Source organism: Neobacillus sp. SAB-20_R2A (genome assembly GCF_049568635.1).
Classification (GTDB): domain Bacteria; phylum Bacillota; class Bacilli; order Bacillales; family Cytobacillaceae; genus Neobacillus; species Neobacillus citreus.
This window is the reverse complement of the sequence record NZ_CP145895.1, coordinates 1,632,550-1,690,220: the sequence shown is the minus strand read 5'-3', so window position 1 is coordinate 1,690,220 and position 57,671 is coordinate 1,632,550. Positions and strand designations below refer to the sequence as shown.

The 57,671-nt window shown below is 40.5% G+C and carries 57 protein-coding genes and 1 pseudogene (2 of these 58 only partly in view); 13 read left to right on the top strand and 45 right to left on the bottom strand.

Annotated features, from left to right (window positions below; all coding sequences use genetic code 11):
• Window positions 1-413: the 3' portion of an ATP-dependent Clp protease ATP-binding subunit gene (locus V5M37_RS08415; RefSeq protein ID WP_423801565.1), read on the top strand. 1,741 nt of this gene lie to the left of the window's left edge; the window shows 413 of its 2,154 coding nt (coding positions 1,742-2,154); its start codon lies beyond the left edge, outside the window; the stop codon is at window positions 411-413.
• A 276-nt stretch (window positions 414-689) separates the two neighbouring features.
• Here the strand turns inward: V5M37_RS08415 and V5M37_RS08410 are convergent.
• The 4 genes and pseudogenes from V5M37_RS08410 to V5M37_RS08395 all read right to left on the bottom strand — a co-directional run.
• Window positions 690-879, bottom strand: a pseudogene (locus V5M37_RS08410) (transposase); the annotation flags it as partial.
• Window positions 880-1,206: 327 nt separating this feature from the next.
• Entirely contained in the window at window positions 1,207-2,901 is a 1,695-nt protein-coding gene (locus tag V5M37_RS08405) for a M3 family oligoendopeptidase (RefSeq protein WP_423801564.1), read from the bottom strand.
• Between the two features lie 95 nt (window positions 2,902-2,996).
• Window positions 2,997-3,437, bottom strand: a complete 441-nt coding sequence (locus V5M37_RS08400) for a MarR family winged helix-turn-helix transcriptional regulator (protein WP_423801563.1) — start codon at window positions 3,435-3,437, stop codon at window positions 2,997-2,999.
• 184 nt (window positions 3,438-3,621) lie between these two features.
• Window positions 3,622-4,149 carry a hemerythrin domain-containing protein gene (locus V5M37_RS08395; protein WP_423801562.1) on the bottom strand — a complete coding sequence of 176 codons (528 nt, stop codon included), beginning with the start codon at window positions 4,147-4,149 and terminating at the stop codon, window positions 3,622-3,624.
• Window positions 4,150-4,372: 223 nt separating this feature from the next.
• Between V5M37_RS08395 and V5M37_RS08390 the strand changes: the two genes are divergently transcribed.
• The gene (locus tag V5M37_RS08390) at window positions 4,373-4,720 is read left to right on the top strand and encodes a hypothetical protein (protein ID WP_213140925.1); all 348 of its coding nucleotides are present in this window, start codon (window positions 4,373-4,375) and stop codon (window positions 4,718-4,720) included.
• A gap of 125 nt (window positions 4,721-4,845) precedes the next feature.
• Here the strand turns inward: V5M37_RS08390 and V5M37_RS08385 are convergent, their stop codons facing one another.
• The 6 genes from V5M37_RS08385 to V5M37_RS08360 form a co-directional block, all read right to left on the bottom strand.
• Window positions 4,846-5,130 (bottom strand): ferredoxin family protein, encoded by a 285-nt coding sequence (locus V5M37_RS08385; RefSeq protein ID WP_040204690.1) that lies wholly within the window; start codon window positions 5,128-5,130, stop codon window positions 4,846-4,848.
• Window positions 5,130-6,425: an FAD-dependent oxidoreductase gene (locus V5M37_RS08380; protein ID WP_423801561.1), complete on the bottom strand. Its 1,296-nt coding sequence runs from the start codon at window positions 6,423-6,425 to the stop codon at window positions 5,130-5,132. The genes V5M37_RS08385 and V5M37_RS08380 overlap by 1 nt, the downstream gene beginning before the upstream one ends.
• On the bottom strand, window positions 6,418-7,449 hold the full coding sequence (locus tag V5M37_RS08375) for an electron transfer flavoprotein subunit alpha/FixB family protein (RefSeq protein ID WP_423801560.1): 1,032 nt from the start codon (window positions 7,447-7,449) through the stop codon (window positions 6,418-6,420). Before V5M37_RS08375 ends, V5M37_RS08380 begins: the two co-directional genes overlap by 8 nt.
• 41 nt (window positions 7,450-7,490) lie before the next feature.
• Window positions 7,491-8,315 (bottom strand): electron transfer flavoprotein subunit beta/FixA family protein, encoded by an 825-nt coding sequence (locus V5M37_RS08370; protein ID WP_423801559.1) that lies wholly within the window; start codon window positions 8,313-8,315, stop codon window positions 7,491-7,493.
• Between the two features lie 451 nt (window positions 8,316-8,766).
• Window positions 8,767-9,027: an aspartyl-phosphate phosphatase Spo0E family protein gene (locus tag V5M37_RS08365; RefSeq protein ID WP_241113790.1), complete on the bottom strand. Its 261-nt coding sequence runs from the start codon at window positions 9,025-9,027 to the stop codon at window positions 8,767-8,769.
• A 364-nt stretch (window positions 9,028-9,391) separates the two neighbouring features.
• Complete coding sequence (locus V5M37_RS08360; RefSeq protein ID WP_423801558.1) at window positions 9,392-10,573, bottom strand: pyridoxal phosphate-dependent aminotransferase; 1,182 nt, start codon at window positions 10,571-10,573, stop codon at window positions 9,392-9,394.
• A gap of 114 nt (window positions 10,574-10,687) precedes the next feature.
• Here V5M37_RS08360 and V5M37_RS08355 point away from each other — a divergent pair, with 114 nt between their 5' ends.
• A complete protein-coding gene (locus V5M37_RS08355) occupies window positions 10,688-11,473 on the top strand; it encodes a carbon-nitrogen family hydrolase (protein ID WP_423801557.1) in 786 nt (261 codons plus the stop codon).
• A gap of 56 nt (window positions 11,474-11,529) precedes the next feature.
• Here V5M37_RS08355 and V5M37_RS08350 read toward each other — a convergent pair whose 3' ends face one another.
• The 3 genes from V5M37_RS08350 to V5M37_RS08340 form a co-directional block, all read right to left on the bottom strand.
• Complete coding sequence (locus V5M37_RS08350; RefSeq protein ID WP_423801556.1) at window positions 11,530-12,636, bottom strand: ATP-binding protein; 1,107 nt, start codon at window positions 12,634-12,636, stop codon at window positions 11,530-11,532.
• A 147-nt stretch (window positions 12,637-12,783) separates the two neighbouring features.
• Window positions 12,784-15,078 carry a thiamine pyrophosphate-dependent enzyme gene (locus tag V5M37_RS08345; RefSeq protein ID WP_423801555.1) on the bottom strand — a complete coding sequence of 765 codons (2,295 nt, stop codon included), beginning with the start codon at window positions 15,076-15,078 and terminating at the stop codon, window positions 12,784-12,786.
• The gene (locus V5M37_RS08340) at window positions 15,078-16,091 is read right to left on the bottom strand and encodes a 2-oxoacid:acceptor oxidoreductase family protein (RefSeq protein WP_423801554.1); all 1,014 of its coding nucleotides are present in this window, start codon (window positions 16,089-16,091) and stop codon (window positions 15,078-15,080) included. Before V5M37_RS08340 ends, V5M37_RS08345 begins: the two co-directional genes overlap by 1 nt.
• A gap of 348 nt (window positions 16,092-16,439) precedes the next feature.
• Here V5M37_RS08340 and V5M37_RS08335 point away from each other — a divergent pair, with 348 nt between their 5' ends.
• Window positions 16,440-18,182 (top strand): B12-binding domain-containing radical SAM protein, encoded by a 1,743-nt coding sequence (locus V5M37_RS08335; protein ID WP_423801553.1) that lies wholly within the window; start codon window positions 16,440-16,442, stop codon window positions 18,180-18,182.
• Between the two features lie 33 nt (window positions 18,183-18,215).
• On the opposite strand, the gene V5M37_RS08330 is transcribed toward V5M37_RS08335, so the two are convergent.
• Together V5M37_RS08330 and V5M37_RS08325 are read right to left on the bottom strand one after the other, a co-directional pair.
• Window positions 18,216-18,341 (bottom strand): hypothetical protein, encoded by a 126-nt coding sequence (locus tag V5M37_RS08330; protein WP_277398204.1) that lies wholly within the window; start codon window positions 18,339-18,341, stop codon window positions 18,216-18,218.
• A 1-nt stretch (window position 18,342) separates the two neighbouring features.
• Window positions 18,343-18,504, bottom strand: coding sequence for a hypothetical protein (locus V5M37_RS08325; protein ID WP_213116533.1), 162 nt, complete (start codon window positions 18,502-18,504; stop codon window positions 18,343-18,345).
• A gap of 133 nt (window positions 18,505-18,637) precedes the next feature.
• Between V5M37_RS08325 and V5M37_RS08320 the strand changes: the two genes are divergently transcribed.
• Both V5M37_RS08320 and V5M37_RS08315 read left to right on the top strand, forming a co-directional pair.
• Complete coding sequence (locus V5M37_RS08320) at window positions 18,638-18,988, top strand: DUF3905 domain-containing protein (RefSeq protein WP_423801552.1); 351 nt, start codon at window positions 18,638-18,640, stop codon at window positions 18,986-18,988.
• Window positions 18,989-19,095: 107 nt separating this feature from the next.
• Window positions 19,096-19,290, top strand: a complete 195-nt coding sequence (locus V5M37_RS08315) for an alpha/beta-type small acid-soluble spore protein (RefSeq protein ID WP_213116535.1) — start codon at window positions 19,096-19,098, stop codon at window positions 19,288-19,290.
• Window positions 19,291-19,335: 45 nt separating this feature from the next.
• Here the strand turns inward: V5M37_RS08315 and V5M37_RS08310 are convergent, their stop codons facing one another.
• From V5M37_RS08310 to V5M37_RS08300, 3 genes are all read right to left on the bottom strand, one after another.
• Window positions 19,336-20,352, bottom strand: coding sequence for an anti-sigma factor domain-containing protein (locus tag V5M37_RS08310; protein WP_423801551.1), 1,017 nt, complete (start codon window positions 20,350-20,352; stop codon window positions 19,336-19,338).
• Window positions 20,349-21,095: an RNA polymerase sigma factor SigI gene (sigI, locus tag V5M37_RS08305; protein ID WP_213140938.1), complete on the bottom strand. Its 747-nt coding sequence runs from the start codon at window positions 21,093-21,095 to the stop codon at window positions 20,349-20,351. The genes V5M37_RS08310 and sigI overlap by 4 nt, the downstream gene beginning before the upstream one ends.
• Window positions 21,096-21,518: 423 nt before the next feature.
• On the bottom strand, window positions 21,519-23,099 hold the full coding sequence (locus V5M37_RS08300) for a peptide chain release factor 3 (protein ID WP_423801550.1): 1,581 nt from the start codon (window positions 23,097-23,099) through the stop codon (window positions 21,519-21,521).
• 168 nt (window positions 23,100-23,267) lie between these two features.
• Here V5M37_RS08300 and V5M37_RS08295 point away from each other — a divergent pair, with 168 nt between their 5' ends.
• Together V5M37_RS08295 and V5M37_RS08290 are read left to right on the top strand one after the other, a co-directional pair.
• Window positions 23,268-23,528 (top strand): hypothetical protein, encoded by a 261-nt coding sequence (locus V5M37_RS08295; RefSeq protein WP_213140940.1) that lies wholly within the window; start codon window positions 23,268-23,270, stop codon window positions 23,526-23,528.
• Between the two features lie 131 nt (window positions 23,529-23,659).
• A complete protein-coding gene (locus V5M37_RS08290; protein WP_423801549.1) occupies window positions 23,660-25,384 on the top strand; it encodes an AAA family ATPase in 1,725 nt (574 codons plus the stop codon).
• A gap of 61 nt (window positions 25,385-25,445) precedes the next feature.
• On the opposite strand, the gene V5M37_RS08285 is transcribed toward V5M37_RS08290, so the two are convergent.
• The 4 genes from V5M37_RS08285 to phaQ form a co-directional block, all read right to left on the bottom strand.
• Window positions 25,446-25,580 (bottom strand): YjcZ family sporulation protein, encoded by a 135-nt coding sequence (locus tag V5M37_RS08285; RefSeq protein ID WP_423801548.1) that lies wholly within the window; start codon window positions 25,578-25,580, stop codon window positions 25,446-25,448.
• A gap of 21 nt (window positions 25,581-25,601) precedes the next feature.
• Window positions 25,602-25,697, bottom strand: a complete 96-nt coding sequence (locus V5M37_RS08280) for a YjcZ family sporulation protein (RefSeq protein WP_213116542.1) — start codon at window positions 25,695-25,697, stop codon at window positions 25,602-25,604.
• A gap of 228 nt (window positions 25,698-25,925) precedes the next feature.
• On the bottom strand, window positions 25,926-26,528 hold the full coding sequence (locus tag V5M37_RS08275; RefSeq protein WP_213140944.1) for a hypothetical protein: 603 nt from the start codon (window positions 26,526-26,528) through the stop codon (window positions 25,926-25,928).
• Window positions 26,509-26,946 carry a poly-beta-hydroxybutyrate-responsive repressor gene (gene phaQ, locus V5M37_RS08270; RefSeq protein ID WP_213140945.1) on the bottom strand — a complete coding sequence of 146 codons (438 nt, stop codon included), beginning with the start codon at window positions 26,944-26,946 and terminating at the stop codon, window positions 26,509-26,511. Before phaQ ends, V5M37_RS08275 begins: the two co-directional genes overlap by 20 nt.
• A 146-nt stretch (window positions 26,947-27,092) precedes the next feature.
• Here phaQ and V5M37_RS08265 point away from each other — a divergent pair, with 146 nt between their 5' ends.
• Window positions 27,093-27,875 (top strand): alpha/beta fold hydrolase, encoded by a 783-nt coding sequence (locus V5M37_RS08265; RefSeq protein WP_423801547.1) that lies wholly within the window; start codon window positions 27,093-27,095, stop codon window positions 27,873-27,875.
• Window positions 27,876-27,947: 72 nt separating this feature from the next.
• Here V5M37_RS08265 and V5M37_RS08260 read toward each other — a convergent pair whose 3' ends face one another.
• From V5M37_RS08260 to V5M37_RS08215, 10 genes are all read right to left on the bottom strand, one after another.
• Window positions 27,948-29,027 carry an alpha/beta fold hydrolase gene (locus tag V5M37_RS08260; RefSeq protein ID WP_423801546.1) on the bottom strand — a complete coding sequence of 360 codons (1,080 nt, stop codon included), beginning with the start codon at window positions 29,025-29,027 and terminating at the stop codon, window positions 27,948-27,950.
• A 20-nt stretch (window positions 29,028-29,047) separates the two neighbouring features.
• Window positions 29,048-29,779: a hypothetical protein gene (locus tag V5M37_RS08255; RefSeq protein WP_423801545.1), complete on the bottom strand. Its 732-nt coding sequence runs from the start codon at window positions 29,777-29,779 to the stop codon at window positions 29,048-29,050.
• Between the two features lie 18 nt (window positions 29,780-29,797).
• Window positions 29,798-30,412 carry a hypothetical protein gene (locus V5M37_RS08250; RefSeq protein ID WP_423801544.1) on the bottom strand — a complete coding sequence of 205 codons (615 nt, stop codon included), beginning with the start codon at window positions 30,410-30,412 and terminating at the stop codon, window positions 29,798-29,800.
• A gap of 29 nt (window positions 30,413-30,441) precedes the next feature.
• Complete coding sequence (gene adhE / locus V5M37_RS08245) at window positions 30,442-33,045, bottom strand: bifunctional acetaldehyde-CoA/alcohol dehydrogenase (protein WP_423801543.1); 2,604 nt, start codon at window positions 33,043-33,045, stop codon at window positions 30,442-30,444.
• Between the two features lie 185 nt (window positions 33,046-33,230).
• Window positions 33,231-35,984: a phosphoenolpyruvate carboxylase gene (ppc, locus tag V5M37_RS08240; protein ID WP_423801542.1), complete on the bottom strand. Its 2,754-nt coding sequence runs from the start codon at window positions 35,982-35,984 to the stop codon at window positions 33,231-33,233.
• A gap of 363 nt (window positions 35,985-36,347) precedes the next feature.
• On the bottom strand, window positions 36,348-37,223 hold the full coding sequence (locus tag V5M37_RS08235; protein WP_423801541.1) for a cadherin-like beta sandwich domain-containing protein: 876 nt from the start codon (window positions 37,221-37,223) through the stop codon (window positions 36,348-36,350).
• A gap of 129 nt (window positions 37,224-37,352) precedes the next feature.
• A complete protein-coding gene (locus tag V5M37_RS08230; RefSeq protein ID WP_213140954.1) occupies window positions 37,353-37,802 on the bottom strand; it encodes a CoxG family protein in 450 nt (149 codons plus the stop codon).
• A gap of 91 nt (window positions 37,803-37,893) precedes the next feature.
• Window positions 37,894-39,069, bottom strand: coding sequence for an LL-diaminopimelate aminotransferase (locus tag V5M37_RS08225; protein WP_423801540.1), 1,176 nt, complete (start codon window positions 39,067-39,069; stop codon window positions 37,894-37,896).
• Between the two features lie 79 nt (window positions 39,070-39,148).
• Window positions 39,149-39,919, bottom strand: coding sequence for a nucleotidyltransferase domain-containing protein (locus V5M37_RS08220; protein ID WP_423801539.1), 771 nt, complete (start codon window positions 39,917-39,919; stop codon window positions 39,149-39,151).
• A gap of 153 nt (window positions 39,920-40,072) precedes the next feature.
• Window positions 40,073-40,267: an IDEAL domain-containing protein gene (locus V5M37_RS08215; RefSeq protein WP_213140957.1), complete on the bottom strand. Its 195-nt coding sequence runs from the start codon at window positions 40,265-40,267 to the stop codon at window positions 40,073-40,075.
• Between the two features lie 184 nt (window positions 40,268-40,451).
• On the opposite strand from V5M37_RS08215, the gene V5M37_RS08210 reads away from it, so the two are divergent.
• On the top strand, window positions 40,452-41,300 hold the full coding sequence (locus V5M37_RS08210) for an alpha/beta fold hydrolase (RefSeq protein ID WP_213141317.1): 849 nt from the start codon (window positions 40,452-40,454) through the stop codon (window positions 41,298-41,300).
• 60 nt (window positions 41,301-41,360) lie between these two features.
• Here the strand turns inward: V5M37_RS08210 and V5M37_RS08205 are convergent, their stop codons facing one another.
• From V5M37_RS08205 to V5M37_RS08190, 4 genes are all read right to left on the bottom strand, one after another.
• On the bottom strand, window positions 41,361-42,239 hold the full coding sequence (locus V5M37_RS08205) for a processed acidic surface protein (RefSeq protein WP_423801538.1): 879 nt from the start codon (window positions 42,237-42,239) through the stop codon (window positions 41,361-41,363).
• Between the two features lie 164 nt (window positions 42,240-42,403).
• Window positions 42,404-43,003 (bottom strand): response regulator transcription factor, encoded by a 600-nt coding sequence (locus V5M37_RS08200; protein WP_213140959.1) that lies wholly within the window; start codon window positions 43,001-43,003, stop codon window positions 42,404-42,406.
• A complete protein-coding gene (locus V5M37_RS08195; RefSeq protein ID WP_423801537.1) occupies window positions 42,996-44,138 on the bottom strand; it encodes a sensor histidine kinase in 1,143 nt (380 codons plus the stop codon). The genes V5M37_RS08200 and V5M37_RS08195 overlap by 8 nt, the downstream gene beginning before the upstream one ends.
• A gap of 165 nt (window positions 44,139-44,303) precedes the next feature.
• Window positions 44,304-44,852: a hypothetical protein gene (locus V5M37_RS08190; protein ID WP_423801536.1), complete on the bottom strand. Its 549-nt coding sequence runs from the start codon at window positions 44,850-44,852 to the stop codon at window positions 44,304-44,306.
• Window positions 44,853-45,064: 212 nt separating this feature from the next.
• Here V5M37_RS08190 and V5M37_RS08185 point away from each other — a divergent pair, with 212 nt between their 5' ends.
• The gene (locus V5M37_RS08185) at window positions 45,065-45,844 is read left to right on the top strand and encodes an alpha/beta fold hydrolase (RefSeq protein WP_213140962.1); all 780 of its coding nucleotides are present in this window, start codon (window positions 45,065-45,067) and stop codon (window positions 45,842-45,844) included.
• 84 nt (window positions 45,845-45,928) lie between these two features.
• On the opposite strand, the gene V5M37_RS08180 is transcribed toward V5M37_RS08185, so the two are convergent.
• From V5M37_RS08180 to V5M37_RS08155, 6 genes are all read right to left on the bottom strand, one after another.
• A complete protein-coding gene (locus V5M37_RS08180) occupies window positions 45,929-46,996 on the bottom strand; it encodes an alpha/beta fold hydrolase (RefSeq protein ID WP_423801535.1) in 1,068 nt (355 codons plus the stop codon).
• A 24-nt stretch (window positions 46,997-47,020) separates the two neighbouring features.
• Entirely contained in the window at window positions 47,021-47,584 is a 564-nt protein-coding gene (locus tag V5M37_RS08175; RefSeq protein ID WP_241114071.1) for a polyhydroxyalkanoate biosynthesis repressor PhaR, read from the bottom strand.
• Between the two features lie 14 nt (window positions 47,585-47,598).
• A complete protein-coding gene (locus V5M37_RS08170; protein WP_423801534.1) occupies window positions 47,599-48,204 on the bottom strand; it encodes a hypothetical protein in 606 nt (201 codons plus the stop codon).
• Between the two features lie 3 nt (window positions 48,205-48,207).
• A complete protein-coding gene (locus tag V5M37_RS08165) occupies window positions 48,208-48,666 on the bottom strand; it encodes a hypothetical protein (protein ID WP_423801533.1) in 459 nt (152 codons plus the stop codon).
• 135 nt (window positions 48,667-48,801) lie between these two features.
• Window positions 48,802-49,581, bottom strand: coding sequence for an SDR family oxidoreductase (locus V5M37_RS08160; protein ID WP_423801532.1), 780 nt, complete (start codon window positions 49,579-49,581; stop codon window positions 48,802-48,804).
• A 23-nt stretch (window positions 49,582-49,604) separates the two neighbouring features.
• On the bottom strand, window positions 49,605-51,239 hold the full coding sequence (locus V5M37_RS08155) for a long-chain-fatty-acid--CoA ligase (RefSeq protein WP_423801531.1): 1,635 nt from the start codon (window positions 51,237-51,239) through the stop codon (window positions 49,605-49,607).
• A gap of 490 nt (window positions 51,240-51,729) precedes the next feature.
• On the opposite strand from V5M37_RS08155, the gene V5M37_RS08150 reads away from it, so the two are divergent.
• Entirely contained in the window at window positions 51,730-52,533 is an 804-nt protein-coding gene (locus tag V5M37_RS08150) for an alpha/beta fold hydrolase (RefSeq protein ID WP_423801530.1), read from the top strand.
• Between the two features lie 94 nt (window positions 52,534-52,627).
• On the opposite strand, the gene V5M37_RS08145 is transcribed toward V5M37_RS08150, so the two are convergent.
• The 3 genes from V5M37_RS08145 to V5M37_RS08135 all read right to left on the bottom strand — a co-directional run bounded on the left by V5M37_RS08145 (window position 52,628) and on the right by V5M37_RS08135 (window position 56,737).
• Window positions 52,628-54,268: a long-chain-fatty-acid--CoA ligase gene (locus tag V5M37_RS08145; RefSeq protein ID WP_423801529.1), complete on the bottom strand. Its 1,641-nt coding sequence runs from the start codon at window positions 54,266-54,268 to the stop codon at window positions 52,628-52,630.
• A gap of 323 nt (window positions 54,269-54,591) precedes the next feature.
• On the bottom strand, window positions 54,592-55,758 hold the full coding sequence (trpB, locus tag V5M37_RS08140; RefSeq protein WP_423802590.1) for a tryptophan synthase subunit beta: 1,167 nt from the start codon (window positions 55,756-55,758) through the stop codon (window positions 54,592-54,594).
• A 100-nt stretch (window positions 55,759-55,858) separates the two neighbouring features.
• Window positions 55,859-56,737 carry a GNAT family N-acetyltransferase gene (locus tag V5M37_RS08135; protein WP_423801528.1) on the bottom strand — a complete coding sequence of 293 codons (879 nt, stop codon included), beginning with the start codon at window positions 56,735-56,737 and terminating at the stop codon, window positions 55,859-55,861.
• Between the two features lie 154 nt (window positions 56,738-56,891).
• Here V5M37_RS08135 and V5M37_RS08130 point away from each other — a divergent pair, with 154 nt between their 5' ends.
• Window positions 56,892-57,671, top strand: partial view of a pyridoxal-phosphate-dependent aminotransferase family protein gene (locus V5M37_RS08130; RefSeq protein ID WP_423801527.1) — the 5' portion only. It continues 390 nt past the right edge of the window; only the first 780 of its 1,170 coding nucleotides appear in the window; its start codon is at window positions 56,892-56,894; the stop codon falls past the right edge of the window.

The window sequence follows — 57,671 nt, the reverse complement described above, 5'->3', positions numbered from 1 at the left end:
AAAACATTCACGTTGGCTTTGGAACATCCAATGCTGTGGAAGAAGCTAGCATCCTTGACTCTCTTGGCAGCTTCTTCAAGCCGGAATTTTTAAACCGCTTTGACAGCATCATTGAATTTAAACCACTGGATAAAGAGCATATCTTATCTATTGTCGACCTAATGGCTTCTGAGTTGCAAGAAACATTAAAAGAACAGAACATTGAACTAACCATTTCAGTAGAAGCGAAAGGAAAATTAGCAGAACTTGGCTACCATCCTTCATTTGGTGCTCGTCCATTAAGACGTGCCATTCAGGAACAGCTCGAGGATAAAATTACTGATTTTATTTTAGACCAGCCAGATGCTAAACATCTTTCTGCTATTTTAGAAGATGGCCAAATCAAAGTTGTCACTGAAAAGGTGACAGTTTAAAAATAAAAAGCGAAGCCCTACGTCTTCGCTCAGATTGTCGAGAAAGGGTATTTTTCTCGGCAATTTTTTATTTTGTCCAAACCTAAAATACCAAACTTTTAATGTTTATCCCTGCTAATGGGCCTGTTGATTTCCGCTCCGGGCACTCGCTTTCCGCGGGGAGCTCCTGGAGCCTCCTCGGCGCTTTTGGCGCCTGCGGGGTCTCCACTCCAGTGACCTCTATATCCCGCAGGAGTCAAGTGCCCTCCGCTCCAATCAACAGGGAGGCAAATCAACCTAAGTATTGCTGCACACATTTTCCATCCTTGATAAGTGCGTTGCAACCTTTTTCATATTTTGGCAGGCTGCAGTAAGAAGAGCCTGTTCTCTTACATTATTCACTCCCTGTAACCGGCAATTGCGAAGCCCATTGCAGCTCTTTTGAATCTGCGAAGCTTCGCTCAATTTTTTCCTTTCTAAATCTATAAAGCATTCTTCCTGATTTAGATAAACGATTTTATTAGAGTTGAGGGACTTAATCGAATACACCTGTTGATTGGCGCGGAAGGCACGAAGACTCCTGCGGGAGTACGGGGCAGGGGAGACCCCGCAGAAGCGTAGCGCCGAGGAGGCTCCCCGTCACGCCCGCGGAAAGCGAAGTGCCTGGAACGCCAATCAACAGACTTATTGAAAAGCAATATATTAATAATATTATAACAAATTAACGCGGTGAATCATAAAAGAAAATGGATAAAATAAAAGGCTGTCGATAGTTTCTCGACAGCCTGAGCGAAGCCCTGCGGCTTCGCTTTTTTTATAGATTTTTATCATCAACCGAATTCAGCCAATTCTCGATTTCACCAACAACAGATTCTACACAGCCGGTTTTAAATGGTGATATTAAATTGGCTGCTTCCACGAGTTTAGTAAATGACATAGAACCGCCAAGCTTACAAAGCTTGACATAGTCTGCCCATGCCTCTTGATGATTCTCCCTTGACCGCTTCCAGAATTGGAAAGCGCAAATTTGCGCAAGCGTATAGTCAATATAATAGAACGGTGAATTATAAATATGTCCCTGACGCTGCCAGAAACCGCCGTTCTCCAGATACTCATTGCCATCATAATTCTTATGCGGCAAATATTTTTTCTCAATTTCCCGCCATTTTTGCTTGCGCTCTGTTGGCGTGGCTTCTGGGGTGTCATAAACCCAGTGCTGGAATTCATCAACGGAAACTCCGTATGGAAGGAATAAGAGCGCATCACTAAGATGAGAAAACTTATATTTATCAGTGTCTTCTTTAAAGAATAGCTCCATCCATGGCCAGGTGAAAAATTCCATACTCATCGAATGAATTTCACATGCCTCATAGGTTGGCCAGTTATATTCAGGTATTTCAAACTGACGGCTCGAATAAACCTGGAAGGCATGGCCTGCCTCATGCGTCAGGACATCAATATCACCAGAGGTACCATTGAAATTTGAGAAAATGAATGGCGCTTTATGATTTTCAATGTATGTGCAGTAGCCCCCGCTTGCCTTCCCCTTCTTGGCAACAAGGTCCATCAGATTATTTTCCATCATAAAGGTAAAAAATTCTCCGGTTTCCTTTGAAAGATCCTGATACATTCTTTGTCCGTTCTCAATGATCCATTCAGGACTACCCTTCGGTACAGCGTTTCCGGTCTCGAACACAAAGCCCTCATCATAGAATTTTAATTTATCGAGGCCAAGCCGTTCCCGTTGCCGCTCTTTTAGCTTAGAGGCAATTGGAACAATAAAGTCCTTTACCTGCTGACGGAAATTAGCCACCATCTCGGCGTTGTAATCGGTTCTCATCATGCGGTTATAACCAAGCTCGATAAAGTTTTTATAACCCAAGGCGTGAGCAATCTCGGTCCGCACCTTTACCAATTCATCATAAATCCGGTCAAACTCCGCTTCATGCTCTGCAAAGAAGCCAAATTTCGCCGTGCTGGCGCGTTTACGCATCTCCCGGTCTGTCGATTCAATAAACGGGTCGATTTGCGCAAGTGTACGCTCTTCCCCTTCAAATTCGATTTTCGCCGATGCAACAAGCTTGGTGTATTCTGACGATAATCGGTTTTCCCTTTGCAGCAAAGGAACAATTTCCGGTTTAAACGTCTTTAGCTGACTTTCAGCAAGGGCGAAAAGCTGAGCGCCCCATTTATTTTCCAATTGCGGGCGGAATTTGGAATCAACCAAAGCCTGATAATATCCTGTGATTAACCCTTCCACCTCAGGCTGGATTTCATCCATGTAATCCTGCTCATTTTTATAAAATTCATCATTCGTATCAATGGTGTGGCGAATATTACAAAGATTGAACATCGTTCCCAAGTCATTTCTCAGTTGATTGATTTCATTCATGGCCCCGCTCTGCTTTTCCACTGAGTCAGCGTTTTTGAAACGCTCCAATGCTTCATTAAATTTTGCCCGAACCTCGTCTAAGTTAGGTCGTATGTATGTATACTGTTCAAAGCCCATGAAAAAACCCCCTTTTTCATTTTTTTTGGCTATATTCATTTCGACACTATTGATTAATATTCCTTTTTGCAAAAAAAATACGACTAAAAGCCGTATTAAAATTTTCCTGCAGGCAGACCTAATTTTTTTAACAGGTCAATTGCCTCCAGCTTTTCGGAATCAGATAAACTTGACATAAGCTTATCAATTTGTTGGGCATGTTCAGGAAAAATATCCTGAATCAAATTTTTCCCCTCATCTGTTATTTGTGCAAAAATGACACGTCTATCTGTCGGGCAGGCACTCCTTCTCAATAATCCCTTTTGTTCCAGCTTATCGACAACATACGTAATACTTCCACTCGCAAGCAGGATTTTTGCACCAATTTGTTGCAGCGGCTGGTCGCCTTTGTGGTAAAGTAGCTCTAATACGGCAAACTCAGTTGGGTTTAGACCGCTTGCTTGGATCACTTTATTAACGTGTTCATTAATGGCTTTATAGGCTCTAGAGAGAACAATAAATAGCTTTAGCGAAACGGCTGTTGAATCTTTTTCCATAACAACTCATCCTTTATCTTTATTGGGAAATTGCCTCAAAAGCAAAACACCCATAATATCTCGATTTCAAAATTATTATAAAAAAATTTCGAACCTCTGTCAATTAACGGCAAAGTCACACTTCTTATCCTGAATGTTTATATGATAGAAAAAGTAAAAAGGATGGAATCTATGCCCATCCTTTTTACTTAATTTCTTGAATTCTTTGATATAACTCTTCTTTTTCTTCATCAGAGAGCATTCGCTCGGCCATTGGAAAAAGGACGTTTTCTTCCTTGTTAAAATGCTCCGTTAAAATAAAGTAAGCATTTTGGATGTATCCAGCTAATTTTTTAAATTCATCAGGTGAAGATGGCATGCCTGTTTCCTGCTCAAGAAAGGATTTAATATGTGCTTTTGCTTGGTCATGCTCATACTCCATTACCGCTATTGGTCCAGAAGTTGTCCCAATATAAGTCCCCATCATTGGGAACAGCACACCTTCTTCTCTTTCCGAATGCGGGTCAAGCGCTGCCTGAAATTCTTTTACCTTCATAATTAACTCTTGGAAATTAACTTCTATATCAATATCTTTATCAATTTTTTGGGTTAGGCTGAACAATCCTTCCATTTGGCTTCTTAATGGGGGATGTTCTTCTTTCAATTGCCTTAATCCCTTACTTTTTAGCTCAGCACTCGGCATCCCGCCGAAACCGCTCATACAACTGCTCATTACATTCACCTCTTTCAATCTTCTGCTTTCAGTATAAAAGCGCCATTACAATTTTGTAGTGACAATCGTCACATCTATACCCAAATTACTACTTCCTCATAATATTATTGACAACTTTTTGAAAACGTTTTATTTTTTTGAAAAATTATAACATTTATCACTCAAAAAAATCTTTATAGTTTCATATAATAAAGTTAGATATTATGAAAGGGAGGTAAATATATTGAAAACCCCAAATTATCATGACTTTTATCAAACGGCATTTTTACCAATTGGTGCAAATGATCTTGTTTCGCTTAAGGATACAGATGCCTATATTCCAGAATCCAATTCTACACATTGGCTAATAGCCGTAGAAGGGGTTCAGCTCCCTCAGCCACGGATTTATTATCATTGGAAAGTCAGTATATATCCAGCCGCAAATGACGGCGACTTCAATTGGAAAAAGCCATATTATTGCTCAGAAAATATGGAACAAATGGATCATGCCATAACCCTTGCTTCCTCGCTTGCAGCCTCCTGCAAAAAAGATGAACTTTCCTCGGCAGCCCTTTTAGAGAAAATAAGCTGACCCTGTAAGTACTTACCTTCTAGCTTCACCTTCTTTTTATAATCCCTTGTGAAAAAATATACATATAGTGTAAATTACAATTAGCTAAAAAAGGTGCTGCCTGCAATAGCAAACAGCACCTTTTTTTATGCTAACCTGAAAACAATCCCGTGTCCGCCTTTTGGATATTCCCATTTAATATTTTGGTAAGGGCAGCCAATCCGGCAGCTTCCGCATTCGTGACAGCCTTCATAACCTACCTGCATCCGCGTTCCTTCCCACTTATATACCTCGGCTGGGCAAAATACTGTACAAATTTTATCAGGACATTGGGTCATGCATACGTCATGATCTAGAACGGTAAGATGGGACTTTGTGTCACACTTAAACCTGAGAAGATACTGTTTTTCCTCAATATTCTTCGTTGACATTATTTCACCGCCTTCCAAGCACGATAGAGATCTTGCAATACGCGAAGCGTTCCTCTTTGTGAGGTCATATTCTTAATAATTTGCTTTTGTTTATCACGTTTTGGCGTGCCATCAACCGTAAAGAATTTGCTAGCTGCCTGATTCATCATCGGAACATACTCTTTAAAATATTGCGGGTATTTTTCGAATGTATGGGCCGCATCTTTGTACTTCTCTAAATCTTTGATGATAAAGCTATTATAAAGGGCCTCGCGGTAGTTATTTAACATTGATTCGCTGAAATTGCCGTGGCGGTGCGCCTCAATGACAGTCTCAGCAGCCAATAAGCCAGAATGCATCGCCATGTTCGAACCTTCACGATGAATAGCGTTAACTAGCTGGGCAGCGTCCCCAACAACAATAACTCCGTTACCTGCCACTTTAGGAACTGAGCGGTAGCCGCCTTCCGGAATGAGGTGGGCAAGATATTCAGCAGACTCGCCGCCGGCAATGAACGGCTTGACCATCGGATGATTCTTTAAGTAATCCAGCAGCTCATAGGGCTTCATTTTTGCTTTTATCATACTCGATAGTGTTGTCCCCACACCGATATTCAAACTCTCTTTGTTGGTATATAGGAAAGCCGTACCCAGATTTCCTTTTGTGGAATCTCCAAAGATCTCAATTGTGCAGCCTTGGTTGTCCTCCAAATTGAAGCGGTCATTTATTTTTTCTTTTGGAAGATTAACAACTTCCATAACTGTCAGCGCCACTTCGTCCGGGCGGAACTCCTTATGAAACCCAAGCTGTTTGGATAACAGGGAGTTAACTCCGTCAGCAAGGACGACTACATCTGCAAAAACCTCACCATCCGGCCGGTCAGTGCGGACGCCAACTACCTTGCCGTTTTCGACAATACATTCCGTGACAACTGTTTCGGTAATTAGAAGCGCTCCTGCCTCCACAGCTTTCTTTGCGAACCATTGGTCAAACTGGGCCCGTAGAACTGTAAAGTTATTATATGGCTCCACACCCCATTCAAGGCCTTTATATCCGAACGAAAGAACTGATTCTTTGTCCATCATCCAGAACCGCTGTTCAATGACTGGTCTTTCAAGCGGCGCTTCTTTCCAAAATTCAGGAATCAATTCTTCCATTTGCTGGCGGTACAATACTCCACCCATAACGTTTTTTGCCCCTGGGTACTCTCCACGTTCAATCAGCAGCACATTCAAACCGTTTTTAGCACAAGTGTAAGCACAAGAGGTTCCTGCAGGGCCAGCCCCTACCACAATCACGTCAAATTTCTCAGGCATAGCTCAGTTCACCGCCCTTTTCAGCTTTAAGCTTTTTAAATTGCTCGATTAGTTTAGGGATAATTTCCATTGCGTCTCCTACAATGCCGTACGTTGCCACGTCAAAAATCGGGGCGTTCGGGTCTTTGTTGATGGCAATTATAAACTCAGAATTCTTCATACCGACCACATGCTGAATCGCTCCGGATACTCCAATGGCAAAATAAATTTTCGGTGTGACCGTTTCTCCTGTCTGTCCAACCTGCTGCTCATGCGGCAGCCATCCTGCTTCAACCACATCGCGGGTTCCGCCTACGCTTGCGCCGATTGTTTCCGCCAATTCATGGATTAGCTGGAAATTTTGCAGGTCGCCCATTCCTTTGCCACCGCATACGATGACATGGGCATCAGCTAATTTAGCTTTTTTTGTTACGTCATTCACAATTTGTAGTACTTTTGTACGCATTTCCGCTTCGTTCAGAGCTATTTTCTCTTCAATGATCTTTCCTTGTCTTCCTGCATCCGGCTCAAGTGCCTTCATTACTTTAGGTCTTACTGTTGCCATTTGCGGGCGATGCTTCTTACAGAGAATCGTTGCCATAATATTACCGCCGAATGCCGGCCGGCTTGCTTCTAGCAATCTATTATCTACGTCCACATCCAGCATCGTCGTATCTGCTGTTAATCCTGTAACTAAATCAGTTGCAACAGCACTTGCCAAGTCCTTTCCGTTGGGGGTTGCACCGTAAAGAATAATTTCCGGCATATATTTTTGCGCTAGCAGCATAACACCGCTCATATAGGATTCTGTACGATAATCCTTCAAAACTGGATGGTCAATTACGTAGACCTCGTCAGCCCCATAAGAAATAACCTGATTTGCTAATGGCCTTATTTGATTGCCCAGCAAGAATCCCCCTAATGGGACCTCAAGCTTATCTGCCAGCTTCCTGCCGGCACCCAGCAATTCTAGTGAAACATCTTCAATTTTGCCGTCATTTTGTTCAATGAATACCCAGACTCCACGGTAATCGTCAAGATTCATTTAAGACCCCTCCCTGCTCTATACCCTAAAATTTATTAACATTATTTAGTTGACTGTAATGTAAACAGGTCTTTTTTCTCCATCAGAATATCCATTAGCTGACTTACCTGCTCATCGGCGGAACCATCTAGCTTTTTCCCGCCTTCAGGCCGTGGAGGTGTAAACATTTTGCCGACAACCGTAGGTGACCCTTTTAGGCCAAGCTGTGAGCGGTCAACATTTTCAAGATCATCCACTGCCCAAATAATAGGTTCATATCTTGCAGCACTAATCATGTTCGGCATTGGTGAATACTCGATATCATTGATTTCTTTTTCAACTGTTAATAGACAAGGCATTTCCGACTGAACCAGTTCGTATCCGTTGGTTAATTTCCGTTGAATTAAGACCGTTTTCTCACGCTCATTCACTTCTGTTACCTCAATCACATTTGTAACAGGAGGAATATCCAATCTCCGTGCGATACCAGGGCCAACCTGGCCGGTATCTCCATCAATGGCATGCTTTCCACAAATAATCATGTCAATCGGGAGTTCCTTGGCAATTCTTTCTAACGCCTTTGATAAGGCGTAACTGGTTGCAAGTGTATCGGCACCGGCAAAAGCACGATCCGATATTAAATACCCTTGGTCTGCGCCAATTTCAACGCTTTTCTTAATGACAGCAGTTGCCTGCGGAGGTCCCATTGATAAAACCGAGATGGTCCCGCCAGTTTTTTCTTTGATTTTAACAGCTTCTTGAACCGCATGGGCATCATATGGGTTCAAAATAGCCGGGGCACTCCTGCGGTCGAGTGTATTTGTTTTCGGATTGATTTTGATGATTTTTGTATCGGGTACTTGTTTGACACATACGACAATGTGCATGTAGGACTTCCCTCCTCCAAATAAGCTAAAAATGATGAAAGCGTTTGACTTACTGGTTGGTTATTAAAAATGCTTTTATTAACGATATATGAATCGCAATTTAAGCATATTACCCAAAATTAATAGATTTCTTTAATTGAATGAAAAAAGCCGGAAAATTTATATAAGAGAAAATTTGCTGCATGTGCAGCAAGCACGGGTGAAGTTCATCATGGTGTGGGTATGTTAGATAGAAAATAGTACTAATTTAACTATATGAAATATTGAGATATAGACAATGATAAAAATCACAGCACTGTCTATACATGTAGAAAATATTTTTCTCTCTGAAAAATATTTTTTTAAAGGAGGCACTAAAAAGAATAGGCCTTCTGCTACAATGATTAAATGTAACGGAAGGCCTTTATTTTGAGGTTTCTGGGCATTTTACAGTTAGGTAATTACAAATTAGTTAGACTAATACTTTGGGCCAAATCATGATCATTTGCTTTAAGGCGAATTTGATTTCTTCGGGTGGTTTGGAGGCTTGTCCCATCATTCGGTGATACTCATTGATTAACTCGTCCAGTTCTTGACTGTATTTAATGGTTTGTTCACTTGTAAATCCCAATGTATTTGCACTTTTTATCATAAGTTCTCGTTTTGCTTTTATCTCTTCAATCATTTGACTATGGCTTGGACTGTGACTAGTGGTATTACTATACTCGTACAATGTTATCCTCCTACCTCTTACACACTTACTTTAATTCGCTAAAAAATTAGACTACTTGATGAATTATGACAAGAATTTCTTCAAATGTAAATACATTCGCAAAAGTAGACAAAACATTCTAAAACTTTCTATTTTCGACAGTTTATTTGCTTGTTTTTCTGAAATTTCGACATAAATTCCCAAATAGTTAGTTGTGGATTGGGATTATTGAAGAAAACCGCTTTGCGTCAATAATGAAAGCGCATTCAACGTTGTGGGAGGATTGTACATTTTTTTAAAATATTTTTTTAGTACAAAAGTCCCTGAATCTAATATAAAAAAGCTGGCTCTAAAAAATCTTAGCCAGCTTTGTAACTTTATATTTTTAGCTTTTTTTAAATATCTCTAACTCACTGATCCGTTTGACTGCTTCTGCAAGGCGCTCTTCTGAGGTCAGCAGGCCGATTCGGACATATCCTTCACCATACGAACCAAAACCAACTCCCGGCGCTGCTACTACTTGAGCCTTTTCCAACAAAATGTTGGAAAATTCCTCAGAAGAAAAACCAGTCGGCACTTTTAGCCAGGCAAAGAAAGATCCCTTTGGAGCAGTCACGTCCCAGCCTATCGAACAGAGGCCGTCAATGAGGCAATTTCGTCTTTGCTCATACATCTCATTTAATTCCTTTACGCAGTCCTGAGGGCCTGTCAGCGCTTCAGCCGCTGCCTCCTGGACGGCACCAAACAAACTGACATATAAGTGATCCTGAATGAGCTCTAGTGCAGAAATCACACTTTCATTTCCTACTGCAAAAGCAACGCGCCAGCCTGCCATATTATAAGTTTTGGAGAGTGTGTATATTTCAATACCGACATCTTTGGCACCCTGTGCCTGCAGGAAGCTTGGTGGTTTTACACCATCGAAACCGATGCCTCCATAGGCGAAGTCGTGTACGATACAAATATCATGGTCATTTGCAAGCCTTACAGTCTCTTCGAAAAATTCTAGGTCAGCCACAGCCCCGGTCGGATTATTAGGATAGTTGAGGAACATTAATTTTGCCTTCTCAAGATCCTCTGTCCCTAGCTCGCTATAGTCAGGAAGGAAACGATTTTCTTCTTTCAAAGGCATGGTGACCATTTCGGCTTTAGCCAGTGCGACCCCAGACCAATAGTCAGGATATCCTGGATCTGGAACCAAAACGGTATCCCCAGGGTTTAACAAACATTGTGGAATCTCCACCAAACCTGCTTTGCCTCCAAAAAGGATTGCGACTTCCTTTTCGGGGTTGAGTTCTACACCATATTCCCGAGAATAAAAATCAGAAACGGCTTTTTTTAAATAAGGAAATCCTTGAAATGGAGAATATTTATGATTTATAGGGTTTGCCGCTGCCTCCTGAAGCTTAGCAACGATATGCCCTGGTGTCGGTTGGTCAGGATTCCCCTGGCCTAAATTGATCACATCAAATCCCCGTTCTATGTACTCACCAGCTTTTTTGACGAGTGATGCAAAAAATTGCTTTGGAAGACTATTCAATATTTCCGATTGAGGAAAATTCTTCATGTTCTCACCTGCTATTTTCTAAATTTTAAGGTTGAAATTCTAGTCACAAATGATATAACTTTTATAACAGCTTGTAAAGGAAAAATTCCGAAATTTCATAAGGGAGAGAGAATAATGAAATTAAAGATTGCTTGTTTGCAGATGGATATTGCCTTTGGCAATCCCGAGAAAAACTATCAGAATGCAGAAAAACTAATCGAAGCAGCTACTAGCGATCAGCCGGATATCATTGTCTTGCCCGAGCTGTGGACAACAGGCTATGATTTGACCCGCCTTGATACAATCGCCGATAAAGGAGCGCTTCAAACAATAGAATTTTTAAAAAATGCTGCTAAAAAGTACAATGTTAACTTTGTCGGCGGTTCTGTTGCCAATCGGGATGACAAGGGAGTGAAAAATACCCTTCTTATCATAAACCGTGAGGGGGAACTTAGTTCCGAATATAGTAAACTGCATTTATTCAAGCTGATGGATGAGCACCTTTATTTGGAAGCGGGTTGTGAAAAAGGCTTGTTTAAGCTTGATAATCATGCATTTGCCGGGGTCATTTGCTATGATATCCGCTTCCCGGAATGGATTCGTGCCCATACATCTGAAGGATCGGAAGCGCTGTTTGTAGTGGCAGAATGGCCTGCACCAAGATTATCGCATTGGAGAAATCTATTAATTGCCAGAGCAATCGAAAACCAATGCTTTGTGATTGCCTGTAACCGTTCCGGAAGCGATCCGAATAATCAATTTGCCGGACATTCACTCGTCATTGATCCATGGGGTGAGATTATCGCCGAAGCAGGCGCAGATGAGGAGATTTTAACTGCAGAGATTGATTTAAAGCTTGTCGGAGAAATCCGTAAGCAGATTCCAATTTTCGAAGACCGAAGACCGGATTATTATAAATAATTCTTTACAGCAAATAAGAGGCTGCAAGTCAGCCTCTTTATCATACTTTTTAAGTTTTAATGCAGCGGCAGGGTAATAAAGAATGTAGTCCCTTTTCCTACTTCGCTTTCAATCCGTATTGAGCCTTTATGCTCCTCAATGATTTTATAGCTGACCACTAATCCAAGTCCTGTGCCTCTTTCTTTGGTTGTGAAAAAGGCTTCCCCCAGCCTTTGTAATTTCTCTTTGGATATTCCTATCCCTTCATCCTGGATTGAAATAAGAGCCTGATTATTCTCAAAGGCCTCTATCGTAACCGTAATTGTTCCGCCGTCTGGCATGACTTCGATTGCATTTTTGATTAAATTAATAAAAACCTTTTTCAACTGATTGGGTTCACAAAAAATCGGAGAAAGCTTTTCATCAAACCCTGTTGAGAATTGAACATTATGTAATACAGCCTGGGCATGTAAAATGTCTAGGGTTTCCCTCATTATTTGATTCAGATTCTTCTCCTGAAAACGGATTTCCTGGGGTTTAGCCAATAGTAAAAATTCGTTAATGATGGTATCAATGCGGTCTAGCTCACTAGTAATTACTTCATAGTACATGGAATGTTCTCGTTTAATGCTACCTTCAAGCAGCTGGATAAAGCCTTTTAAAGCGGTCATCGGATTTCTGATTTCGTGGGCAATTCCGGCCGCAAGCTCGCCTATAACCTTTAACGTTTCTGATTTCCTAAGCTGTTCCTGCATATCCATCTTTTCAGTAATATCCTTTAAGGCGGTAAAATTCAAGTCCGTCATAATGTCTAATTTTGAACTGATTTCGATATGCCTATTTTTGCCGGAAATCATCTCAAAAACAATAATGGATGTATAATAACCCTTTTCAATTACCTGCTTTATATGTTTCTTTATTTCTAGCGTTTGTTTTTCAAGGTTGCTAAATGGCTCATATAACAGTCTACCTATTAATTTTTCCTTTGGAAGACCAAATAGCTTTTCTGCTGTAAAATTTACATCCACTATGCGATATTGGTAATCCCAAAGGATGAGTCCATCAATGGAATCTTCAAAAATGCGTTCATATCTTCGTTCGTGCTCTTGCAATTTTGCATTTTTTGAAAACACTACATCAGGCTTACTTGGTAACGTACCATCCTGTTCCAATTTGATTTCCAATAAACGGCCACCCCGCTATCAACCAAAGTTCAGCGTTAATTTAAAAAGATATATTCTATATAAAACTTGGAAATTCCTTTTTTCTGCCAATAAATTTTATTAGCTTAAAAGAAAAACACAAAGCAATTTGCTTTGCGTTTTTCTTTTTTATAGCCATGGATTTTCATGCTTTGCTTTAAGGCGCTGCCACCTTTTTTCTACTTCTCTTTCAAATTCGTCTACTAGATGTTTGTTTTCCTCTTTGAGGAGATGTTTCGTTTTCCCCATATATTTAAACCATTCTGTTACCGAAACGCGCTTTTTCTTTTCTTCAGGGTTATAGGTAATAGCGGTAACACCCTGTTCTACTTCATACAGTGGGAAGAAGCAGGAATTGACGGCCTCTTCAAGAATTTTTGTTCCATAACGGTCCTCAGACTTCCAGTTTAATGGACAGGTAATTAACAGTTTTCCATACACTGGTCCGACATTTTGCGCGTACCACTGGGCTTTCGCACCTTTTTTGACCAAATCCTGCGGGAATGCTTCTGATCCGGTAAATACATAAGGGATATTTGTCGCAGCCATAATTTGTACCGTATCCTTGTGGTGGAAGCTTTTCCCTTGCTGTGTTTTTCCAACACCTGAAGTACTTGTCATATGGCCAAGCGGTGTCGAATAAGACATTTGCGACCCGGTATTCATGTAGCCTTCATTATCGTATTCGAGCATAATCAGCTTATGGCCGCGAAGTGCCGTCCCAATTGCCGATCCCATACCGATATCCATTCCGCCGTCACCGGTAATCATCACGAATGTCGCATCATCCGACACTTGAATTTCCCCGCGCCGCTTTAATTCCATGAAGGCCTCAACAGTACCTGAGAGGGTTGCTGCACCATTCTGGAACAGGTTATGCATCATCGTCTGCTTATGCGAGCTATATGGATAGGCAGTTGTTGTAACGTAGGCACAGCCAGTTTGGAATAGAGTGACAATATCCCCTTCAATCCCTTTAAAGAACAACTCCAGCCCGCCAAATATGCCGCAGCCCGGGCAGGCGCCGTGACCGGAAGCAATTCTTTTCGGCTTATTTGTCAGCATCCGCAGTGGTGGGATTTTCACTTTTAATTTATTTGTTTCTTCATCCATTTTTACTTCAATTAAACCAGATTTATAAGTATCACCCTGCTGCGGAGTGATGACAGGCTTTAGGATTTTTTCCGGATTTCCCGGTACATGCCCGAAATAATCAAATGGTTTTTCCGCATAGCCTTTCTCCTTCGCATCAATCGCCATATTAAAGAATTCATGGGCATCACTTGCATAGAAATCCTTACCGCCCATTCCGAATACACGGCTTAATACGATGGTTTTATTAGTCTTGTCATCCTGCAGGGCAGACTTGATCTCATGCGTTAAGTTTGGACCATGTGCACCATAGGAATCAGCACGCTCACCGACTAATAATGCTTTCACATTTTTAAGAGCTTCACGGATTTCTTTAGCCGGGAATGGACGAATAATATTTGGACTGATTACCCCTGCTTTAATTCCTTGGGAGCGCAGCTGGTCGACAACATCCTTTGCCGATTCGGCTGCAGAGTTTAATAGGAATAACGCAACTTCAGCGTCCTCCATTTTGTATAAGTCCAAAACAGAATATTCTCTTCCTGAAAGTTTTGCATATTCGGCAGCCACTTCCCTGAATACCTCTCCGGCATTGTACATAGCTTCGGATTGCTGGAAGTGATTGTTCATCAAATCTTCGCCGTTCATGTGGGCACCGATCGTTACCGGTTTTTGCGGATCTCTAATAAAATTGTAATCAGTCGGGCATTCGCCGACAAATTGCTGCACTACCCGACGGTCCTTGAAGTATTGAACTCTCCGTTTTTGGTGGGACGTCCAGAATCCATCATAGGCTACAATGACAGGGAGCCGGACTTTGGAGTGTTCGGCAATTTTCAATGCCATAATATTCATGTCATAGACCGCTTGCGGGGTACTTGCCGTTAAAATAACCCAACCCGTATTTAGACCAAAATAAAGATCTGAGTGGTCTCCGCGGATATCAAGCGGACCACTGACAGCCCGAGTGACCAGATTCATGACCATCGGGAATCGTGTGCCCGCCTGAACCGGAAGCTGTTCAATCATATATAAAAAGCCGTTCGCACTTGTTGCATTGAAGACGCGCGCCCCAGTGGCGGCAGCACCATAGCAAATACCGGCCGATCCATGCTCGCCATCTGCCGGAATCAGCTTAATATCATGCTCGCCCCGGGCTTTCATTTGGTCTAAGAATTGTGCCACCTCTGTAGATGGAGTAATCGGGAAATAACCCATAATATGATAGTTGATTTGCGCTGCCGCCATCGCAGCCATTTCATTGCCGGATTCAAAGGTTGAAATCTGCTCGGCTCCAACCTGCGCTGTTAATTTTTCCTCTAAAATACCCATTATAAATTCCCTCCTACTGCATAAGGAAAGTTTTGCTTCACACGATTTGCATCTGCGTATCCGATCATTTCGCGAAGATCCATTAAAGCACTTGTCGGACATGCTTCCACACATTTTAAGCAGCCCTTACAATATTGATAGTCAATTCCCTTAAGAAACATTTGCTTTCTGCCGCGCTTGTCCTCTCCCTCTTCCCAGACGAAACAGAAATCTGGACAAACGTTATCGCAGGCCGCACAGTCTATACACTTATCGCGTTCAAACTGTGGCAGGAAGCCCTGTCTTGAGCCGCTCAAATCTTTTAATATACTATTTGCCTGAGTGGTGATTACACCACCAAGCTCTTGGGTCATATAGCCTAGCTGCGGAAGCGGGCGGGTAAAGGCTTTACCTTGGGCATCCTCCGGAACATGGTATGTTTTAAATTCAACTTCATTATAGCCGCGGTCAAACGTCCGTAGGTTCGGTTCGACAAAGTGCGGGTATTTTTTCTCGAATGTCTTCCGGATAACTTTTCTCATGGCATCCGGATCCAAAAAATCACAAATGCGGAATAACGCCCCGAGCATCGCTGTATTTACTTTTGTTTTTTCCTCGACAGCAATGGTTAACGCATCTACAATCGCTAATGTTCCATATTCTAGTTTTAAATCCTTTTTCACATCATCGAAATCCCTTGATGAGTTGACTAAGACGATGCCGTCAGCATTTAAACCGCTGACCACATTAATCGTTTTATACAATGCTTCGTGGAAAACGCCCACAATATGAGGCTGCTCAATTGGACTGTGATCACGAATTTCAACCCCAGGTTCACAAAAGCGGATAAAGCTTTTAACCGGAGTTCCTTTTTTCTCCGAGCCATAGGACGAAAAGTTGGAACCATTTAACCCAAGCCCTAATACCCCTGCTTCAGCCAGCATTTTTCCGGCAAGATTTGCTCCAAGACCACCGATTGATTCGAGACGGATTTCAAAAAAACCCAGCTCATTTTTTTGCGGTAAAATAGACATAATGTCCCTCTCCTTCTTTGTTCAATAAAACTACCCGAAAAAGACATAAATAATTAACTTATCTCACCGCTATTGTAGGCCATATTATTTTTTAAATCTGTGACAAAAATCAAACATCCAAACATTTTTTTTAAAACACATTTTAATCCATCGAAAAAATTCTTTATTTACAAAGCATCTTCATTGTTTTTTAATTATATAACAGGTTACGCATTGTATTATAACAGAGAGATTGTAATTGATAATCAACTTAGCATACGCTAATGTGGAACCCGTTTGTTCCCTTACCTTTTCGGCTAAAATAAGCTATAATATTATTTTGTTTTATAATGAAAAAGGAGTTTTATTATGAAAGTCATTTGTTCCACCCTTAACGCAAAATACATTCATACCAATCTGGCCATCAGGTTCTTAAAGGCATATGCAGCACCTGAATTTGATATCATTTTAAAGGAATACACCATCAAAGATCCGGTGATGAACATTGTCTCCGATCTCCACCAACAAAAGCCGGATGTTATCGGTTTTAGCTGTTATATTTGGAATATCGAAGAGACCCTTAAGGTCATCAATATGCTAAAGAAGATTGACCCTTCCCTCATTATTGTATTAGGAGGCCCTGAGGTTTCCTACGACACACGCGAATGGATGGAAAAACATCCGGAAATCGACTTTATCGTAATGGGCGAAGGGGAACAAACCTTTAAACAATTGCTGACGGAGCTTGATACAAACAAAAATATCGATAATGTCCATGGAGTTGCGTATCGTGACAATGGAACCTTAGCCAGCACACCACAGAGAAATAAGCTTGATTTAAAAGAATTACCCTCCCCCTTCCGCTTTCCTGAGGATATTCCCCAGTTGGGGAAACGGGTTACTTATATCGAAACAAGCCGAGGCTGTCCGTTCAGCTGTCAATTTTGCCTATCTTCCATCGAAGTCGGTGTCCGCTATTTTGACCGGGAACGAATTAAAGAGGATATTCGCTATTTAATGGCAAACGGTGCAAAAACAATTAAATTTGTTGACCGGACCTTTAATATTAGCAGAAGCTATGCAATGGAAATGTTCCGCTTCCTTATTGATGAACATCTTCCAGGAACTGTGTTTCAATTTGAAATTACTGCGGATATTATGCGGCCTGAAGTGATTGAATTTCTTAACCAAGAGGCACCAAAAGGGCTTTTCCGTTTCGAAATTGGTGTACAGTCAACGAATGACTATACAAATGAGCTTGTGAGAAGAAAGCAAAATTTTGAAAAACTGAAAAGAACAGTGACAATGGTAAAAGATGGGGGGAAAATCGATCAGCATCTTGATCTTATCGCGGGACTGCCTGAAGAAGATTACGCCTCCTTCCGGAAGACCTTCAACGATGTGTTTGAAATGAGGCCGGAAGAACTGCAGTTAGGGTTTTTAAAAATGCTGCGCGGAACAGGGGTACGTATACGTGCTTCAGAACATGATTATGTATATATGGACCATTCCCCGTATGAGATTTTAAGCAACAATGTTCTATCGTTTGACGATATTGTTAAAATAAAGCAAGTGGAAGATGTGTTAGAAAAATATTGGAATGACCACCGTATGGATCACACAGTTGAATACCTGGTGACACATGTTTTCCCTTCACCGTTCGATTTCTTTCAGGATTTTGGTTCCTACTGGGATGAACAGGGCTGGTCAAGAATCGGCCATCAGTTGGAGGATCTATTTCGGCGATTACATTCATTTTTAGTCAAGAGGGCGGTTCCGAACCTTGATGTCATTTCCGGTTTAATGAAATATGATTATTTAAAACATCATAAGTACAAACCGAGAAAACCTTGGTGGGAAGCAGGGCTGGAGAAAAGCGAACGTTCGAAAATCTACAAACGCATTTCCGAGACTCCGCAGCTTTTAGGACCGGAATTTCTCAAACTTGAGCTGGATGAAAAAGAACTTTATAAGCATACCATGCTAGAGCTTTTGTCTTTTGACCTGACAAAGTATTTTCTAAACGGTGAAATAGACCACCAGGCTTCCGGTTTACTGGCGTATTTTGACCCTACCAACCTAGAGACACTTTTATTTCCTTTTAAAATCTAAAATAAGCCGGTGCTCCCGGCTTATTTTTCTTTTTTAGGTACGTTTTTTCTTAAATTTGTTTTTTATTTTTTCAACCAATGGAATACCGTTTACATCACCAAATTCTACACTAAATTCCTCTGTAGGTATTCTTGGCGGAGTCTTGCGGCGGCCTTTCATTTTAACTTCTTCCCTTTTTCCCTAGCTTTGAATTGCGGTTTTGAAATCTGATTGCATTATTGTTATCGGTAAATTCAGCGGAAAATTCACTTTCCTGGACATTCTTCTTTGGGGTTTTGGTGTACTTTTCCACTGCATCAAATTCAGCCTTCCGCTTAGCCATCTTGGAAAACCTCCTTAAAATTCATGTTACATAGATAGTTTTAAGCAATTTTTGTCGAATCATTCGTTTCCTTATTTTTCATAAATAAAAAAAAGGTTTACGCAAAAAATATAAAAAACAGGGGGAATGCTGGATGAAAAAAGATATGAAGAAAATTGGACAGAAAGTAAGTATCGATGAAACTTTGCCGCATCAAATAAATGCACCAAGCTTTGAAGGAACAGGAATAAAAATGGAAGCGCCATTTGTTAATGAGCATGGTGTAGTCATCGGGGATAGCTTATATGCCTCAGAAAATTCTCCACTGGAAAACTGGTCAGAGGATACGGACCCAGCCATAATGTCGGGTGATGAGTGGGTGCACCCGACGAACGATATCGGCTGGAACACGGCAGAAAATCGGGAACTGCTAGAAAGCAAAAGAAAGCCGCAAGCTTATCCGTTTATGCATCCCACCAAGGATGTAAGCAAAGGGACAGATTGAAAAGCTAACCAGATTCGATAAACATTTCCACTTATGAATAAAGTCAAAGCAATCAATACTACCCTTACAGAGAAAAAAATCTCTGGATAGAATAAGGAGTGAAAAATATGGCTAACAGCAGAAATAAATTATTAGTGCCTGGGATTGAACAATACCTTGATCAAGTTAAATATGAAATAGCCCAAGAGTTCGGAGTACATTTGGGGTCCGATACCGTTTCTAGAGCCAATGGTTCAGTCGGCGGGGAAATAACAAAAAGACTTGTCCAGCAAGCACAGGCACAATTATCAGGACGTGAATAATTTCATAAAAATGGCAAAGAGGCAGCTCTTTTGGAGCGCCTCTTTTTATTTGTTTCTTTGTTTAATTTGGTTGTCAAAATAATGGTATTTTCCTTTTGGATTGGGATTTCCCTGTGAATTTCCCTGTTGATTGGCTTGCTTTTTAGCCTGCCCAGGATTTTGCTTTAGTTGGTTATCAACTATCTTTTTTGCCTGTCCAGGTGGTACTTTATCTTCGACTGGAGATTGGCCTACGGCCGCCTGCGGAGTATTATCAACGGCAGGAGGTTCCTGAGTGACATTTTCATCTATTTGTTTCTTTATTTGCCCTGGCGGTGCCTTTGCTTCCGGCTCAGTAGGATTATTATGATTTTTGTACTTTTTCCAATTATTCTCCACTTTCTCTTTTGCCACTGGATTATTTACTGCCTTGTATTTACCTGCAGTGACACCTTTTTCGTGAGCAGTTTCAAGATCCTTTTCAGTACCTGATAAAACAGTATACGCTAGCTGCTGCTCGGAAACAACTTTGGTAATCTCTTTAATATCAGTTTCAAGCTTTTGCTCTTCCTTCTTTTCCATTTGACTGGTCGGAACAGTTGAAATAATGACATGCTTGTTCGTTTTGAAATACCCTTCTTTACCTATTTCCGATAAAATTTCTTCCGTCACCTTCGTAACATCTTGTTTCTCCCAATCATCCAAATGGGATATAATCTTTTTACCTTCAGGATTATAGCCTGTCAATTCCACAACCTGCATCTTTTTATTTATTCCTAGTTCAATGCTCGGATTTACATCAATTGACATATAGGCATAAGCTTTATTATTTTGATACATTGGAATAAATGAACCGGAAAAAAGTAAAACTGCAGCCGCTGCAGCCCAAACGGTTTTCATTTTGGCAACTTTCTTTATGGACGATAGATATCTTAATTGATTCTTGCCTTCAACGGGATAAAAAGTTATTTCCTCTCCAATTGAATAGGATTGCTTAAGTCTCTTAGCCCGTAAGAACTCACCTTCAGGGGTTAAAAGTGTGAGAAAAAAATCATCCATTTCCATTATTATTCCCTTTTTCATGTATCAAGCACCCCCTTTATATAATCCTTCATATACACATAATCACTTGATAAAATTAAAGCAATGGCAATAATATATTTGCGATTTCTTTCTAAGGTTTTCCTAGAGACATTTACCATTTTTTCAAGCTGATTAATAGGCAGCCGCTTTTTTTCGCGTAATGATTTAAATAATTCTTCATTGTCAACCAATGTTTTTGCTGCGATGATGGCATTTTTCCTAGCATCCGCATGCTTCGGGGAATTCTCCACCAAATCGCTAAAGGTTAAATCAAAAGAAGCTAATAATGATTGAAAATGAATAATTTCATCTTTTCTTAGCTGTTCGTCAGTCTTTTTCTGATATTCATCAAGGGAAAGCTCGTTGACTATTGCCGTTCCAGGTAATTCCTCATCTTGGAGGGCATTTGTTATATCAATACTGATGTGCTGATTTTTTGTTTGCTTTCGAATGTAGTCAATAACTCGTCTTTTAATAATCACTTCTGAAAAGCTTAATAAAGAGCTGCCGCGGTCTTTTGAATATTTTTCAATTGCCTCGTTAAAAGCAATAAGGCCAATGCTAAATTCATCATCGGATTCATAGATATACCGGCGGCATACTGAAGAAACAGTTTTAGCGATAAATGGTTTATAGGCCTGGATGAGTTCATTCAGCAATGACTTATCACCTTGCTGAATCAAGGCAACTGTATCTTCTAATGTTCTTTTATTCTTTTTAGCCATAAACAATAAACCTAGCATTTGCTCACCTCTTATTCGACCAATTATAACATACGAAACAAGCTTTGGTCTTTATGGGGATAAGCATAGGAAAAGACTGTATTTAGCCCACGAGCCTTCGTTTATTTGTTATTGTTCATGTCTTATTTTAATAAATGTTACGTATATGGAAATACTTTTTATGGGGGTTTGCGTAAAAAATTTCCCAATAAGAAAAGCGGAAGCGCCTTGACCAGGGGCGACAGGCATAAGACGAGCCGGCGAGAAGGCTGCTTTTTAGCCTTCTTGACGGATTGGCTTATGACCCCGAGCCCCTAGGCGCTCCTCCTAAAAGCTATCGCTTTCAGTCGTGCGAAGCATATGCTGACGAAGTATCCCTTTTGCAGCTAGACAATAAAAAAAATTAAGGCTGCCTCGTACGAGACAGCCTTAATTTTTTGGAGATTAGTCATGCTGGTCCATTGGATTATAAAGCTTTACATTCGGATTTTTCTCTTGGAACCACCGTAATGCAAAATCGTTCTCAAATAAAAATACATAATGCTCATAACGATCCTTCACGAGAAGACTTCTTGAGCTTGACAGGTTTTCATCGATTTCATCTTTTTCAATCCAGCGGGCAATTTTCGATCCCAGCCGTTCCATAATGACCTCTGCATTATATTCATTTCTCATTCTGTGCTCAAATACTTCAAACTGCAGCTGGCCTACAGCCCCTAATAAATACTCGTCTGTTTTGACCGTTTTAAAGAGCTGGATGGCCCCTTCCTGAACAAGCTGATGCAGCCCCTTATAAAATGATTTCTGCTTCATTACGTTCTTCGCAGATACCCTTACGTAAAGCTCAGGTGTAAACTGCGGCAGCCTCTCATATTGGAAATTGTTCTTACCCGTCGTAATCGTATCGCCGATTTGGTAGGTTCCCGTATCGTATAAACCGATGATATCTCCACTAACGGCTTCTTCCACGGTATTTCGTTCTTCTGCCATAAAGGAAGTGGATTGAGAAAGCTTTAATTGCTTTTCAAGCCGTGGAACATTTACGGTCATTCCTCTTTCAAATTTTCCAGAACAAATTCGTACGAATGCAATCCGGTCCCGGTGGGCGGGATTCATATTCGCTTGAATTTTAAAAATAAAACCGGAAAATTGGTCGGAAAGCGGATCAATTTCCCCAATCGATGAATTTCTCGCTTTAGGAGGCGGCGCGAATTGCAGGTAGGTCTCTAGAAATGTCTGGACCCCGAAATTCGTCAACGCACTTCCGAAAAACACAGGTGTCAGGCTTCCTGCTTGCACTTTTTCAGCAGAAAAATCATTTCCCGCTTCATTTAACAGCATGATTTCCTCTAATGTCTGCTCATAAAGTCCTGAAGATTTCAGCTTGTGATCACCATCAATTTCCCCATCATCATTTAAGGGAATATAGCGTGCAGCTTCATCAACCCGGAATTGTTCAACACGATTATAATATCTGTCGTAAATTCCTAAGAACTCTTTTCCCATTCCAATTGGCCAATTCATAGGGTAGGATTCAATTCCCAGAACTTCTTCCAGTTCTGCCAGAAGTTCTAACGGTGGTTTTCCTTGGCGGTCAAGCTTATTAATAAACGTAAAAATAGGAATTCCACGCATCCGGCAAACCTTGAAAAGTTTAATGGTCTGATCTTCGATTCCTTTCGCCGAATCGACAATCATCACGGCACTGTCAACTGCCATTAAGGTCCTGTACGTATCTTCACTAAAATCCTGGTGTCCAGGAGTATCTAAAATATTGACGCGAAAACCGCTATAATCAAATTGCATGACACTGGAGGTAACAGAAATTCCCCGTTGCTTTTCAATTTCCATCCAGTCACTAGTGGCAAATTTCCCTGTCTTCTTTGCCTTTACTGTTCCGGCATCGCGGATTGCGCCGCCAAACAATAGCAATTTTTCCGTTAAGGTTGTTTTACCCGCATCCGGGTGCGAGATAATCGCAAATGTACGGCGCGATAATACTTCTTTTTTTAAATCGTTTCCCATTATGTCTTCCTCTCTTTTAACAGCCTAAAATTTTTCCATAACTTCAATCTTATCGCTCAAACGGTTACTTTGCAATATTTCAATAAAATACAATTGAGATTTTCTTTAATCGGGCTGAAATAATGACTATAATAATATTATACATAATTGATGCTTTTGGGAGGATTTATGGAAATTACAAAATTTGATCGGCAAACATTAAATTTATTGCAAAAGGCATTTGAAATCGTGCTTGAACAAAACAAGATTCCCTATAAAAAAATCGGGATTGCTGAAGAAGCTGAGCAGCTTGTATTTTTATATGAAGGTAAAGATGAAAAGGTTCATGTATTCAAATGGAAAAAGGCATCGAGTATTGGCGTCAGCATCGGTGTTCTGGCGCAAAGCGTTCTCACGCCCATTATTCCCCATCTTCGGCTATTATCATAATTTTAAGCTGCACTTCCTGTTTTTTGTGGGAAGTGTTTTTTCTTCGATCAGCTTCCATCGATTCCCACATCCATTTTATTGGAAATCCCCTTATAATAGAGGTTGTACTTCTGTTAAAGGAGGAATAGCCCATGAATCAAAGCAAAAAAACAGTTTCAAAAAAATTCTTTCCGCTGTTCGCAGCATTTATTATAGTTATTGCCGGAATTATTTGGTTAGTTCAATCAACAACTAACCAAGTATCTATACCGTTTTCGTCTGTAGAAAAAATTATTCAAGAGCAAAACGGGAAAACAGTCACCATAACAGAACAATCCGATGGAAGTCTCTTTATAAAAGCAGGCAAATCCGAATATGTTTCCCAAGTTCCCCCTAATAGCCAAATGGTGGATAAACTGGTGGAGAAATATAATATCAAATATTCCTTTTCTTCTAGCAGCCGCTATGGTAAATGGATCATGGCTGGAGTCCTTCTTTTATTAGGAGGTGCTGTCTACGCTGTCAAAAAAACAAAGGGCGGCATCGGCTTAAGAAATTCCATGAAAAACAGCGTCGCAAAAGCCCAGCCTCTGCCAAACATCAGTTTAAAGGATGTAGGCGGTCTAGGCGATGAAATGAAAGAAGAGATATTGCAAACTTTGACAACATTAAAGGATAAGGATAGAGCGTTAAAGCTTGGGATTAAACCGCCGAAAGGAATCCTGTTATACGGACCTCCTGGAACTGGAAAAACCTTGCTTGCGCAAGCAATTGCCCATGAGCTGAATGCTTCGTTTTTCTCTGCCAGCGGGTCAGCGTTTAATGAATTATTTGTCGGCGTCGGTGCAAGCCGTGTCCGCTCCTTGTTTCAGGCGGCCAGAAAACAGCGTCCTGCTGTCATTTTTATCGATGAAGTAGATGCTCTTGCCGGCAGACGTAAAGCCCATGGCGGCGAAGAAGGAGAAAAAACATTAACTGAACTTCTTGTCCAGCTTGACGGCGGCCATTCCAATGACGGCATTTTATTTATTGCCGCTACAAACAGAAAAGATATGCTTGATGAAGCATTCTTGCGTCCAGGGAGAATAGATTTCTCATTCCATGTTCCGCTGCCTGATACAAAAGGACGCAGGGAAATCATTGACATCCATTCAAAAGGAAAAGCGATTGCCAAAGATGTCCTTACGTCATTAGATGGTTTAGCGGAAAGTACTTCCGGGTTTTCCGGGGCAGAGCTGTTTTCATTATTTGAATCAGCAAGCCGTCATGCAGTCCGTAATGGGCGTGATATTATTCAAAAACAGGACCTAGATTATGCTCTTGACCGAACCATTCTAGGAAGTACTTCACGGCCGTTGCAGGATCATGAGACAAAGCGGCGGGTAGCCATCCACGAAGCCGGGCACGCCCTTGTTGCTTCTGTAACAAAACCGGGTTCAGTCAGAAAAGCGACGATTATTCCACGGGGTGAAGCCTTGGGGTATGTAGCACCAATTCCGAAAGAATTGAATTTATCTACAACAAGCGATCTGCTTGACCGAGTTGCCATGATATTAGCCGGCGGTACCGCCGAAAGGATGTTTCTTGGTGAACACAGTATCGGTGTATCCGGCGATGTGCAACAGGCTAAACATATTATTGAACAAATGGTTGAAACCGGAATGCTTCAGGACGGCTTTACGTTAACCTTTAGTAAACCGGATAAAGAAATCAAAATGCAAGAACTGTTTGCAAAGGGTATAGAGAAAGCAGAAAAATTAATCGGAAGCCATCAAGAGCAGTATCTGCAATTGGTGGATGCCTTATTAAAAAAAGAAACTTTGGAAGGGCATGAAGTCGAAGAAATTATTTGTGCGAATATGAATGCAGCCGGCTAACATACAAAACCCGCTTGGGAAACCAAGCGGGTTTTTTTGGGCTAATTACCCATTCATTTTCTTAATAGTAGCAAGCTGCTCCTACAATAATCAAGAGGATAAATAACACCACGATTAAAGTGAAGCCACCATAACCATAGCCAAAGCCGCCGTAACCACAGCCGCCATAGCCTCCGAAACCGGCATATCCAAACATACTTTTTACCTCCTTATATTTTTATATAACCCAAGAAGCCCCTACAATGATTAACAAAATGAACAGAACCACGATTAGGGCAAATCCTGCTCCGTAGCCACCTGCTACACCAGTCATTTAACATTACCTCCTTTTTTGAATTCCATATATCCTATTCACCTAGATAAAAATGTGCAATAGACACTTATCCCTATTACCCAGATTTGTAAAAAAGGAAAAGCCCATTCTTAGAATGTAAATGGGCTTAAAGTAAAAAAGCCACAACTCCCTGTAAATAGAGAGTGCGGCTTTAATTCAAGTAAATACACATTCTGTAATAATCCTTTGCTGCTGATATGCTAGTAGTTAATTGGTTTTAACAAGCTCTTTCAAACTATTCTTCCCGCGTTCAACTAAATCAAGATGGGTATTACGTGCCAATTTAACGTATTCCTTTCTAACTTGCAGCCACGCATTTCTGCGGTCGCGAGCATAGCCAATTCCTGCTTCAGTATTTTTCACAAAATTGTCTTCCATTTGTTCGACAAATTGGAAAAAGGTTTTAACTGGAGTCAAAGCCAATATCTCCAATTGGCTGGAAACCTCGCTAAGCTGCTTTTTAAGCTCTTCCCGATCGTTATTTGGCACTGCCTCAGCCTTTGCATCCTCTTTGCGTAAATTAACTTGCTGGGCAACCTCAGATACCATTTCTTTGTTTGTTTTTCTTGCCTGGTCATATAATTTCGCAACGGATTTTCTATATTGCTTATTGAACTTGATGACTTCCTTTACAGAATTAAGGTAGGCATCCTCCCGGCTCTCCCTTAGCTTCCGTGCCCGTTCCTGGGAAAGCTCATATTGTTCCCAAAAAGTGTTAACAAACGAAACTTCAGCAATAGATTCCTCCGCAGCTTGTGGAACTGTTTTTACGTCGACTTCAGGAATCGCTTCAATCTTCTTCTGCGCCATCGTCCTTCCTCCTCTTACGATTATTTACTTTCTCTATTGCATCCTTCTTTTGGAAAGAAGGAATATAGAGCTCAAGGACACTGGTATACATTTTGAAAAATTGATCGAGGAGTGATTGATACGTTTCTAGTTGATTGGCATATCCTTTTAAGTATGTAATACCAGCTTTTGTAATGGAATACCTTCTTTTGGCAGGTCCTGCACCAGTTGTATCCCATTCAGATGAAACCAAATCCTCTTTTTCTAATTGTCTTAACATTCTGTACAGGTTTCCTTGATCCAAAGTTTTAAAGCCAAATGACTCCAGCTTTTGACTCAATTCATACCCATGCAGAGAAACCCTGCTAAGAAGCAATAAAATAAATGGCAGCACAAAATTTTTTGATGGATTGACTGATTGATTATCTTGGTTTACCATGTCTTTATCACCTCACCTATATGTATTTTACACCTATCAGTAATATTTTGTCAATCTTGTCAATAAATATTACTAAAAGCTGAATAAACCTGTTTACAATTTTACCAACTTGGATATAAACTATTAAAAATGAAAGGTGGTGTAAAATGGAAAAAGCAATGGTTAGCAAATTGGGTGTTCCTTATTTACATTTAGGTAAAGGCGAGCCATTAGTGTTTATTCATGGTCTAGGTGAGATAAAGGAGGGGTGGCAGCACCAATTTGAATTTGCCGATGAATATGAATTAATTATTCCAGACCTGAGAGGCCACGGGGAATGCACCAAGACCGATGGAATCACGATCCAGAATTTTGCTGCAGACATTATCAGCCTATTGAAGGAGTTAAAAATTGAAAACGCTCACATCGTTGGATTATCAATGGGTGGAGCCGTTGCACAGGAAATCTACCGCCAGTCGCCCTCTATCTGTCGTTCTCTCATGCTAGTAAGTACATTCCACTATTTTCCAAACAAACTCAAACGCCTACTATTTGAAAATCGAAAAGCAAAGTTTCAAAAAGTCGCTTCTGCCGGGAAGGAATCAGAATATTTAGCCCGAATGGCCCTGTATTCCTGGGATAAGGAAACTGTTAAACAATTCAACCAACTTTTTCGACCTAAACATGAGATTTTTATTGAATCATTGAAAGCTTGCCTGGAAGTGAATAATTTATCATTACTGCCAACAATTGAAGTGCCAACCCTTATAATTGGCGGACAGTATGATTCTGTATTGCCGGTTTGGATACAGGCATGGATGCATAAGTTAATACCAAACTCAAAATTCATTATTATGAGGAATACCGGCCATCTTGCCAAACTTGAAGCAAAAGACCGGTTTAACCTTCTCTTACGTGAATTCCTCAACCAGCATCGTAATGCCGGATAAATTTTATTAGCGGGAAGGATGGGGCCCCCACCCCGTTCCTCCCGTTAATAAATTTATTCTCGTCCTTGGAAATTATGAGCGGACTTCTTGTAAATCATGTGAACGAGTGGATAACCATGGGTCCATTATTTCTGCAAAAACTCCTGTGAGCACAAGAGAAACATGGCCGCCTTCATATACTTCATATGTCTTATCCTCACTTGAAACAAGGTCCATGATCGGCAGACTTTGCTTTACAGCAATTAAAGTATCGCGGGAACAAGAGAACACAAACAACGGGCATTTAATATTCTTTAAATCTACTTTCCTGCCGTCCATCACTAATTCACCTTGTAACAATTTGTTTTCTTTATAAAAATCATTAAAAAATTGCTTAAAGGCGGCACCCGTAAATGCCTGAGCATCCTTCGTCCATTTATCCATTCGGCGCCATTTTTCAACATATTTCTCATCATGGGCGCGGGTATATAGGTTGGCCATTGTGGCCGCGTTTAACGGTGTGATCAGCTTAAACATCAGGTAAAGGAACTCGGATGGAAGGGTTTGATAAGCATTGGCAAAGCGGTCAAAGCTTAGTTCACCTTTTTGAATCCCATCCAGCCATTTTTGCGGTACAGTCCCTATGCTAAAATCAATTGGGACTGCGGCTAATACTAAATTCTTAATTGGCAGGCTTGTAATAGAGGCAAGAATAGCGGCCATTGTCCCGCCTAAACAATATCCCATTAAGGATATTTCTTTTGCACCAGAATGCCTTATTGCCCGTTTAAGTGCTTTTTCCAAATAATCGATAATATAGTTTTCTAAAGTAAGATCAGCATCTTCCAGGCCCGGAGTACCCCAATCCAGCAGGTAAACATCGTATCCTCTTTCCGTTAATCCGCCAACCACGCTGCTGCCTTCTCCTACATCCAAAATGTACACTTTGTTCAAAAGCGAATATACGAGAAATACTGGTACGGCATGCTTCTTTTCCTTTGCAGGATGATACCATAAAGTCGTTTTATTTTTTTTCCATACACATTTTCTCGGTGTAGGGATGATATCCGGCTTTGGCTCAGTCATAACTTTATAAAGCTGATTCCATCGTTTCGTTTCCTTCTCGATATTTAAAAGTGGTAAAAAACTTTTTGTAGAAACTCTAGTACTCATTTACCAATACCCCCTTCACGTTATTTTGTGGTGCCGGCCCCTGGCAGGACCAGCTCTTTTTCCGGTTCCTTCTTTTGTTTTCTTTCTTTCTCTTTTCCCATTAATTCCTTTAATGAGGCAATTTCACTTTTTAGTTCAGCCAATTGGGCAATCTCCTGCCTTAGTTCCTCCAAACCGCTATCTATTTTTGGCGGTTCTTGATGGGTGAGAGAATCTTTAAGTTCTGCTTGAATTGCCTTTAGTCCCTCAAGCTCCTTACGCATTTCCTGGAGGTTCACCTGGAGGATTTTGATATCAACAAAACCCTGCCGTAAATCTTGAAGATCTGTCTTAATCTTTTTCGTTTCTGCCAGCTCTTCTTTTATTTTCAGTGATTCAGCTTTCATTTGATTGATAGTGTTGATTATCTCTTGAAGGAAAGTCAAATTTTCTTTACTAAAGCTTGCCAAACCGTCTTGCAAATTCCATACCTGTTCTTCTAAACTATCAAATTTTTCTTCAGCCTGAATCGACATTTTTGCCGCGTTTGCGACATCCTTCTTGGTTGGAATATTCATTAATGCAGCGATAAACTCCTGATTTTTTCGCAGCCTTTCCATATATCGCGAATGCAGGTCAAGTCCTACATTTGCCGTGCGGACAAATTCTTTGTTGTCAGTCGCCTTAAATAAAACATCCATTAATTGTTTTTCCCACATTTCACTTAACAGTTTATAACCTGCAAATAGATCATAGGTTTTTTCTTTAGACATGCCGCCTCACTCCTTGTATTAAAATTTTCTAATCGTACTTCTCTCCAGATATTTGTTAAGTGGAAAAACGAACGTACTGATTTGTTTGGAAAACAAGTTTACAAACACTTTTTGATTTTCATAGACTAGATTTCCAGCCTGTTTTAAAGTTGTAAGATATCGGCTTCTTGCCTTTTTTCTTAGCGAAATATACTGTTCTATCATTGCAAAATATTTATCTGCTGCCTCCGTATTAGTTATAAACTGGCATGGCCTGTTAAGAAGTGACAGTGTTTTTTGATGAATGAGCTCGAGTTGCTCATTTATTTCTTTAAAGGACTTAATCGGGAAAAAGTGTGCTAGACTGGTTGTTGACATAAAAAGTTCATCGCGTGCTGTTTTTTCCCATTGAGCAAATTCCTTTGTAAATTTATCAGTGATTTCTTTCATATCTGCTTGGCTTCGTCCTACACTATCAGCAAATAGCTTAGCCCTCTTCAAAAATACCTCGTCTTCGAATTCAGCACGTTTTGCCCCTTCATCCATTTTCCTAAAAGCTGCACGCCAGAGCAGGTCTAAACCGCTGACCTCGAGCTGAATATGTTCTTCGCCTACTATTTTGGTTTCCTGTTTTTGCTCCATTTCCTCCGACAATTTTTTCTCCCTCCATAGACTGACTTTATTTAGACACCTTTGTATGCTTGAAGATAGATTTCTGCTAATTCAGTTACTAAAGGCATTTTTGGATTGGCAATTGTATCCTGATCGTCAAATGCCCGTTCAGCAAGTTCTGATAATTTGCTTTCAAATTCATCTTTCCTAACACCAGACGCTTCGATGCTCATTGATATATCCAATTCCTCAGCAAGTTCAACGATTGCTGCGATTAAGCTTTTCACTCCCTCTTCGGTTGTGCTTGCAGGCAGGCCAAGCATTTTGGCAATTTCCGCATAACGTACATCCGCAATAAAGTGTTCATATTTAGGGAAAGTCATTAATTTATTGGGCTTCATCGCGTTAAAGCGGATGACATGCGGCAACATGATGGCATTGGCCCGTCCATGAGGAATATTAAATTCCGCACCAATGACATGAGCAAGACTGTGATTAATACCTAAGAAAGCATTGCCAAATGCCATACCGGCAATCGTAGCCGCATTATGCATTTTTTCACGTGCAAGTTCATCGCTTCCATCCCTGTATGCCTTAGGCAGATATTCAAAGACCAACTGAATAGCCTTCATTGCAAGTCCATCCGTATAATCATTGGCTAGAACCGATACATAGGCTTCAATCGCGTGTGTTAATACATCCATGCCCGTATCGGCTGTTACATGTTTAGGAACAGTCATGACAAACTGTGGATCGATAATGGCTACATCTGGTGTCAGCTGCGCATCAACCATTGGATATTTGATATTTGCCTTTTTATCTGAAATAACGGAGGCGGATGTTACCTCGGATCCTGTACCGGATGTGGTTGGGATCGCAATAAAATTCGCCTTAGTTCGAAGAGCCGGGAATTTAACCACTCGCTTGCTCGGATCAAAGAATTTATGCGTCAAGCTCTTGAAATCTGTGTCTGGGTGTTCATAAAACAGCCACATGGCTTTCGCAGCATCCATGACCGAACCTCCGCCAAGGGCGATAATACAATCAGGCTGGAACTTTTTCATCCGTTCTGCACCGGCCATCACCGTTTCAATACTTGGATCCTGCTCAATCTCCCAGAAAATATCACAAAGAACATTGTTCGGATTCTTTTTTAAATAATACTGCACCTTTTCGACATAGCCATTCTTTAGCGGGCTTTCGCTGGTCACAATAAATGCTTTTGAAATACCGGGAACGGCCGCAAGTGTTTGAACCGAATTCTTCTCAAAGAAAATCTGTGATGGAACTTTAAACCACTGTATCATAGTTCTTCTTTTGGCTACTTTTTTGATATTGAGTAAATTTGCTGCTCCCACATTCTGTGACACAGAATTCACTCCATATGTTCCGCATCCGATGGTTAAGGACGGTAAAGATGTATTATAGATGTCGCCGATTGCCCCGTGTGTGGATGGTGTATTAACAATAATCCTGCCAGCTTTCATTCTTTGCGAAAATGTATCAATCACATCCTGGGCGGAAGTGTGAATCGCTGCCGAATGCCCAAGACCGCCATATTCAAGTGTCTCTTCAGCAATAAGAAGTCCTTCTGCAAAACTATTGACCTTGTAGCACGCTAATATCGGGCTTAATTTTTCACAGGATAGTGGATACTGCGGCCCCACACCATCCAATTCGGCAAGTAGAATCTTTGTATTGGATGGCACATTGATTCCAGCCATTTTTGCAATCATATAAGCAGGAAGACCGACAATCATTGGGTTAAGCTCTTTTGTTTTTGGATCAATTGTGGCGCTTTCGAGCAATTGCTTTTCTTCCCCATTGAGAAAATAGCAGTGATTGGCGATCAACTCCTGTCTTACTTCATCATAAATTTCTTGATCAATGATAAGAGCCTGTTCGGAAGCACAAATCATACCGTTGTCAAAGGTCTTTGACAAAATTAAGTCATTGACTGCACGTTTAATTTTGGCCGATTTTTCAATATAACAAGGTACATTTCCGGCACCAACACCTAGTGCAGGCTTTCCTGAGCTGTATGCTGCCTTCACTAGATTCGGGCCGCCGGTTGCAAGGATGAGCGATATCTGCGGATGTTTCATTAGGGCCTGAAAGGCTTCATGTGAAGGTACCTCTATCCACTGGATGCAATTCTTTGGAGCGCCAGCCTTTTCAGCCGCTTCGCTAAGAAGCTGGGCTGTTATTGTACAGCATTTTTGAGCATATCGTGGAAATGCAAAGATAATCGGATTCCTAGTTTTAAGTGAAATCAACGATTTAAATATGACTGTTGAGGTCGGATTGGTGATGGGGATAACACCGGCAATAACACCCACCGGTTCGGCCATTTCGACCATCCCTTCATTATCATTTTCGGCAATGACACCCACCGTTTTCATATCCCTGATGTTGTTGTAAATCATTTCAGTGGCAAACATGTTTTTAAAAACTTTATCTTCGTAAACCCCTCTTTGTGTTTCTTTAACTGCAAGCTTGGCCAAATACTTGTGGTTTTCAAGGGCAGCAAGAGCCATCTGTTTAACAATTTCGTCCACCATTTCCTGATTAAAACAGCGGAATTCATTCAGTGCTTTCGCTCCATTATTGGCTAATTCATTGATCATTGCATAAACCTGATGTTTCTCCTGGACAACTTTTTCTTTTACTGCCATGTAGACATCCCTCCGGTAATATGATTATGGAATCACTCCTTTTCCCCTCTGCATAAATATAGCACGTGACTTTTTTTGATTTTGTCGAATTTTGCAACAAAATGAATGAACAGCCATTCATTTTACAAATGTTCACAAAAAGTTCAAAAAAAGCCACAAACCCTAAAATAGGTTTGTGGCTAAAATCAACCTGTATTACGCAAACCGGCGGAGATACCGCTAATGGTCAAGAGAACTTCCGTCAAAACAGCAGCGTCAGGCTCGTCCTGTTTTCTAAGTTCTTTTATTAATTCGACCTGAAGGAAATTAAGCGGGTCGACATACGGATTACGGCGGAACACAGATTCTTTTATGTTCGGTGTATGGTCAAGTAATTCTTGGTCCCCCGTAATTTTCAAAAGAATCGCTTTTGTTTTCTCATATTCTTCGAATATATTTGTAAAAATTCTTTCAGCAATCGTTTTATCTTCAACAAGTGTTAAATATTCTTTAGCTGTTGTAATATCAGCCTTCATAAGAGCCATTTGCAGGTTATCAATCGTTGATTGGAAGAAAGGCCACTTCAGATACATTTCCTTTAGCAGCTTTAAGTTTTGCTCACTGCCTGATGCAAAAGCTTCCAGACCTGATCCTGCCGCATACCACCCCGGAAGGAGTTGTCTGCTTTGGGTCCAGGCAAAAACCCATGGAATCGCTCGCAGGTCTTCAAAGCGTCCTTGGTTTTTGCGGCTCATTGGTCTTGAGCCAATGTTTAATGCACCCACTTCCCTTAGTGGTGTTGCAGATTGAAAATAGGTTAGGAAATCGGGATCCTCAAAGACAAGAGATTGATATTTAGCAAGAGCAGCATTTGATATTTCTTCAATTGCATTTTCCCATGACGCCTCCCGCATTTCTCCTTCTTCCGTAACATGCGCTGCGGCAAGAATCAGGGTCGATACAGCCTGCTCCAAGCTTCTGTAGGCGATATCCTCAAGGAGGTATCGGGAAGATAAAACTTCACCCTGCTCGGTAATTTTAACGCCGTCACCAATTGTTTCAGCTGGCTGTGATAAAAGGCTTTTGTTTAAAGGACCGCCGCCGCGGCCTAATGAACCGCCGCGCCCATGGAAGAATTTCAGGCTGATTTGATATTTTTTGGCCATCTCATGAATTTCAACCTGTGCTTTATAAAGCTTCCAGTTTGCGGTCAGCGTGCCGCCGTCTTTGCTGCCATCAGAATAGCCGAGCATAATTTCCTGCTGATTCCGCAAGCACTGCAAATGATTGCGGTAAACTGGCATATTGAAAAGTTCTTCCATAATAAGTGAACCGGCTGTTAGATCATCAATGGTCTCCAATAGCGGAGCAACATTTAGATGGCTTGTCAACGTCCCATCCGCATGAAGACGATAGAGACCAGCTTCTTTGGCTAAAACTAAAACTTCCAATAAATCACTCGGTGATTTAGTCATGCTTACCAGATAAACTGTAACTGCTCTTTGTCCAAATTCTTCATGAGCGTTTTTAATCATCTGAAACACTTTAATCATTTCCTGTGTTTCCGTGGAGTAATCCTCATGTAATAAAAGGAGCGGCCGGGGATCAAGGAGAATCCTCTGCAATATTTCTAATTTTTCTGTTTCGCTTAGTGCTGCATAGTTTTCAGTGATGCCTACTTTTCCAAGAATCTCAGTTATAGCGGCCTCATGCTCCCCACTATGATTTCTAATATCAAGTGTAGCTAAATGGAAACCAAACAGCTGGACCTGACGAATCAATTTTTCAATGTTCCCGAGTTCGTGGCGGGCAGGGTGATTCTGCTTTAAGCTTCTTTTAATTAAAAACAGATCTTCTAGCAATTCTTCCGCACTGCTGTAGCCTACTTCAGATTTCCCAGTCTGCTTGACCCGCTCAATTATAATGGCGAAAGCGCGACGGTATACCTCCGCTTGGACCGGCCATTTTTTATCTTCTGTCAAATAGAAATCTTCTTTTTCATCAATATATTTCAGCAGTTCTTCGCTGACCTTTACCCTTGAGGTGGAATGACTGTAGCGTTTCATTAAATCTACTAAAACATTTTTATATTTTTTCAAGACAAGGCGCCTTTGCCGGCCCAATGTTTCCCAGGTTACATCATGGGTAACGTTCGGGTTACCATCCCGATCCCCGCCAATCCATGACCCGAACCTCAAGAAATTTGGAACATCCCAGGAGGTTTCAGGATAATATTTCTCGAGACTATCTGAAACCTCTTGATGGATATCAGGGAGGACTTCAAATAATGTCTGATCAAAATAATACAACCCATTTCTAACTTCATCCATTACGGTTGGTTTATTTTCCCGCAATTCATCGGTCTGCCAAAGAATAGCGACTTCATTAAACAAACTTTCTTCGAGCTTTTTTTGTTCCCTGCCTGATAGAAGCGGATGATCAAGACTTTTTAGAATTTCAGCAATCCGCTTTTGTATTTCAAGAATGGAACGCTTTGTTGCCTCTGTTGGATGTGCCGTAATAACAAGCTCAAGGGATATGCTTTGCAGCACATTTTGAATAGTATTCAAGTTAATGTTATTTTCTTTCAGTGAAAGGATTGCACTTTCAATTGAAGCAGGCTGGATGATGTTGTCACTTTGAAGCTGATATTGCCTGCGCCTGCGGATTCGGTGGTTTTGCTCAGCAACATTTATTAAATGGAAATACATAGAAAATGCCCGGATTACCTGCTTGCGCATTGGCGGGGTCAAGGTAACGATTTCCTGTTTTAATGCAGAATAAATTTCTTCGTCAAAGTGAATTCTAAGTGATTTGGCCATAAGTCTTATTTTTTCAACTTTCTCATATAGCTCCTGGCCACCCTGATTCACCAGAATCTCACCCAGCATTTTGCCAAGTAGTTTAACATCGCGACGCAACGGAAGACTGCTGTCTTTTTTCATCAAATCTGCTGTCATTCTCTCACCTTCCCTTTAATCATGTGATGTACTAAAATTTTTATTTATAAATATATCATATCTTCAGAAATTTGTTAAAAGATAAATTACTTTTTTATAATTTGCGTTAATTTATGAATAATATTTAGGCTCTGCAGCAGGCCTGTTGATTGGAGCGGAGGGCACCGACTCCTGCGGGATATAGAGGTCACTGGAGACCCCGCAGGCGCAAAAAGCGCCGAGGAGGCTCCAGGACCTCCCCGCGGAAAGCGAGTGCCCGGAGCGGAAATCAACAGGCCCGTTGCAGGGACAATCATTAATATCTGGGTATAGATTCTGACAAAATAAAAAACCTGCGAAGGCAGGCTTTTGTGGTTGTGATATTTATTTATCAAAGACAAGTACATAGGTTTTCCGGTCGCTGTCGTTATAGGTGACGACTATGGAAATAATTGTTTTATTATCATTGTCAAGCTGGACTGTTTTGTTAGTTCCGCCTTCAATTTTTATTGAGGATCCTTGAGATGCGGCGGCTGGGTGAATCGTCACTGCTGTTGTATCGCTTGAAACAGCAATATGGTATGTATACTCATCAGAAGTAAACGAACTATCCCATGTGCCTTCGGAGACCGTTAAAACAGACAATTTAGCCTTGCTTACCGTTTGCGTTGTTCCGCTCATAGCCTGTGTGGAAGACTGAGCAGCAGTATTTGCATTTGTATTCGTACGTGTAAGGCTTGACTGAAAACTGGAATTAGTGCTGCTCAAAATGGTTGCTTGAGCAACCTTGCCCGCAGCCGGGTCTGACGGATTTGCAGCAGCGGCTGGAGTTACCGGTTCAACCTTTGCGGACCTGGTTACATGAACTGTATAGGTAGCTTCTGCATGATTGGCATCATAGATGATAATCTGAAAAATATTCTCACCAGACTGAAGTGAAAAAACAGCAGGTGTCCCGCTAAGAACAGATTGACCATTAATGGTGATGGCAGAGACTGATTCATTCCCTTCTACCAGCATCTTAATGGTTTCAACTTCATTTACAACGGAAGCGGAGTATTCTTTGACATCTGCTGAGAACTCCTTGTCGAGCTTTACTCCATCGATTTCCAGTTTTGTCAATGCACTTGCCGTCTGGGGCTGTTGGGTTGTTTCAGTCGTTTCTGCATACACAACAGGTGTAAAATGGACCAAACTCATACCGGCCATAGCGGTAACAAGAAATAAATTTATACTTCTTTTAAGCCCTGTACTTAACATAAGCTGCTAATCCCCCTGTCTACTATCTGATTGATAGTGGAATTGGGACTAACATACCATGCCAAGCTTAAGATTACCTTAACTTTTACATACTGCGAATTTCTTGTTTAATCGATATCGATGCACCTATTAAACAGATTTAACTTCCACAAGCTTTTCCGAAATAGCCTCTGCCATTTCTTTCACCGCTTCTGGGAGTGCGGTCTCTAGCTTCGAGTTCAGCGCTCCGGCCATCTTCCCAATAACGTTCACTTCAAGAAAGCCAGTTAATCTTGTTTTTTTTACGTTTATTGCCTTCGCTTCGAAAAATCCTTCGCCAGAATATTTTTCACTTTTTCCTTTTAAGGCAAAGCTGACTCTTATTGGTTCTTTCCATTCATTAATATCAATTATTAAACTGATTTTCTTCTTCATTATGCCAATATCGCTTTTAAACTCCCATGTGGACCTATGCTCATTTAGCTTTTCGTGTTGAATATAGTTCGGCACAAGCGGTGCCCAATTGTCCATATCCTTTACAAAGTCCCAAATCACATCAATTGGCAAATCCAGTTCGACCTGATGCATTCCGCTAGGCATAATCTCCCTCTCCCCTTCAAAGTAAAAGACCTTCAGTCGTGTGAAGGCCTTTTGTTAAAGATATATGTTAAGAAAGGTTTAAATAGAAGAATTAAACTTGAGTTTCCCTAAGGAATTCTTGAATGCGCTCTGCCGCCTCTGAGAGCCGTTCCGAAGGCTGAACCAAGGCAATCCGGACATAGCCTTCACCAAGCTTTCCAAACGCATCTCCAGGAATAACCGCAACTCCTTTACTGTCAATCAGTTCAAAGGCAAAGCGACGGGATGTCCATCCTGATGGGATTTTTACCCAGACAAACATAGTCGCCGGAGATTTTGCCGTCTGCCACCCGCCTTTTGAAAGGCCTGATATCAATACATCACGACGTTTCTCGTATTCTCTCACTTGTGATTGCAAAAATGAGAAATCCGAAGTCAAAGCAGTTATGGCTGCTTTTTGAATTGGATAAAACACACCATAATCGATATGAGATTTTAAAGAAGCCAGGATGGCAAGTGCTTGTTCATTCCCGACCGCATAGCCAATCCGGCAGCCTGCCATATTAAATGTTTTGGAAAGTGAATTAAACTCAATCCCGACCTCCTTTGCTCCCGGAACCGACATGAAACTGATTTGCGGATTGTTATCAAAAATTAACTCAGAATAGGCAAAATCATGCAAAACCAGGATTTCATGCTTTTTGGCAAAACGGACCACCTCTTCGAAAAAGCTTCTGTCAGCGAGAGCGGTAACCGGATTACCTGGATAACTGATAATCATCAATTTGGTTTTCTCTAGAACCACTAAAGGAATTTCATCTAGTTGAGGGAGAAACCTATTTTCCTCCAATAACGGCATTGGATAAATATTTCCGCCCGCAATTGTCACACTTGCCTCATAGATTGGATATCCAGGATCAGGTACCAGAACATAATCGCCAGGGTTAATAACCGCCATCGCTAAATGAGCAAGTCCATCCTGCGAACCCATTAGCTGCATAACCTCAGATGCCGGATTAAGTTCTACACCGTAACGCTGTTTATAAAAATAACTGACAGCTTCATCAAATTCAGGAATCCCTTTTAAAGTGTAGCCATATTTACTTCGGTCCATTGCCGCTTCTGCCAATGCCTCGACCACAAACGCTGGCGGTGCAAAATCCGGGCTTCCGACACTCAAATCGATGACATCAATTCCATTTTTTAATGCCTTTTGCTTTTGATCGGCCACCTCTTGAAAAATACTCGATGACATTTTTTGAAGTTTCTCGGATGCAACGATATTCATAGAATTCCCCTCATTCTTTATTTATTCGAAATTTTTCGCAAAATAATATTTTTATATATTTTAACATATTTTTTGGTAATCAAGGCCATACCTCGTCAAGTATGTCCCTAAATAGTTCATCCAGTATTGGGGAAATATCCTGTTTCGGAAAAGACGTTTTCTTTGCGTAATCTTCAATACGATTTATTTCATTCTCCAAAAATTTATTAATAATAACAACCTTTGGCTCAAAGTTAAGTTCATCGCCCCGTATTTTCCTGTCAAGCAAGGTATTGATTTCATTTTTAAGAGGGCCGTCCATAATCAGGTCCGCCACTAATGCCTGGAATTCAATAGGCGGGACACTATTATATTTTTCAATCCATTTACAGGCTAAAACCGGCCTCAGCACATAAAAGTATTTCTTAATTTTCACTTCATCTGATTGAAGATAGTCACGGTAATTCCCTTTGGCCATATTCAGGTAATGATAAAGGGCCGACTGCGGCCGGAACACCTGGTTTTGGATTGCCCTCATTTTATCTACTAAAGAATAGGCCTGATAATATACAATTCCCGAATGAAGCCATTCCATTAGGGGGGGATTTGATTTTTTAAAAAGCCTGAGTGCTTTACGAAGCTCCCATCCATTTATATCCAAGAGATTATTTATTGGCAGTTCTATAACATCCCGCTTTTCTTCAATGGAAAGATACCATTCTTTTTTGGGGACATAAATAAACCTAACATCATAGTCGCTGTCTTTTGAAGGAAATCCCCATGCCCTGCTGCCTGACTCAACAGCATAGCAAATTTTAACGGCATATTGCTCCTCGATTTTTTTTAATTCCTCGATAATTTTCTCTTTCACTGCTAACCGCCCCCGATTCCTTTTCTTTATCATACAAAAAAAGGGTTCAGGGTCCAAATGAAATTCTCGTCAGAACGGCCAAGAAGCCCTATCCGTATTGGATAGGGCTTCTTTTTTAAAGTTTTGTCATAATAGATAGTAGGTTGTTCGCAACTAGCTAATTTTCTTCAGTTCTTCTGTCAATTGAAGAAATAATTCCTTGTTACCGTCTTGTAACGTTTGGTCGATTTCCTTCCGGATCTTCTCCCTTTTAAATTCAAGCAGGGCGTTGTTTAAAAACATCTCAGCAAGGACAGAATCAGTGTTTTCATCCGAATGTTGCGGGGAATTAAGTAACTTCTTTTCCATGGAAATCAACTCCTTGAGCTTTTTTTTATTATACAGTTAGTTTTCTAAAAATTCAAACACTTTATTTTGGAAATTTTAAAAAATTTAGGAATTAAAAAAGGAGTTATTTAAATTTATTGTTGTATGGATTAATAAAAGGGGGAATATTAATTTCATCTATTTTTGTTAATTGGGAGGAAGGATGATGGAGCAGAATGTTGTAGCAGGGTATAAGCCGCTAAATAACATTAATGTTTATTATGAATTTTATCCTAATCCAAACGCAGAAAGGACCTTCGTTTTATTGCACGGTTTTCTTTCTTCCACCTTCACCTATCGTCATTTAATTTCGTTATTAAAGAATGAGTATCAGGTGTTATCTATTGATCTTCCCCCTTTTGGGAAAAGTGCAAAATGCAGCCGATATATCTACTCCTATAAAAATTTAGCCGATACCGTCATACAGCTTATCGAATCACTGGGCTTAAAAAAAATGACTTTTATCGGCCATTCTATGGGTGGACAAATTGTCTTAAATATTCTTCACCTAAAACAGGAGCTTGCCGACAAGGCTATTTTACTCTGCAGCTCAGCCTATTTAAAACGCGCGAAACTTCCGCTCATTCTTACCAGCTACCTGCCTTACTTTCATCGCTTCGTAAAGTATTGGTTTGCCAGAACCGGGGTAGAGAAAAACCTTCAGGAGGCCCTTTATAACCATTCCATTATTAATGAAGAGATGATAAATGGCTATCTGCAGCCCTTTTTACAGGATGAAATATTTGTTGCCTTAACACGGATGATTCGCGACCGCGAAGGCGATCTTCCACCGGAAATTTTAAAACAAATCAAAACACCTTGCTTATTAATCTGGGGTGACCAGGACAAATCAGTGCCTTTAAAAATTGGAGAGAAATTGAACAAGGACCTAGCAAACTCGGAATTGATTATCTTAAAAGAAACCGGCCATGCTCTGCCAGAGGAACGTCCCATGGAAGTATTCGAATATATAAAAAACTACATTGGCAAATTCCAAACAAATGCATCCAGCTGAAATACTTATCAACATTATGCAAATAAACCCGCCAGGTTTGCGATACTGGCGGGTAATTCCTTATTTATATCGGTTATCTGCATTTTGGTATTTTTCATCATGAAGATGATCAATAAACTCATTGGAGATTTCCCCCAAATGAATCATTTGTTCTCCTTGGTCAATTGTTTCTCCAGTTTGGAAATATGACCCTGGAATTGTAAAGTCAATTAATGGTTCACCTGCAATACTAGATATACCGATATACAAATTATCAGGTGCTTCCTTCATTTTTAGCAGTTCTTTTAAGGAGATATTCTGATTGTTGACTTTAAATTGAACCTTGATTTCATAAGTGTCAATGGTTTCAGTGAGTATTTGCACCAATTCATCCAGCTGTTCTTCGGTAAGGTCGGTGGTATCATCAAGACCTACAAATTTTTCCAAAAGGGAGTCGTACAAATCCATTTGGTCCAGCTGATATTTGTTTTTCTCTTCTACCTGCCCAAGATAATTAAAAAACTTCTCAGACTCTTCTTCAGTAAGCCCAATTTCGTTTAATTCACTTTCTATATCAGCCATATACTCATCATGATTGACATAAAAGTCTAATGCAGAATCCAAATCCTCTATGAACTTATACTCCCCCAGAGAATCACCAAAATGATTCAACAAATCATCCATTTCTTTCTGGGACAAATGATACTTCGTTAATAGTTCCTGCAAATTTTGTTCATTGATAGGTGTTCCGAGGAACTCACGAAGTTCATCAATTGAAGCAAATTCATCCATGGGAATTTCATAAAAGTCAAGGTAATCCTGAAGTTCTTGCTTCGTCCAACCAATTTCCTGCAAATACTGGTTTAGTTCTGAATCTGATGGCGCTGCAGATACAAAAGGAACACTAAACAAAAACATGAACAGGATGAAGGAAAAGCTAATGATCCTCTTTAAATTCAAATTTATTTCCCTCCTCAGAACATTGTTCAATATTAATGTTCCCTTTGTAAAAAAGTTAAGAAATGAAAATTATTGGCTGATTTGGTTAAATAAAAAATTGGTAAAAAAAAGATGCCTCATATCGGCACCTGTTTCGATTAATAAAAACAAGCAAGCTGGAGAACCTATTTAAACCAGCCTTTTTCCTTTGATTGGGTTATGGCTTCAATCCGGTTTTTCACCTCCAGTTTATCGAGAATAATGGAGATGTAATTCCGGACCGTCCCTGTTTTGATACTAAGCTCTTCCGCTATTTCTTTTGTGTTTTTGCCGTCTGCTACCAGTTCTAATACCTCACGTTCCCGGTCTGTTAATGGATTTTCTTCGGCGTACACATCATCCATTAATTCTGGCGCATAAATTCGCCTTCCTGCCACAACACTTCGGATGGAACTTGCCAATTCTTCACTTGGGCTATCCTTTAAAAGATATCCGCTTACCCCTGCCTTTAAAGCCCGCTGAAAATACCCTGATCGGGCAAAGGTTGTCAAAATGATCACCTTGCAGCTTAGACACTTAATTTCCTCTGCGGCCTCAAGTCCGCTTTTGCCGGGCATCTCAATATCCATTATACAAACATCAGGACTTAGATTCTTGACAAGAGTAACAGCATCTTCTCCGTTGGTGGCCTTCCCGACTACCTCCATGTCCTCTTCCAAATTAAGTAATGACCCAAAAGCTCCGAGAAGCATTTGTTGATCTTCGGCGATGACAATCCTAATCATTTCCAACTCTCCTATCTTGGCGAGGTTTTAAGTCTACTGGGACTTTAATAATTATAGCAGTACCATTGCTTGTCAATAGCTCTAAACTGCCGTTGATAAATTCCAGCCTTTCCTGCATCCCTCTTAAACCATGGCCATCAGAAATTTTCCCCTTGGCAGTTTTAAATGAACCATTATCATGTATCGTCATCACGACTTCTTTCCGCGTTTGATCAATAGAAATTAAACAACTGCTAGCCCCGCTGTGTTTCACAACATTATTAATCGCTTCTTTTAAGCACATGCTTAAAATATTCTCAGTAAATGGCGTGACGTTTGTTAAAATAAATTCTCCTCTGCATTCCAGATTGATTTGAGCCGCTGCAAGCATTTGTTTAATACGCTGAATTTCATCCTTTAAACGAATTCCCCGCATGGAGGAAACCATTTTTCTTACTTCACTTAGTGCAGTTCGGGCCGTAGCTTGAACATCTTTTAGTTCGTTTCGGGCTTGATCGGGGTCCTTCGAGATTAATTTTCTTGCTAAATCAGACTTTAGCCCAATCATGGAAAGTTTTTGCCCCAGTGTATCATGAAGGTCGCGGGCAATCCGTTCCCGCTCCTCGAGTTTAATCAGTTCAGAAATCCGTTTGTTGGCATCCTCGAGTTTTTCTTCAAGCTGCCCTCTCTCCTTGCGGTTATGAATACTAAATGGAAGGAGAATGACGCTAATCCAAATAATGATGACAAATGGGAGTTGCTGCAAAAACAATTTTTCATGGATGACAATGCTGTAATTGATGGAAGCGGAAGTACTTAGCAAATGGATAAAGTACAATGTAAAGAAAGCAACCCGATCCTTGATATTTCCTAGATAGTAAGCAAGAAAAAAAGCGAAATATACATAGCTGAAAAGGCTGGTTGCCGTTATGGAAATCGCAATCAAAATCATTGTCCAAACATATACAAGCCAGCCTTTGGAAATAAAGGCAATCCGATAGAAAATAAAGAACGCCAATGTCAGCGCAATCCCAACAACGATTTGCAGTGTTGTTGGAGCCTGAAATATAAAATAAAATGGCAAAATACAAAGAACAGTCCAAATATACGGTGCAATCCCGTTCGCTTTTTGGAATGTCAGTAAACTCTTTAGCATAGCTGAACCTCTTTTTTTCCTGAAATCCTTTACTTTCTATCATAGCCCAAAACGATTAAATTTTCCTCTTTATACTCTTTATTTTATGAAAACAAAACAGCTTTAAAGCCCATGAATAAAAAATAAAAACACGGCTATCCAAATGGACAGCCGTGTTTAAAATCATTATTTTGCATTTACAAATACTTTTACACTTTCTTCAAGGCGATTAACCACTTGTTGATGGCTTTTTCTTGCTGCTTTTACATAACCATTTGTAACTTGCTGCCAGCTGCCTCTACGCGCTCTTGAGTACTCAACATATTTTTCACTATTCTCAATAAAACTATTTTCGGTGCGAGCAACCAAATCAAGTCCCGCAGCGATTGGAGCAGCCACCAATTGTTCAATCCTGCCATTTACTTCTTCAATTTGTTCTTTTAATTCTGGGCGAACAACCTTTTTTGCTTCTTCTTTTACAAGTCCGTTGGAAACACCCTTGACTAATTCACTATTGGTGTTTCTAAAAGTACGGTATAGATTTCCAAGCGAAAATCTGAATTCTTGATTAAACTTTACTACCTCTTTAACTGCATTTAAGTAAGCATCTTCCCTGCTTTCACGAATCTTTCTGGCACGGTCTAAGGATTGTTCATATTGATTCCAAAGTGTGTCAACTAATTGGTTGGTCTGAAGAGATTCTTCAGCTTGGCCATTTTTCTTTGTTGTGCTCATATTTCTTCCTCCTTTTTCATTATTAGTCCAGTCGCTTAAAGCTGGCATTTTCTTTATGTAATTTCATTGCTAGTCTATATATGTAATTTACACCTATGTGTTATATTTTGTCAACACCGATTATATAATAAAATAATCAGAATATTGTAAATGTATATATTATAGAAATGAAGGAAACAAAGGTTATTAAAAATCACAGGGAGGAATGCAATTTGCGTAATTTTTTTAAAGTCACCCACGAAATTCCTTATTTACGACTCGGTGCCGGTGAGCCTTTAGTTTTTATTCATGGACTTGGGGAGGTAAAAGAAGGTTGGTTACATCAGTTTGAATTAGCAGATCAATATGACTTAATTATTCCTGATTTACGAGGACACGGTGAATATCAAAAGCCTGGTGAGATTTCAATAAAAAACTTCGCAGCCGATTGTATAAGTCTTATTAAAGGGCTAGGCTTTGAAAGCGCCCACATATGCGGTTTATCCATGGGCGGTATGGTTGCACAAGAGATTTACCGTCAGGCACCAGAAGTGTGCCGTTCCTTAATGCTGGTCAGCACGTTCCATTATGCCCCGAAAAATTTCGGGAAATTATTTTTAGCCTATAGAAAGGCACGGGCAGAGAATAAGTCTCCAGACATTACAAGAGAAACTGCAGCAAAGGTTTGCCTGTATACTTGGTCGGATGAGAATTTTGAGCAATTTTACGAATTTTACCGTCCGAACAAGGAATATTATTTTAAAGCCATGGAAGCGTGTCTTAAGGTCAATAATTTAACACTCCTTCCAAAAATCGAGGTGCCGACCCTTATTATTGGCGGACAATATGATTCCGTAACACCTGTCTGGATTCAATATTTAATGCATAAACAAATCCGCCACTCCGAGTTTGTCGTTTTTAGAAATACCGGTCATGTTGCTAAACTTGAAGCAAAAGACGCGTTTAATGAAGTGCTTCGCAATTTTTTGAATAAACATCAGGCTGCAAGTTAAGGGGAAGGAAATTATTCCTTCCTCTTTTATGCAACACTATTTACTATATATGTCCTTGTACCGTACTTTATTCCTATTTCTTTATTATAGGGGATTGGAACGGCTGGATGCCCATTGATCTACAATTTTGCCAAATAATCCAGAGAGTGCCAGTCCTACATGCCCCGTTTCAACAACCACATACGTTTTATCCTCGCTGGAAACTAGGTCCATGATTGGTTTACTTTGATCTTCCAAGATTAAATGGTCTCTAGAACCAGAAATCACATATAAGTTGGCTTTAATATTTTTTAAGTCCGCCTTTTTATTGCCAATGACCAACTCGCCCTTTACCAGTTTATTTTCTTTAAAAAGGTCATTGGATAATTGACGGTAGGCTTCTCCTGCAAATGGAACCTGATCAACTGTCCACTTGTTCATCCGCTGCCATTTATCAACATAACGCTGGTCATGTGCCCTTGAAAGCAGCAATGTGTAGTTAGTAAAATAAACAGGTGCTTGCATTGCCCTGAACATGCCTTCGACCATTTTAGGCGGGATGTTGCCATAAACATCTATAAAGCTGTCTATGTTAATATCACCGTTTCTAATGCCTTCTGTCCATTTATCCGGACCAATAGCCGGTTGGAAATCAATTGGCACAGTTGCAACGATTAAATTTTTAATTGGCTCATCAGCAATTGACGCATAAATGGAAGCAATCGTTCCGCCCAGGCAATAGCCGACAACGGTAATTTCATCCGCTCCGGAATGGCGGATTGCACGCTTGACCGCAGTTCTTAAATACTTGTCGATATAAGTATCGAGACCAATTTTTTTGTCCTCGTAGCCTGGTGCACCCCAATCTAACAAATACACCTCATAGCCTAAATTTGTGAGACCCTCGATCACGCTGGTCTTGGGAGCAACATCTAAAATATATGGCTTATTAAACAAGGAGTAAACAAAAAATAATGGAATTTCATATTTTTTTTGTTTAGCTGGATAATGCCATAATACCGATTTATTTTTGCGCCATACTTCCTTTCTTGGCGAGTGCCCCATTTTCGGCGCAGGTCCAGTTAATGCTTTAACAACATTCTTCCAACGAGCCGTTTCTTTCTCATAATTCAATTCCGGAATCAAATTCCTAAAAGGTGTCTCTACAGCCACGGTAATGTTTCCCTCCCTTTAAAATTATTTAGATGATCCTGCACTAGAAAACACAGGTTGCTCCGTTTTTTCCTTTTCAATCAAACCCTTAATAGCGTCAAGTTCTTCTTTAAAGTTACTTAACTTCAATAGTTCAAATTTCATTTCCTGAAGTTCGGCGTGCAGGCTCTTTGTATCAGACAGTTCTTTTTTTGACTTAACCAGATCTTGTTTTAGCTGTTTTGTCAGTTTAATGATTTCCTTGGAGACTTCTACGACACTTTCAATCTCTTTACTCTGTGATTTTACAGAATCTTGTAAATCCCAAATTTGCTCTTCAAGAGCCTCCATTTTCTCTTCTGCTTGAATCGTTAAGTTTGCCACATTTGTAACGTCGCTCTTCGTCGGTAAATTTAGGACACTTGCGAAGGCTTCTTGATTTTTTTTCAATTGCTCCAGATAACGGGTTTGCACTTCAGTTCCGAAATTGGACATTTTGACAAACTCATTGTTATTCGTCCACAGGTAGATAAAATCATTGATTTGCTTTTCCCACAAAAGACTTAACTTATGAAAGGATTCATACGGATCATATTTTTTCTCTGACATTAACATTCACCTCGTTATGATTTTGTTGATTCAACCGCGTTTTTCATGAATTTTTGAAAAGGAAAAATGGCTGCTTTTAATTGTTTTGAGAATAAATCAACAAATATTTTTTGATTTTCATATAGTACATTAGTAGTTTTCTTTACACTTTCAATATATTTTTCACGTGCTTTTTTCCTGAAAGCCAGATATTGCTCGACGACATCCAGATACTTGTCTAGTGCCTGACCGCCGGTTAACGCCTTTACCGGAGTTAACAGTAGATTTGCCGTTTTTTGTTGAATGTCATCCACAACTTTATTGATTTCCTCATAAGATTTAACAGGGAAGAAATGCTGCAAAGTCGTGGTTGTCACAAGTAATTCTTCACGCGCAGCTTTTTCCCATTCCTTGACTTCTCGGTCAAATTGCTCAGTGACCGCTTTTAGATTGTCCTGATTGCGCTTAACGCTTTCTACATAGTTCTTAACCGCTGACAAGAATAGCTCATCGCGCTTATTAAAACGATTAGCCCATGCATCTAATTCATCAAAGCCAATCTTCCAAATCAGCTCAAGGCTTGACAATTGATTTTCAACATTAACCTCAACCTCTAACTCTTTTTCATTTTTCTCAGTCATTGGTTATTCCTCCATTTCGAATTCTATTTGAAATAATCGCTTTAGTTGTATTAATTCCTTTTCAAGCGATGTAAGATTACCTGCTTTTAATTCTTTTTCTTCCGTCCGCAAAACAACCAGCAGTTCTTCCCATGATTGTCGTACCATTTTTAAATGAGTTAAATTTATTTGCTGCCTTTTTTTTAAACTATAGATTGTGTCGTCGAGCAGGTCGATTTTCTCCACACAATCTACCAATCTAATTGAAAGCTCTGCTACTTCATCTTTATTGGGAAGGTCTAATCGTTTTAACCATCTAGTTGTTAATTTTCTATGAATTTTTAACCGAGCCAAATGGGCATCCATTGCCCTCCCCCATGCTAGGGTAAAGCCCCGGCTATTAGTGAGTTCATGGATTCTTTTATTTATTTTCGCTTCGAGTTCTCTGGAAAAAGCAACTTCGTCCTGGTGCGTGGTTTCCATTTGATTCCCTCTTACTAACCGGTTAGTATGTTCTTCTTAACATATGTACTAATATATCAATCTAAACATATTTAATGGAACCCTACAAGGCTATCTCTTAAAAATTCAGAAAAATTTTAAAAAGTGCTTGCGGACTTATTCTACACTTGCAGTCGTTCCACCATCAACCACCAGTACATGACCGAATACATAGTCTGATGCTGATGATGCTAAAAATAGCGCCGGCCCCTTCATATCTTCATCGGAACCAAAACGTCCTGCAGGTGTACGATCAAGAATACTTTCACCAGAATAGCCCAAAATGGCATTGGTCATTTTTGTTGGGAAAAACCCTGGTGCAATGGCATTCACATGGACATTATGCGGTGCCAATTTTACTGCTAAATCTTTCGTTAATGTAATGACGGCACCCTTGCTGACAGAATAACCAATGGCATCCATGACTTCAGGTTTCTGACCGCCCATACCGGCAATCGAAGCAATATTAATGATTTTTCCGGAACGCTGCTCGACCATAATTTTTCCAACAGCCTGAGAAAATAAAAACACTGCTTTCAGGTTGATATCCATTACCTTATCCCATTTATCTGCTGGCATTTCAAGTGCAGGGGCTCCCCAGCTTGTGCCGCTGTTATTAACCAAGATATCAATTGAGCCAAATTCTTTTAGCGTTTCGTCCACAACATGCTGGATATCTTCAGGATTTGATACATCACATTTAAATGCAAGTGAGCGAACACCTTTTTCCTTAAGCGCATCGCTTAATTGCTGACATGCTTCAACATCTCTTGAACAAACAACAACATTAGCACCTGCTTCTGCATACACAGTGGCAATTTGCTGTCCTAAGCCTCTGCCACCGCCTGTAACAATCGCCGTTTTTCCTTGTAAACTGAATAAATCTTGTAAACTCATCTTAAATTCCTCCTAGTTGACTATTAGGCTTTTACTTTTTGTTTTTCTTGGTCTCTTAATACTCTTCTTAGCAGTTTCCCAACTGAAGATTTTGGCAGCTCCGGAAGGATTTCTACATCTTTTGGCGCCTTATATGGTGCTAGGTTTTCCTTTCCAAACTGTTTGATTTCTTCTTCGCTAATAGAATAACCCGCTTTTAGCTTTACATAAGCCTTTACGGTTTCGCCGCGGTAAGGGTCTGGAACGCCCACTACCACCACTTCTTCGATTTCTTCCAGCTGATAGAGAACCCCTTCAATTTCGGTTGGATAAACATTGAAGCCGCTTGCAATAATCATATCTTTCTTGCGGTCAACAATATAAAAGTATCCATCTTCATCCATTCTTGCCATATCGCCAGTAAACAGCCAGCCATCCTTTATTACTGCATCCGTATCTTCAGGACGATTCCAGTATCCTTTCATAACCTGCGGCCCTTTGACGATGATCTCCCCAGCCTCACCAACCGGTGCATCGACAAAGCCATCTTCTGTTTCGTGAACGATTCTGGCAATTGTACTTTGAACTGGAATGCCTATACTTCCGTGCTTTCTTGGCACAAATGGAGGACTAAAAATGACTGTTGGTGCTGCTTCAGATAAACCGTATCCATCACGCAGCTGTTTCCCTGTCCTCTTTTCAAACACTTTGGCCGCTTCTATTGGAAGTGGAGCACCACCGCAGTTCACGTAATATAGTGAATCAAAACCAGCATCCTCTAGTCCCTCTTGACTGTTTAATGCAAAGAACATGGTTGGAACACCTGAGAATTGGAATGGTTTTTCACGTTTGACAATCTCCATTACTTCCTTTGGATCGAAGCGCGGCAGGATAATTTGGTTAGCACCTTCTCTGATTCCGCAAAGCGCAACACTTGATAATCCATAGACATGGAACATCGGCAATACAGTTATGATTTTAAAATCTTCTGGTTTGTCATCACATGTTTTATAAGCAAAATCACAAACCTGTGTTAAATTGGCTAAAAGATTCGTATGGGTAAGCATTACCCCTTTGGAGAGACCGGTTGTTCCACCGGTATATTGAAGCACAGCGACATCTTCATCACGGTCAATGTCTACCTCTGGAAGACTAGCTTCCTTATCAAGGATTTCATCGAAATAAACATCACCATCTGCAAGATCAATTTTGGCACCGCCAAAATTAACAACAATCACCTTTTTTAACGAAGTATTTGACTGGACCTTTTTCACTTTTGGGTAAAGCGCATCGAGGACCACTATGAACTCTGAACCGGAGTCATTTAAAACATGCTCTATTTCTCTTTCAACATACATGGGATTAACTTGGACATTGATCCCTCCAAGGCGAAAAGTCCCGAATAAAGTAAATATGTAATGAGGTGAATTTGGCAGCATTATGGCTAAACGACTGCCTTTAACAAATCCTGCTCTATGTAAGGCTGAAGCAAATTGGTCAACAATCGTTTTGGTATCATTGAAGCTGGTTACATTTCCCAAAAACGTCATTGCCGGTTTCGTATTAAAACGATTTACCGATTTCTCCAGAAAGTGGTAAAGAGAATTATACTCAATCTGAAGATGCTCATCCAACCTTGAATCATAAACTTTAAGCCACGGCTTTTGCTGATAAACCATAAAAAACTATGCCTCCTCTTGATATTAAAGTAAAACAAAGATTGTTGTTAGAATATTAATATAATTTTAATTATTGAAGCAAAGTTTAGATTTGTAAACCAATGCTTATCGACAAAATTCCACAAATACCACCAAATATCCTTAAGGTACCATTTATTAAATTCATTCCATATTTAATTCATGGGTTTTTTTTAATAAAATCCCTTTTACCCAAAATAGTTCTTTGTCGAATATTGTTGGAATTTTTCCCCATTCACTCCCCGCCCAATCTACCCCCCCGCCGAAGCCAACTGAATGACACTATCTTAGGAAAACGCTTTCATTTTGAGGTGAATAACAAAAAGGTGTCAGGCACCACAAAAAGACATTTGTCCTTGTTCCGTGGACAGTTTAGGTGCACGCAATCAGTCCATGAATTTGTGATTTTTAGACATGTCCTTAGGGCTATGGTCATATATTTTAATATTATGATTAAAGGAGTTGTGCTTGCGTGCCGATTACGAATGCAAATGGAATTGATCTTTATTATGAGGTTCATGGTGAAGGGGAGCCGCTTTTATTGATTATGGGGTTATCCCTTGATTCCAGGTCATGGTATAGAACTTTGCCAGCTCTATCGGAACACTATAAAGTAATTATTTTTGATAATCGTGGTGTAGGCTTAAGCGATAAGCCCAATACCCCGTATTCTATTGAATTGATGGCAGAAGATGCACGGGCAGTCCTCGATGCTGCAGGAGTTAATGTTGCACATGTTTATGGTATTTCCATGGGCGGAATGATTGCCCAAAGGCTGGCACTAAAATATCCAGAACGGATTAAATCCCTTATCCTTGGGTGTACCACTTCCGGCGGTACACATCATGTTCAGCCAGGAGCGGATGTCTCTATGCTTATGCTGTCCAGGGCTTCGTCCACTGCGACTCCTGAGGAAATGGCATGGGCCACTGCCCCCATCCTATACAGCCAATCATTTATTGAAAATCAGCGCAATCTCGTAGCAGAGGATATTAAAGTAAGAATCGAAAGGCCGATTCTTCCATACGCATACATGCTTCAGCTCCAAGCATGCCTTGCCCACGACACTTACAGTGAACTGCAACAACTTAAAGTACCAACTCTAGTTATTCACGGCGATGAAGATCGTTTAGTCCCATATGAAAATGGCGTTACCTTGGCAGAGAATATCGAAAATGCCGAATTTTTAACAGTTAAAGGCGCAGGGCATATCTATGTTACCGAAGCCACTGAGCTAGTTAATCAAAAAGCACTGGAATTTCTAAAAAAACAATAATCCAGAAAAATGCCCTATCGAGCACGACTGGGCATTTTTCTGTGCAGCTAAAACTATTAAACTTTATCCTACAAGCAAATGGAATATAAATATATTAAGCCTTCACTTTTGCAATCTCTTCATCCCGCAAAACTCTTCTAAGCAGCTTTCCAACTGACGATTTTGGCAATTCCACTAGTATTTCTACCTCTTTAGGAGCCTTATAAGGTGCCAGGTTGGCTTTTGCAAACGCAATAATCTCTTCTACAGAAATTCCACAGCCATCTTTTAGTTTAATAAACGCCTTCACCGTTTCCCCACGATAGCTATCAGGAACACCGATTACGATCGCCTCTTCTACACCCTCCAGCTTATAGAGGACTTCTTCCACCTCGCGCGGATATACATTGTAACCGCTGGCAATAATCATGTCCTTCTTCCGGTCAAGAATATAAAGATAGCCATCTTCATCCATTTTTGCAATGTCACCAGTGAACAGCCAGCCATCCTTGATTACATCTTCCGTATCTTTCGGACGGTTCCAATATCCTTTCATGACCTGAGGCCCTTTAACAATTAATTCTCCTGATTCACCAACGGGGACATCCACATATTCTCCGTCTTCAATCTCCCGGACAATTCTAACCACTGTACTTGGTACCGGTATGCCGATACTTCCATACTTTCTTGGTAAAAACGGCGGATTGAATGCAATCGTTGGAGATGCTTCAGAAAGCCCGTAGCCATCGCGGAGGGTTGAACCTGTAATATTTTCAAATGCTTTCGCCTGCTCCACTGGTAACGGCGCCCCGCCGCTGCCTGCATAATATACATCTGCAAAACCGCAATCCTTTAATGCTTCAGGCAAACTATTCAATGCAAAATACATGGTTGGAACTCCAGCAAAGATAAATGGCTTTTCCCGCTTAATGGTTTCCATAACCTCTTTTAAATCAAAGCGAGGCAGGATAATCTGGTTAGCGCCTTCGCGAATTCCGCAAAGAGCTACACTTGACAATCCATAGACGTGAAACATTGGCAGGACGGTAATCATTTTAAAAGAGTCTGGGACATCATCACAGGTATTATAAATAAAATCGCAGACCTGATTGAAATTCGCTAAAAGATTGTAGTGGGTCAGCATAACGCCTTTCGGCACACCAGTTGTTCCACCAGTATATTGCAGGACCGCGACATCCTCATGCGGGTCTATTTCCACTTCTGGAAGTTTGACATCATCTTGAAGTGCTGCTTCAAAATAATAATCTCCTTCGCCGAGCTCGCCTCGGTTACCGGTTAAGTTCACTGCTACGACCCTTTTTAGAGATGTGCTCGGCTGGACCTTTTTAACCCTAGGATAGAATGAGTCCAGCACAATCATATATTTAGCACCCGAGTCCTCCAAAACGTATTCGATTTCCCTTTCGACATACATTGGATTCATTTGGACAACAATCCCGCCTAAACGAAAAACTGCAAATAAGCTGAATATATAGTGAGGGCAATTAGGAAGCATAATTGCGGCTCGGTCGCCCTTTTTAAAGCCTTCTTTATGTAATGCAGACGCGAGTCTGTCGACCATCCATTTTGTTTCCTTGAAGCTATAAACTTTCCCATAAAAAGTGAATGCTGGTTTTTCGCTAAAACGTTCTACGGCACTTTCTAAAAAATCATAAAGAGACTCGTGCTTTACACTTACATGCTCTTCCACTCTAGGATCATACCATTTCAACCAAGGCTTTTGCTGATACACCATTACACATCCTCCTCAAAAATTTAATGAATGGTCATACTCCAACAGGCAATTTTCATAAAAAATACTTATTGGAATATAATTCAATTTAAATTATTGATAGGTTTGGAAAAATTGTAAACGCGATAATCTCGACACATTTCGGCATGTACCCTGTTATTTATGGACTAAACTCCCTTAATTATCTACCTTCGGGGCTGTCAACGACAGAAAGATGTCGAAATTCGGCAATTTATCAGAAGTATTTCACAAAACTTTAACAATTTTTTATGAATAACTTTTGACAAAAAAAAGACGACCCGTTAAAAGGATCATCCTTCATTACATTATTTTTTTAACATTTGAAAAACCTGCTCAACGTCTTTATCCCCGCGTCCTGAAAGATTTACAATTAACACATCGTCCGATGATAATTCTTTGGCTAGCTTCACAGCATGGGCAACCGCATGAGAACTTTCAAGCGCTGGAATAATGCCTTCTGTTTTACTCAAAAGTTGAAACGCTTCTAACGCTTCCTGACCGGTTGCTGTAACATACTCCGCTCTGCCGCTCTCTTTTAAATAGCTGTGTTCTGGACCAACACCTGGATAGTCCAGACCTGCCGCAATGGAATAGGTTGGCTTTGGCTCCCCTTTTTCATCGATTAGTGTCAAGCATTTAAAACCGTGGATAACAGCCGGCACCCCTTCTGTCAAGGTCGGAGCCTCTGCTGGTTCAACACCAATTAACCGGACAGTTTTCTCATCGATATAATGGGCAAATGCACCGATGGCATTGCTGCCCCCACCTGCACAGGCAATCACGGCTGTTGGGAGCTTTCCTTCTTTTTCAAGAACCTGGCGCTTTGATTCCTCACTGATAATCGCTTGGAAATGCTTCACCATGGTTGGATATGGATGCGGGCCAACTGCTGAACCAAGCAAATAAAAAGTATTTTGATAGTTTTGGACAAGGTCCCCTAAAGCTTCATCTACAGCATCCTTTAAACGCCCCTGTCCTTTGGTTACTGGGATCACCTTTGCCCCCAATAATTCCATACGGAAAACATTTAACGCTTGCCGCTCTGTGTCCAATTTTCCCATATAGATGATACATTCCATGTCAAACATCGCACAGGCGGTTGCGGTTGCTACACCATGCTGGCCAGCGCCCGTTTCTGCGATAATCCGCTTCGCTCCCATCCGTTTAGCTAACAAAATCTGCCCAATCGCATTATTAATTTTATGGGCCCCGGTATGATTTAAATCTTCCCGTTTCAAATAGATTTTCGCCCCGCCAATTTGTTTTGTTAAATTTTCGGCGAATGTTAGCGGATTTTCTCTTCCAATGTATTCCCTGAGATAATAATTATATTCTTCAATGAATTCGGGATCATCCTTGTATTTTAAAAATTGCTGTTCTAATTTGTTTAGAACTCCTTGTAAATCCTCTGGAACAAAACTGCCTCCGAATTCTCCAAAATACCCTTTGCTTGCTACGCTCAAATTTTCCATACTCATCTCTACTCGTCTCCTTCAAAAACAATTTATAAGCAAAACAATAACTGAATATTAAAATAGTATCACTATTTTAATATTCTGCCAATAATCAGCTTTAGGCCTGTGAGGTAAGCGGATGTTTAAACCCATTTGGCAATGAAACACCTGTAAGATTTTTGATAAATAAAACATTACTGGATTTATCAACCTTAGTCTTAAGCGGCAGCACGTCATCCTCAGGCTGGAAGTGAAAAACAACTTTTGCAGTATTCTTATTAACAAGTTTCATTAAAATCGTTATTAATTCTACTTTCCCCTTATTAATAATATCATAAAGGTGAAGCGTATCCTCCTCATGCTGCATGATGACTACAGCCTGCTCATCCTGGGCATAGTAGAGGTCTTGGTTAAAGACCATCAAACAATAAAACATTAGCAGCTCCTCTGTTCCGTGTGTCCCAAAGGCAGCTGACCCCGATAGCCGTCCAGCTGCCAATCTATAAATAAATGCTAAATCTTCAACGTTTCTCCCATTTAATTTTCGTATGCCGGTTTCGTTTTTTGCCTCGAACGAACGGTCCAGTGAAAATTGGAGTTCTTCATATTCTTTAAAACCAAACTTTGGATAAAAATCTAGCACAGATTGATTAGCAAATAAATACATTAAATCTATATCCTTGTAATCTTCCAAAACCTGATCCATCAGTTTTTTGGACAAACCTTGATTTCGATAATCGGGATGCGTCATGACCGTACCGATTTGGACAGACTGTTTTTTTTCGTTATCAATGATTAAATCCACAAGATTTACTGATACATTTGCTACGACTCTACCATATTCAATATACGAATATGGTATATATTTTTCTGTCCAGAAGCCGTGCTGATACCACACTTCGAAGTCAATGCCAAAGATGGAGGAAGCTAATTCATTAAAACTTTTTCTTAAGAGTTCGTTTTCTTGATAGCCCTTTGCGAATACCAATTCTTTCATACGGACACCATCCTTTCTGGAAACCAAACCATATTATACCATTCCATATAATAGATGAATCCATAAAAATATTAAAGGATTTTCGAAAATGATATAGAAGAGGTAAATGTTGGTTTATTTTTCATCCAAAAAGTCTATTTAGGAGGAACGAAAAATGCGAAACGAAGATATGCTGCTTATCCCCGGCCCGACACCTGTCGTTGATTCCATTTATGATGCGCTGGCACAGGAAACCCGGGGTCATACTGACCCAAGATTTGTGAAAATATTTAAGAGTGCTATTGAAAAAACAAGAGAGATGTTTAAAACAGACGGGGAAGTGTTTGTTGTTTCCGGGTCCGGAACCCTTGCGATGGAAATGGCCCTTGTAAATACAGTGGCTGCAGGAGAGAAAATACTTGTCATCAGTCAAGGCTACTTTGGGGACCGCTTTATCCATTTAGGAAAAGCATTTGGAATTGAGGTTGACGTCATTCAGTCAGAATGGGGCAGTCAGGTTCAGACAAAGGAAGTAGAGGAAAAATTAACTGCTGGGAATTACAAAGCCGTTACCATTACCCATGCCGATACTTCAACAGGTGTCGCCGCAAACTTGGATGCACTTGTGCCTCTTATAAAAAAACACGGGGCATTAGTTATTCTCGATGGTGTCTGCGCCACTGCGGCGATGGAAGAAGATATGAGCAAGGCATACGGCCATCCGGATTATAAAATCGATGTTGTGTTAACAGGATCGCAGAAAGCAATCGGTGTACCCCCAGGACTGGCAGTTGTCGCCTTTAACCAATCGGCATTGGCCGCACGTGAAAAAATCGAGCGTGTACCAGCCTACTATTGTGACATCCATAATTGGATCCCAATTATGAATGATCCTGGCAAATACTTTGCAACACCGCCGGTAAACCTCATTTACGCCTATGACGAGGGAATGAAA

Excerpts from the sequence above, each read along its gene's own strand:
- V5M37_RS08175 (WP_241114071.1), bottom strand. The coding sequence starts at position 47,584 with ATGTCAGAGAAAAAATATGATCCGTATGAATCCTTTCATAAGTTAAGT.
- V5M37_RS08265 (WP_423801547.1), top strand. The coding sequence starts at position 27,093 with ATGGAAAAAGCAATGGTTAGCAAATTGGGTGTTCCTTATTTACATTTA.
- V5M37_RS08325 (WP_213116533.1), bottom strand. The coding sequence starts at position 18,504 with ATGGCTAAGCGGAAGGCTGAATTTGATGCAGTGGAAAAGTACACCAAA.
- V5M37_RS08340 (WP_423801554.1), bottom strand. The coding sequence starts at position 16,091 with ATGTCTATTTTACCGCAAAAAAATGAGCTGGGTTTTTTTGAAATCCGT.
- V5M37_RS08375 (WP_423801560.1), bottom strand. The coding sequence starts at position 7,449 with ATGAATCTTGACGATTACCGTGGAGTCTGGGTATTCATTGAACAAAAT.
- V5M37_RS08315 (WP_213116535.1), top strand. The coding sequence starts at position 19,096 with ATGGCTAACAGCAGAAATAAATTATTAGTGCCTGGGATTGAACAATAC.
- V5M37_RS08170 (WP_423801534.1), bottom strand. The coding sequence starts at position 48,204 with ATGACTGAGAAAAATGAAAAAGAGTTAGAGGTTGAGGTTAATGTTGAA.
- V5M37_RS08275 (WP_213140944.1), bottom strand. The coding sequence starts at position 26,528 with ATGGCGCAGAAGAAGATTGAAGCGATTCCTGAAGTCGACGTAAAAACA.
- V5M37_RS08255 (WP_423801545.1), bottom strand. The coding sequence starts at position 29,779 with ATGTCTAAAGAAAAAACCTATGATCTATTTGCAGGTTATAAACTGTTA.
- adhE (WP_423801543.1), bottom strand. The coding sequence starts at position 33,045 with ATGGCAGTAAAAGAAAAAGTTGTCCAGGAGAAACATCAGGTTTATGCA.
- V5M37_RS08385 (WP_040204690.1), bottom strand. The coding sequence starts at position 5,130 with ATGTCAACGAAGAATATTGAGGAAAAACAGTATCTTCTCAGGTTTAAG.
- trpB (WP_423802590.1), bottom strand. The coding sequence starts at position 55,758 with ATGGAAAATTTGAGCGTAGCAAGCAAAGGGTATTTTGGAGAATTCGGA.
- V5M37_RS08360 (WP_423801558.1), bottom strand. The coding sequence starts at position 10,573 with ATGAAGAATTTTCCTCAATCGGAAATATTGAATAGTCTTCCAAAGCAA.
- V5M37_RS08295 (WP_213140940.1), top strand. The coding sequence starts at position 23,268 with ATGGAAATTACAAAATTTGATCGGCAAACATTAAATTTATTGCAAAAG.
- V5M37_RS08330 (WP_277398204.1), bottom strand. The coding sequence starts at position 18,341 with ATGAAAGGCCGCCGCAAGACTCCGCCAAGAATACCTACAGAGGAATTT.
- V5M37_RS08285 (WP_423801548.1), bottom strand. The coding sequence starts at position 25,580 with ATGTTTGGATATGCCGGTTTCGGAGGCTATGGCGGCTGTGGTTACGGC.
- ppc (WP_423801542.1), bottom strand. The coding sequence starts at position 35,984 with ATGACAGCAGATTTGATGAAAAAAGACAGCAGTCTTCCGTTGCGTCGC.
- V5M37_RS08400 (WP_423801563.1), bottom strand. The coding sequence starts at position 3,437 with ATGGAAAAAGATTCAACAGCCGTTTCGCTAAAGCTATTTATTGTTCTC.
- V5M37_RS08230 (WP_213140954.1), bottom strand. The coding sequence starts at position 37,802 with ATGCCTAGCGGAATGCATCAGGTCGAACTGGATTTGCCAATTGATGTG.
- V5M37_RS08370 (WP_423801559.1), bottom strand. The coding sequence starts at position 8,315 with ATGCACATTGTCGTATGTGTCAAACAAGTACCCGATACAAAAATCATC.
- V5M37_RS08210 (WP_213141317.1), top strand. The coding sequence starts at position 40,452 with ATGGAGCAGAATGTTGTAGCAGGGTATAAGCCGCTAAATAACATTAAT.
- V5M37_RS08160 (WP_423801532.1), bottom strand. The coding sequence starts at position 49,581 with ATGAGTTTACAAGATTTATTCAGTTTACAAGGAAAAACGGCGATTGTT.
- sigI (WP_213140938.1), bottom strand. The coding sequence starts at position 21,095 with ATGCTAGGTTTATTGTTTATGGCTAAAAAGAATAAAAGAACATTAGAA.
- V5M37_RS08300 (WP_423801550.1), bottom strand. The coding sequence starts at position 23,099 with ATGGGAAACGATTTAAAAAAAGAAGTATTATCGCGCCGTACATTTGCG.
- V5M37_RS08235 (WP_423801541.1), bottom strand. The coding sequence starts at position 37,223 with ATGTTAAGTACAGGGCTTAAAAGAAGTATAAATTTATTTCTTGTTACC.
- V5M37_RS08320 (WP_423801552.1), top strand. The coding sequence starts at position 18,638 with ATGAAAAAAGATATGAAGAAAATTGGACAGAAAGTAAGTATCGATGAA.
- V5M37_RS08380 (WP_423801561.1), bottom strand. The coding sequence starts at position 6,425 with ATGCCTGAGAAATTTGACGTGATTGTGGTAGGGGCTGGCCCTGCAGGA.
- V5M37_RS08395 (WP_423801562.1), bottom strand. The coding sequence starts at position 4,149 with ATGAGCAGTTGTATGAGCGGTTTCGGCGGGATGCCGAGTGCTGAGCTA.
- V5M37_RS08165 (WP_423801533.1), bottom strand. The coding sequence starts at position 48,666 with ATGGAAACCACGCACCAGGACGAAGTTGCTTTTTCCAGAGAACTCGAA.
- V5M37_RS08215 (WP_213140957.1), bottom strand. The coding sequence starts at position 40,267 with ATGGAAAAGAAGTTACTTAATTCCCCGCAACATTCGGATGAAAACACT.
- V5M37_RS08335 (WP_423801553.1), top strand. The coding sequence starts at position 16,440 with ATGAAAGTCATTTGTTCCACCCTTAACGCAAAATACATTCATACCAAT.
- V5M37_RS08190 (WP_423801536.1), bottom strand. The coding sequence starts at position 44,852 with ATGAGCACAACAAAGAAAAATGGCCAAGCTGAAGAATCTCTTCAGACC.
- V5M37_RS08405 (WP_423801564.1), bottom strand. The coding sequence starts at position 2,901 with ATGGGCTTTGAACAGTATACATACATACGACCTAACTTAGACGAGGTT.
- V5M37_RS08345 (WP_423801555.1), bottom strand. The coding sequence starts at position 15,078 with ATGGGTATTTTAGAGGAAAAATTAACAGCGCAGGTTGGAGCCGAGCAG.
- V5M37_RS08155 (WP_423801531.1), bottom strand. The coding sequence starts at position 51,239 with ATGGTTTATCAGCAAAAGCCGTGGCTTAAAGTTTATGATTCAAGGTTG.
- V5M37_RS08195 (WP_423801537.1), bottom strand. The coding sequence starts at position 44,138 with ATGCTAAAGAGTTTACTGACATTCCAAAAAGCGAACGGGATTGCACCG.
- V5M37_RS08310 (WP_423801551.1), bottom strand. The coding sequence starts at position 20,352 with ATGAAAAAGGGAATAATAATGGAAATGGATGATTTTTTTCTCACACTT.
- V5M37_RS08200 (WP_213140959.1), bottom strand. The coding sequence starts at position 43,003 with ATGATTAGGATTGTCATCGCCGAAGATCAACAAATGCTTCTCGGAGCT.
- phaQ (WP_213140945.1), bottom strand. The coding sequence starts at position 26,946 with ATGGTAAACCAAGATAATCAATCAGTCAATCCATCAAAAAATTTTGTG.
- V5M37_RS08225 (WP_423801540.1), bottom strand. The coding sequence starts at position 39,069 with ATGAATATCGTTGCATCCGAGAAACTTCAAAAAATGTCATCGAGTATT.
- V5M37_RS08355 (WP_423801557.1), top strand. The coding sequence starts at position 10,688 with ATGAAATTAAAGATTGCTTGTTTGCAGATGGATATTGCCTTTGGCAAT.
- V5M37_RS08145 (WP_423801529.1), bottom strand. The coding sequence starts at position 54,268 with ATGGTGTATCAGCAAAAGCCTTGGTTGAAATGGTATGATCCTAGAGTG.
- V5M37_RS08290 (WP_423801549.1), top strand. The coding sequence starts at position 23,660 with ATGAATCAAAGCAAAAAAACAGTTTCAAAAAAATTCTTTCCGCTGTTC.
- V5M37_RS08260 (WP_423801546.1), bottom strand. The coding sequence starts at position 29,027 with ATGAGTACTAGAGTTTCTACAAAAAGTTTTTTACCACTTTTAAATATC.
- V5M37_RS08280 (WP_213116542.1), bottom strand. The coding sequence starts at position 25,697 with ATGACTGGTGTAGCAGGTGGCTACGGAGCAGGATTTGCCCTAATCGTG.
- V5M37_RS08135 (WP_423801528.1), bottom strand. The coding sequence starts at position 56,737 with ATGAAAGAATTGGTATTCGCAAAGGGCTATCAAGAAAACGAACTCTTA.